Origin of the sequence: Kitasatospora sp. NBC_01266, from assembly GCF_036242395.1 — a bacterium.
Classification (GTDB): domain Bacteria; phylum Actinomycetota; class Actinomycetes; order Streptomycetales; family Streptomycetaceae; genus Kitasatospora.
The window spans coordinates 341,417-398,169 of the sequence record NZ_CP108458.1; the positions used below are offsets into that span (position 1 = coordinate 341,417).

The 56,753-nt window shown below is 72.9% G+C and carries 47 protein-coding genes (2 of these 47 running past the window's edge); 15 read left to right on the forward strand and 32 right to left on the reverse strand.

The window, feature by feature from the left end; translation table 11 throughout:
* The 7 genes from OG403_RS01520 to OG403_RS01550 form a co-directional block, all read right to left on the reverse strand.
* A protein-coding gene (locus tag OG403_RS01520) for a non-ribosomal peptide synthetase (protein WP_329560734.1) crosses the window boundary here: on the reverse strand, window positions 1-1,367 show its 5' portion. It extends 490 nt beyond the left edge of the window; the window shows 1,367 of its 1,857 coding nt (coding positions 1-1,367); it begins with the start codon at window positions 1,365-1,367; its stop codon lies off the left edge, out of view.
* A complete protein-coding gene (locus tag OG403_RS01525; RefSeq protein ID WP_329560735.1) occupies window positions 1,364-1,582 on the reverse strand; it encodes an MbtH family protein in 219 nt (72 codons plus the stop codon). Before OG403_RS01525 ends, OG403_RS01520 begins: the two co-directional genes overlap by 4 nt.
* A gap of 60 nt (window positions 1,583-1,642) precedes the next feature.
* A complete protein-coding gene (locus OG403_RS01530) occupies window positions 1,643-6,193 on the reverse strand; it encodes a non-ribosomal peptide synthetase (protein WP_329560737.1) in 4,551 nt (1,516 codons plus the stop codon).
* A gap of 26 nt (window positions 6,194-6,219) precedes the next feature.
* Complete coding sequence (locus tag OG403_RS01535; RefSeq protein ID WP_329560738.1) at window positions 6,220-11,193, reverse strand: non-ribosomal peptide synthetase; 4,974 nt, start codon at window positions 11,191-11,193, stop codon at window positions 6,220-6,222.
* A 104-nt stretch (window positions 11,194-11,297) separates the two neighbouring features.
* Window positions 11,298-11,846, reverse strand: coding sequence for a nitroreductase family protein (locus OG403_RS01540; RefSeq protein WP_329560740.1), 549 nt, complete (start codon window positions 11,844-11,846; stop codon window positions 11,298-11,300).
* On the reverse strand, window positions 11,843-12,166 hold the full coding sequence (locus OG403_RS01545) for a DUF6092 family protein (RefSeq protein WP_329560742.1): 324 nt from the start codon (window positions 12,164-12,166) through the stop codon (window positions 11,843-11,845). Before OG403_RS01545 ends, OG403_RS01540 begins: the two co-directional genes overlap by 4 nt.
* A 115-nt stretch (window positions 12,167-12,281) precedes the next feature.
* A complete protein-coding gene (locus OG403_RS01550; protein ID WP_329560744.1) occupies window positions 12,282-12,866 on the reverse strand; it encodes a CGNR zinc finger domain-containing protein in 585 nt (194 codons plus the stop codon).
* A gap of 97 nt (window positions 12,867-12,963) precedes the next feature.
* Between OG403_RS01550 and OG403_RS01555 the strand changes: the two genes are divergently transcribed.
* Window positions 12,964-13,443 carry a carboxymuconolactone decarboxylase family protein gene (locus OG403_RS01555; protein ID WP_329560745.1) on the forward strand — a complete coding sequence of 160 codons (480 nt, stop codon included), beginning with the start codon at window positions 12,964-12,966 and terminating at the stop codon, window positions 13,441-13,443.
* A 60-nt stretch (window positions 13,444-13,503) separates the two neighbouring features.
* Here OG403_RS01555 and OG403_RS01560 read toward each other — a convergent pair whose 3' ends face one another.
* The 3 genes from OG403_RS01560 to OG403_RS01570 all read right to left on the reverse strand — a co-directional run bounded on the left by OG403_RS01560 (window position 13,504) and on the right by OG403_RS01570 (window position 15,765).
* Window positions 13,504-14,691, reverse strand: a complete 1,188-nt coding sequence (locus OG403_RS01560) for a serine hydrolase domain-containing protein (protein WP_329560746.1) — start codon at window positions 14,689-14,691, stop codon at window positions 13,504-13,506.
* A gap of 124 nt (window positions 14,692-14,815) precedes the next feature.
* Window positions 14,816-15,295, reverse strand: coding sequence for a hypothetical protein (locus tag OG403_RS01565; protein ID WP_329560748.1), 480 nt, complete (start codon window positions 15,293-15,295; stop codon window positions 14,816-14,818).
* A 2-nt stretch (window positions 15,296-15,297) separates the two neighbouring features.
* Window positions 15,298-15,765, reverse strand: a complete 468-nt coding sequence (locus tag OG403_RS01570) for a MarR family winged helix-turn-helix transcriptional regulator (RefSeq protein WP_329560750.1) — start codon at window positions 15,763-15,765, stop codon at window positions 15,298-15,300.
* Between the two features lie 230 nt (window positions 15,766-15,995).
* On the opposite strand from OG403_RS01570, the gene OG403_RS01575 reads away from it, so the two are divergent.
* The gene (locus OG403_RS01575; RefSeq protein ID WP_329560752.1) at window positions 15,996-17,525 is read left to right on the forward strand and encodes a flavin monoamine oxidase family protein; all 1,530 of its coding nucleotides are present in this window, start codon (window positions 15,996-15,998) and stop codon (window positions 17,523-17,525) included.
* A complete protein-coding gene (locus OG403_RS01580) occupies window positions 17,522-18,907 on the forward strand; it encodes a glutamate-cysteine ligase family protein (RefSeq protein ID WP_329560753.1) in 1,386 nt (461 codons plus the stop codon). Before OG403_RS01575 ends, OG403_RS01580 begins: the two co-directional genes overlap by 4 nt.
* Before the next feature lie 17 nt (window positions 18,908-18,924).
* Here the strand turns inward: OG403_RS01580 and OG403_RS01585 are convergent, their stop codons facing one another.
* Window positions 18,925-19,356 carry a hypothetical protein gene (locus tag OG403_RS01585; RefSeq protein ID WP_329560755.1) on the reverse strand — a complete coding sequence of 144 codons (432 nt, stop codon included), beginning with the start codon at window positions 19,354-19,356 and terminating at the stop codon, window positions 18,925-18,927.
* A 114-nt stretch (window positions 19,357-19,470) separates the two neighbouring features.
* Window positions 19,471-19,875: a hypothetical protein gene (locus OG403_RS01590; RefSeq protein ID WP_329560756.1), complete on the reverse strand. Its 405-nt coding sequence runs from the start codon at window positions 19,873-19,875 to the stop codon at window positions 19,471-19,473.
* Between the two features lie 234 nt (window positions 19,876-20,109).
* Between OG403_RS01590 and OG403_RS01595 the strand changes: the two genes are divergently transcribed.
* Entirely contained in the window at window positions 20,110-21,990 is a 1,881-nt protein-coding gene (locus tag OG403_RS01595; RefSeq protein WP_329560758.1) for a galactose oxidase early set domain-containing protein, read from the forward strand.
* 59 nt (window positions 21,991-22,049) lie between these two features.
* On the opposite strand, the gene OG403_RS01600 is transcribed toward OG403_RS01595, so the two are convergent.
* Both OG403_RS01600 and OG403_RS01605 read right to left on the reverse strand, forming a co-directional pair.
* Window positions 22,050-22,865, reverse strand: a complete 816-nt coding sequence (locus tag OG403_RS01600) for an alpha/beta fold hydrolase (protein WP_329560760.1) — start codon at window positions 22,863-22,865, stop codon at window positions 22,050-22,052.
* Window positions 22,866-23,019: 154 nt separating this feature from the next.
* A complete protein-coding gene (locus OG403_RS01605; protein WP_329560761.1) occupies window positions 23,020-23,613 on the reverse strand; it encodes a choice-of-anchor C family protein in 594 nt (197 codons plus the stop codon).
* A 169-nt stretch (window positions 23,614-23,782) separates the two neighbouring features.
* Between OG403_RS01605 and OG403_RS01610 the strand changes: the two genes are divergently transcribed.
* Window positions 23,783-24,580: a class I SAM-dependent methyltransferase gene (locus OG403_RS01610; RefSeq protein ID WP_329560763.1), complete on the forward strand. Its 798-nt coding sequence runs from the start codon at window positions 23,783-23,785 to the stop codon at window positions 24,578-24,580.
* Between the two features lie 33 nt (window positions 24,581-24,613).
* On the opposite strand, the gene OG403_RS01615 is transcribed toward OG403_RS01610, so the two are convergent.
* Window positions 24,614-25,375 carry an SDR family NAD(P)-dependent oxidoreductase gene (locus OG403_RS01615; RefSeq protein ID WP_329560764.1) on the reverse strand — a complete coding sequence of 254 codons (762 nt, stop codon included), beginning with the start codon at window positions 25,373-25,375 and terminating at the stop codon, window positions 24,614-24,616.
* 192 nt (window positions 25,376-25,567) lie between these two features.
* On the opposite strand from OG403_RS01615, the gene OG403_RS01620 reads away from it, so the two are divergent.
* Entirely contained in the window at window positions 25,568-26,143 is a 576-nt protein-coding gene (locus OG403_RS01620; RefSeq protein ID WP_329560765.1) for a TetR/AcrR family transcriptional regulator, read from the forward strand.
* A 76-nt stretch (window positions 26,144-26,219) separates the two neighbouring features.
* Here OG403_RS01620 and OG403_RS01625 read toward each other — a convergent pair whose 3' ends face one another.
* The 7 genes from OG403_RS01625 to OG403_RS01655 form a co-directional block, all read right to left on the reverse strand.
* The gene (locus OG403_RS01625; RefSeq protein WP_329560767.1) at window positions 26,220-26,681 is read right to left on the reverse strand and encodes a hypothetical protein; all 462 of its coding nucleotides are present in this window, start codon (window positions 26,679-26,681) and stop codon (window positions 26,220-26,222) included.
* A 36-nt stretch (window positions 26,682-26,717) separates the two neighbouring features.
* Window positions 26,718-28,727 (reverse strand): galactose oxidase early set domain-containing protein, encoded by a 2,010-nt coding sequence (locus tag OG403_RS01630; RefSeq protein WP_329572045.1) that lies wholly within the window; start codon window positions 28,725-28,727, stop codon window positions 26,718-26,720.
* A 104-nt stretch (window positions 28,728-28,831) separates the two neighbouring features.
* Window positions 28,832-30,436: an ArnT family glycosyltransferase gene (locus OG403_RS01635; RefSeq protein ID WP_442910847.1), complete on the reverse strand. Its 1,605-nt coding sequence runs from the start codon at window positions 30,434-30,436 to the stop codon at window positions 28,832-28,834.
* A 168-nt stretch (window positions 30,437-30,604) separates the two neighbouring features.
* A complete protein-coding gene (locus OG403_RS01640) occupies window positions 30,605-31,795 on the reverse strand; it encodes a glycosyltransferase (RefSeq protein WP_329560768.1) in 1,191 nt (396 codons plus the stop codon).
* A gap of 221 nt (window positions 31,796-32,016) precedes the next feature.
* Window positions 32,017-32,469 carry a GNAT family N-acetyltransferase gene (locus OG403_RS01645; RefSeq protein ID WP_329560769.1) on the reverse strand — a complete coding sequence of 151 codons (453 nt, stop codon included), beginning with the start codon at window positions 32,467-32,469 and terminating at the stop codon, window positions 32,017-32,019.
* A 35-nt stretch (window positions 32,470-32,504) separates the two neighbouring features.
* On the reverse strand, window positions 32,505-33,527 hold the full coding sequence (locus OG403_RS01650; RefSeq protein WP_329560770.1) for a mechanosensitive ion channel family protein: 1,023 nt from the start codon (window positions 33,525-33,527) through the stop codon (window positions 32,505-32,507).
* Window positions 33,528-33,665: 138 nt separating this feature from the next.
* Window positions 33,666-34,544 (reverse strand): SCO6745 family protein, encoded by an 879-nt coding sequence (locus OG403_RS01655; RefSeq protein WP_329572049.1) that lies wholly within the window; start codon window positions 34,542-34,544, stop codon window positions 33,666-33,668.
* Window positions 34,545-34,732: 188 nt separating this feature from the next.
* Between OG403_RS01655 and OG403_RS01660 the strand changes: the two genes are divergently transcribed.
* On the forward strand, window positions 34,733-35,365 hold the full coding sequence (locus OG403_RS01660; RefSeq protein ID WP_329572051.1) for a GNAT family N-acetyltransferase: 633 nt from the start codon (window positions 34,733-34,735) through the stop codon (window positions 35,363-35,365).
* 19 nt (window positions 35,366-35,384) lie between these two features.
* Here the strand turns inward: OG403_RS01660 and OG403_RS01665 are convergent, their stop codons facing one another.
* The 3 genes from OG403_RS01665 to OG403_RS01675 form a co-directional block, all read right to left on the reverse strand.
* The gene (locus tag OG403_RS01665) at window positions 35,385-36,344 is read right to left on the reverse strand and encodes an alpha/beta hydrolase family protein (RefSeq protein WP_329560772.1); all 960 of its coding nucleotides are present in this window, start codon (window positions 36,342-36,344) and stop codon (window positions 35,385-35,387) included.
* 174 nt (window positions 36,345-36,518) lie between these two features.
* A complete protein-coding gene (locus OG403_RS01670) occupies window positions 36,519-37,160 on the reverse strand; it encodes a UbiX family flavin prenyltransferase (RefSeq protein ID WP_329560773.1) in 642 nt (213 codons plus the stop codon).
* 73 nt (window positions 37,161-37,233) lie between these two features.
* Window positions 37,234-38,673 carry a UbiD family decarboxylase gene (locus OG403_RS01675; RefSeq protein WP_329560774.1) on the reverse strand — a complete coding sequence of 480 codons (1,440 nt, stop codon included), beginning with the start codon at window positions 38,671-38,673 and terminating at the stop codon, window positions 37,234-37,236.
* 210 nt (window positions 38,674-38,883) lie between these two features.
* On the opposite strand from OG403_RS01675, the gene OG403_RS01680 reads away from it, so the two are divergent.
* Both OG403_RS01680 and OG403_RS01685 read left to right on the forward strand, forming a co-directional pair.
* Entirely contained in the window at window positions 38,884-39,891 is a 1,008-nt protein-coding gene (locus OG403_RS01680; protein ID WP_329560777.1) for an Lrp/AsnC family transcriptional regulator, read from the forward strand.
* 263 nt (window positions 39,892-40,154) lie between these two features.
* Window positions 40,155-40,466 carry a WhiB family transcriptional regulator gene (locus OG403_RS01685; RefSeq protein ID WP_329560779.1) on the forward strand — a complete coding sequence of 104 codons (312 nt, stop codon included), beginning with the start codon at window positions 40,155-40,157 and terminating at the stop codon, window positions 40,464-40,466.
* Between the two features lie 59 nt (window positions 40,467-40,525).
* Here the strand turns inward: OG403_RS01685 and OG403_RS01690 are convergent, their stop codons facing one another.
* The gene (locus OG403_RS01690; protein WP_329560781.1) at window positions 40,526-42,079 is read right to left on the reverse strand and encodes an MFS transporter; all 1,554 of its coding nucleotides are present in this window, start codon (window positions 42,077-42,079) and stop codon (window positions 40,526-40,528) included.
* A 299-nt stretch (window positions 42,080-42,378) separates the two neighbouring features.
* On the opposite strand from OG403_RS01690, the gene OG403_RS01695 reads away from it, so the two are divergent.
* Complete coding sequence (locus OG403_RS01695) at window positions 42,379-42,849, forward strand: ATP-binding protein (RefSeq protein WP_329560783.1); 471 nt, start codon at window positions 42,379-42,381, stop codon at window positions 42,847-42,849.
* Window positions 42,850-42,879: 30 nt separating this feature from the next.
* Here the strand turns inward: OG403_RS01695 and OG403_RS01700 are convergent, their stop codons facing one another.
* A complete protein-coding gene (locus tag OG403_RS01700; protein WP_329560784.1) occupies window positions 42,880-45,396 on the reverse strand; it encodes a SpoIIE family protein phosphatase in 2,517 nt (838 codons plus the stop codon).
* A 105-nt stretch (window positions 45,397-45,501) separates the two neighbouring features.
* Complete coding sequence (locus OG403_RS01705) at window positions 45,502-45,753, reverse strand: DUF6296 family protein (protein ID WP_329560786.1); 252 nt, start codon at window positions 45,751-45,753, stop codon at window positions 45,502-45,504.
* Between the two features lie 284 nt (window positions 45,754-46,037).
* On the opposite strand from OG403_RS01705, the gene OG403_RS01710 reads away from it, so the two are divergent.
* A complete protein-coding gene (locus OG403_RS01710) occupies window positions 46,038-50,078 on the forward strand; it encodes a HAMP domain-containing protein (protein WP_329560788.1) in 4,041 nt (1,346 codons plus the stop codon).
* A 31-nt stretch (window positions 50,079-50,109) separates the two neighbouring features.
* Here the strand turns inward: OG403_RS01710 and OG403_RS01715 are convergent, their stop codons facing one another.
* The 4 genes from OG403_RS01715 to OG403_RS01730 form a co-directional block, all read right to left on the reverse strand.
* Window positions 50,110-51,012, reverse strand: coding sequence for an RNA polymerase sigma factor SigF (locus OG403_RS01715; protein WP_329560790.1), 903 nt, complete (start codon window positions 51,010-51,012; stop codon window positions 50,110-50,112).
* 142 nt (window positions 51,013-51,154) lie between these two features.
* Window positions 51,155-51,577 carry an ATP-binding protein gene (locus OG403_RS01720; protein WP_329560791.1) on the reverse strand — a complete coding sequence of 141 codons (423 nt, stop codon included), beginning with the start codon at window positions 51,575-51,577 and terminating at the stop codon, window positions 51,155-51,157.
* Window positions 51,574-51,963, reverse strand: a complete 390-nt coding sequence (locus OG403_RS01725; RefSeq protein ID WP_329560793.1) for an STAS domain-containing protein — start codon at window positions 51,961-51,963, stop codon at window positions 51,574-51,576. Before OG403_RS01725 ends, OG403_RS01720 begins: the two co-directional genes overlap by 4 nt.
* Window positions 51,964-52,011: 48 nt before the next feature.
* Window positions 52,012-52,869, reverse strand: a complete 858-nt coding sequence (locus tag OG403_RS01730) for a LysR family transcriptional regulator (protein ID WP_329560796.1) — start codon at window positions 52,867-52,869, stop codon at window positions 52,012-52,014.
* A gap of 95 nt (window positions 52,870-52,964) precedes the next feature.
* Between OG403_RS01730 and OG403_RS01735 the strand changes: the two genes are divergently transcribed.
* The 4 genes from OG403_RS01735 to OG403_RS01750 form a co-directional block, all read left to right on the forward strand.
* Window positions 52,965-53,696, forward strand: coding sequence for an SDR family oxidoreductase (locus tag OG403_RS01735; protein WP_329560798.1), 732 nt, complete (start codon window positions 52,965-52,967; stop codon window positions 53,694-53,696).
* 323 nt (window positions 53,697-54,019) lie between these two features.
* Window positions 54,020-55,186, forward strand: coding sequence for an alanine--tRNA ligase-related protein (locus tag OG403_RS01740; protein ID WP_329560800.1), 1,167 nt, complete (start codon window positions 54,020-54,022; stop codon window positions 55,184-55,186).
* A gap of 136 nt (window positions 55,187-55,322) precedes the next feature.
* Window positions 55,323-56,153: an ammonia-dependent NAD(+) synthetase gene (gene nadE, locus OG403_RS01745; RefSeq protein ID WP_329560802.1), complete on the forward strand. Its 831-nt coding sequence runs from the start codon at window positions 55,323-55,325 to the stop codon at window positions 56,151-56,153.
* A 408-nt stretch (window positions 56,154-56,561) separates the two neighbouring features.
* Window positions 56,562-56,753, forward strand: the beginning of a protein-coding gene (locus OG403_RS01750) for an SdrD B-like domain-containing protein (protein ID WP_329560804.1). 2,592 nt of this gene lie beyond the right edge of the window; 192 of the gene's 2,784 nt are visible here — the first part of the coding sequence; its start codon is at window positions 56,562-56,564; the stop codon falls past the right edge of the window.

Here is a 56,753-nt window from a genome sequence, read left to right on the forward strand (position 1 = left end):
GCGGCCAGCCGCTTGTCCCCCGGCGCCGGCTCGTGCACGGTCACCGCGCAGGTGGCCACCGAGCCGAGCGCGGCCAGCGCGGCCTCGATCTCGCCCAGCTCGATCCGGTAGCCCCGGATCTTCACCTGGCCGTCCCGCCGCCCGACGAACTCCAGCCTGCCGTCCGGCAGTCGGCGCACCAGGTCGCCGCTGCGGTACATCCGCGCACCCGGTTCGGTGCTGAACGGGTCGGGCAGGAACTTCTGCGCCGTCAGGCCGGCCCGGTTCAGGTAGCCGTGGCCCAGCGCCGGGCCGGCGACGTACAGTTCGCCGGTCTCTCCGTCCGGGGTCGGCCGCAGCCGCTCGTCCAGCACGTGGACGATCCGGTCGCCGACCGGCCGCCCGATCGGCAGGACGTCCCCGGCCAGGTCGGCGGGCCGCAGCGGCTGCACGGTGGTGAACACCGTCGCCTCGGACGGGCCGTAGCAGTGCACCAGTTCGGTGTCCGGGTAGCGGCGCGCGACCTGCCGGGTGTACTCGACGGACGCGCTCTCGCCGCCGAAGAGCAGGTAGCGCGGGGCCGTGGCCGGGCCGCCCTGGGTGAGGGCCAGCAGGTTGAAGGCGGCCGTGGTGAGGAAGAGCACGCTGGCGCCGTGCTCGGCCGCGGTGTGGGCGGTGGCGATCGGGTCGGTGTTGCCGTGGCCGGGGATCAGCACCCGGCCGCCGGAGAGCAGCGCCGGGTACAGGTCCAGGATGTGCCCGTCCCAGGAGAGCGCCGCGTGCAGCACCGCCGTGGCCCCGGGGCCCCAGTAGGCGTACCGCTCCCCGGCGAAGAACCCCGGCACCGCGCGGTGCGGCACCAGTGTGCCCTTCGGCGTGCCCGTGGAGCCCGAGGTGTACGGCACGTACACCACGTCCTCGGCGGACAGCGCCAGCCCCGGGTTCCGGGTCGGGTTGCGGGTCAGCTCAGGGTCCGCCAGGTCGAGCACCCGCACCCCCGACCGGGGCGCCGCCGCCGGATCCGCGCTGACCACGGCCACCGGCGCCGCGTCCCGCACGAAGTGCGCCAACCGCTCGGCCGGCACCCCCGGCTCCAGCGGCAGATACGCCGCCCCCGCCTTCAGCACCCCCAGCATCGCCGCGACGCACTCGAGCGACCGCGCCAGGTGCAGTCCCACCCGGTCGCCCACGCCCACCCCGTGACCCCGCAACCACCAGGCCACCTGGTTCGCCCGGTCGTTCAACTCCTGGTACGACCAGTGCGGCCCGCCCGCCTGGACCAGCGCGACGGCCTGCGGACATGCCCGCACCCGCTCCTCGAAGAGCTCGACGACCGTCCCCGTACCGCCCAGGACCGTGCCGGGCTCGATCTGAAGTCCGCTGGTCATCGCACGGACTCCTCGGCACGCCGCCGGGCGATCGAGTCGCGCAGGCTCTTCGGGCGGATGTCCGACCAGACCTGCTCGACCCGGGCCAGGCAGTCCGCCTCGCTGCCGCTGGTCCCCTCGGCCCGCCAGCCGAGCGGGAGTTCCAGGCCGGCCGGCCAGAGCGAGTACTGCTCCTCCTCGTTGACCACGACGGCGAACTCGGTGAAAGCGTCCATGGCGACTTCTCCTCTGCTGATACTTCGTCAGTTACTGGAATTCACAAGGGGTTGGGGTGTTCAGCGGCCGGTCGTCAGCGCGTCCAGCGCCGCCAGGTACGCGACGGTGTACTCGACCGCCGCCCGCTCGGGCAGCCTGGCCCGGTCGTGGTCGACCAGCAGCAGGCCGTCGTCGGAGGTCGGGTCCAGTACCACGGCCGCGCTGAGCGTGAAGTTGGTCGGCTCGTGCCGCATGGTGGGCTCGAAGCGCAGGCTGTCGCTGACGATCTGGGCCGCTCCCTCGGCGAGCCGGCCCAGCGCGTGGAAGCGCAGGAAGCCGAAGTTGCTGTCCAGCGCGGTGCCGGACATCATCCGGGCCAGGGCGGCGAACGGCATCCGGCGGTGCGGCAGCATCGCCGTCTCCTGCTCGTGCAGCAGCCGGGCCAGCGCGCGGGGTTCGCCGTCCACCGCGGCGCTGACCGGCACGGTGTTCAGGAAGAGGCCGAGCGCCTCGGTGCCACCGTCCCGGTCCAGCCGGCCGTTCACCGACAGGCCGCTGGTCACCCGGGCCGCGCCGGTGATCCGGCCGAGCGCCATCAGGTGGGCGGCGAAGGCGGCGCTCTTGGGTGTGCCACCGCTGTTCGCCGCGGCCAGCCGCAGCGCGGCGCCGACACCGCGCAGCAGCTTCTCGGTGCTGCGCACGCCCGACTCGCCCGCCACCGGGACGAGGTCGGCGCGCGGCCGCAGGGTGCCGTCCACGCCCGCCAGCCGGTCGCGCCAGAAGTCCAGCGCCGCCCGGTCGGCGGCGGCCGCGCGCTCGGTGGCGACGAACTCGCCGAAGCCGGACTTCGGCGCGGCCAGCGGCGGGCGTTCCGGGTCCGCCAGCAACTCGGCGTGGCGGCGCAGCAGTTCCGACAGCAGCGAGGTGAAGCTCCAGCCGTCCAGGATCGCGTGGTGCTCGGCGACGGTCAGTTGGAAGGCGTCCTCGGCGAGCAGGTGCACGCTGACCGCGAAGAGCGGGGCGCTGCCGAGCGAGAAGCCGGTGCTCCGCAGCCGCTCGAACTCCTGGCGCACCACCGCCTGCCGGGCCGGCTCCGGCAGCCGCCGCAGGTCGGTGACCTCGACCGGGGGCGCCACGCTGGCGTGCACCAGCTGGAGCGGCTCGCCGAAGGACATCAGGTCGATCGAGGTTCGCAGCACCGGATGACGCTCCATCGCCTCGGTGACGGCCTGCTCGAAGAGCGCCGCGTCGAAGGCGCCGGTGACCAGGTAGCTGTTGACGTTGTGGTAGCTGTCGGTGCCCCCGGAGAGCTCCATGTGGTAGGCCATGGCCAGTTGCATGGTCGCGGTCGGGTAGGCGTCCACCACACCGTCGGGCAGCGCCGCTCGGTCGGCCGCCTGGATCAGCGCGAACGGCCGCTGCTCCAGGGGCTCTTCGGCACCCGCCAGGTCCGGTGTGGTCACCTTGGCCAGCGCCGCCACGGTCGGCTCGGCGAAGAAGTCCTGCAGCGGCACGCTCCAGCCCGCCGCCCGCAGCGCGCTCGCCACCCGCACCGCGCGCAGCGAATCCCCGCCCAGGTGGAAGAAGTTGTCCTGGGCGCCGATCTCCGGCACGCCCAGCACCTGGGACCAGACCTTGGCCACCAGCACCTCCAGGTCACCGCTCGGCGCCACCCGCTCGCCCTCGGCGCGGATCACCAGCGCCGCGGAGGGCTCCGGCAGCGCGGCCCGGTCGATCTTGCCGTTGGTGGTCAGCGGCAGCACGGGCAGCACGGTGAAGCTGGCCGGGACCATGTACTCCGGCAGCGTGGTCCGCAGGTGGCGCCGCAGCTCGGCCGGGTCCGGCGCGGCCTGCGGTGCGCCGCTGAGGTAGGCGGCCAGCCTGCGGTCGCCCGGCTCGGGTTCGTGGACGGTGACCGCGCAGCTGGCCACCGACGGGTGGGCGGCGAGCGCGCTCTCGATCTCGCCCAGCTCGATCCGGTAACCCCGGACCTTCACCTGCCCGTCGCGCCGGCCGAGGTACTCCAGCCCGCCGCCGGGCAGCCGGCGCACCAGGTCGCCGGTGCGGTACATCCGGGCTCCCGGCACCGGGCTGAACGGGTCGACCAGGAAGCGCTGCGCCGTCAGGCCCGGCCGGTTCAGGTAGCCGTGCGCCAACGCCTCGCCCCCGATGAAGAGTTCGCCCGGCACGCCGACCGGCACCGGCCGCAGCCGGTCGTCGAGCACCACCTGGGTCAGGTGCCCCAGCACCGAGCCGACCTGGCTGCGGTCGAACTCCCGCGCGGTATCCGCCTCGACGTCGTGCGCGGTGGCGTGCACCGTGGTCTCCGTGGTGCCGTACAGGTTGCACAGCACGGCGGGCGGTGGTTCCGGCAGAGCGAACCAGCGGCGCACCGCGGGCGGGTCCAGCGCCTCGCCGGCCAGCAGGACCCAGCGCAGCCGCGGCAGCGGGCGCGGGCGCTCCTCCAGCTCGGTGGTCAACTGCCGGAAGGCGGAGGGGGTCTGGGAGAGCAGGGTGACCTGCTCGCGGGCCAGCAGCGCGGCGAACTCCGCGGGCGAGCGGCAGGTCAGGTAGGGGACCACGACCAGCCTGCCGCCGTGCAGCAGCGCGCTCCAGATCTCCCACACGGAGACGTCGAAGGCGTAGGAGTGGAAGAGCGTGGCCACGTCGCCGGCGCCGATCCCCAGCCGCCCGGCGGTGGCGGCCATCAGCTCGCCGACGCTCCGGTGGGTGATCTGCACGCCCTTGGGCCGGCCGGTGGAGCCCGAGGTGAAGATGAGGTAGGCGACGTCCTCGGCGGTGGTCGCCACCTCGAGCCGGTGCGCGGGGCGGTGCGCGATCGCGTCGGCCTCCCGGTGCAGGTGCACGGTCCGCCAGGGTCCGTCGGCCGCGCCGTCCACCTGGTCGGTCACCACCACCCGCACCTGGGCGTCCGCGAAGGCGAAGGCCAGCCGGTCACTCGGCGCGGTGAGGTCGACCGGGACATAGGCCGCGCCGGTCTTGAGGACGGCGAGGATCGCCAGCACTGCGTCCACCGTGCGGTCCAGGTGGAGGCCGACCCGGTCGCCGCACCGCACGCCGGCCGCGTGCAGGTGGTGGGCCAGCCGGTTGGCCGCCGTGTCCAGCTCGGCGTAACTCAGCGAGCGGGTGCCGTCGGTGAGCGCGACGGCGGTGGGCTGCCGGTCGACCCGCTGCTCGAAGCCGGTGTGCAGCGGGAGCAGGGCACCGGCCGGTTCGGCGGGCCGGGGCAGCAGGGCCGGCAGCCCGGCGTCCGGCACCAGCGCGAGCACGCCGAGCGGGGTGTCCGGCGAGCTGACCGCCTGCTCCAACAACTCCCGCCAGGCGGCGGCCAGGCGGGCGATGGTGGCCCGGTCGAACAGGTCGGTGCTGAACTCCACCTCGCCGTGCAGCTCGCCGTCGTCGTAGGTGGACCAGATCAGGTCGAACTTGGTGGTCCCGTTGGGCTGCGACCGGCCCCGGCCGGCGGCACCGCCGAGCCGCAGCTCGGCCGGGTCCTGGGTGTGCGCGCCGAACAGCAGCTGCACCAGCGGCGGGTGGTTGCCCGCGCGATCGACCGCCAGCTCGTTGACGATGCCGTCGAACGGGGTGTCCAGGTGGCCGTAGGCGTCGAAGGCGGTGTCCCGGGCCTGCTCGACCAGCTCGCGGAAGGTGAGCCGGGCCCCGGTTCTCAGCCGCAGCGGTAGCACGTTGACGAAGTAGCCCATCAGGTGGTCGAGTTCGGGGCGACTGCGGGTGGACACCGGAGTGCCGATCACCAGGTCCGACTCCCGGGTGTACCGGTGGACCAGCGTGACGAAGGCGGCCAGCAGCACGGTGAACGGGGTGGCTCCGAGCGAGCGGGCCAGCTCGCGGATCCGGGCGGCGGTGCCGGGCGCCAACTCGTAGTGGTAGGTGTCCCCGTGGGCGCTGCTCCGGGCCGGGCGGGGCCGGTCGGCGGGCAGCGTGGTGACCGCCGGCGCGCCGCTCAGCCGCTGCCGCCAGTAGGCCAGGTCCCGCTCGCGCGGGGTGGACTGCTCCCAGGCGCTGTAGTCGGCGTACTGCACGGGCAGTTCGGGCAGCTGGGGGGTGCGGCCGGTGAGCGCCGCGTCGTAGAGCTCGGTCAGCTCCCGCTCGAAGAGGCCCATCGACCACTCGTCCCAGACGATGTGGTGGAAGACCGCGACGATGGTGCTCCGCTCACCGCCGGGGCCGGCGGCCTGGTCCGCGTGCCGGATCAGCCGGACCCGCAGCAGCGGGCCCTCGGCGAGGCTGAACGGCTCCCGGGCGTCCTGCGCCACGGCGGCCGCGGCGGCCGCCGCGCGCTGGTCGGCCGGCAGCGCGCTCAGCTCGGTCAGCGCGATCGGCACCGGCAGCCGGGCATGGACCCGCTGGCAGGGCTCGTCCCGGTCGACGGCGAAGGTGGTGCGCAGTGCCTCGTGCCGGGTGAGGATCGCGTCCAGCGCCTGCTGGAGCACCGTCAGTTCGACGGGCCCGTCCAGGTCGAGCACCCACGGGATGTTGTACGCGGCGCTGCCCGGGGTGAGCTGGTCGAGGAACCACAAGCCGCGCTGCAGGCCGGACACCGGTGCCCGGTCGGCGTGCAGCCGGGTCAGGGCATGGTAGTTGCCCATGATCACTCCAATTCTGTGGGCCGGCCTCAGGACAGTTGGGCGGCGAGGGCCGAGACGGTCTTGCAGCTGAAGATCAGCCGGGGCGGTACCTCCCGGGCCAGCGTCTCGGCCAGCAGCACCGCGACCCGCACCGCGCGCAGGGAGTCCCCGCCGAGTTGGAAGAAGTTGTCGTCGACGCCGATGTCCGGCACCCCGAGCACCTCGGACCAGACCTCGGCGACGCACCGCTCCAGCTCGCCGGCGGGCGGCTGGTGACCGGCGCCCGGGTCCGCCGACCGCCCGGCGGCGGGGTCGGGCGCGGGCAGCGCCCTGCGGTCGACCTTCCCGTGGGCGGTCAACGGGAGTTCGGGCAGCAGGGTGAAGCTCGCGGGCAGCATGTACTCGGGCAGCGTCGCCAGCAGGTGCCGGCGCAGCTCCGCGGCCTGCGGCGCCGCGCCGGCCTCGGCCGTGACGTACGCCGCCAGCCGCTTCTCCCCCGGGGCCGGCTCGTACACGGTCACCGCGCAGGTGGCGACCCGCGGGTGGGCGGCGAGCGCGTTCTCGATCTCGCCCAGCTCGATCCGGTAGCCGCGGAGCTTCACCTGACCGTCCCGCCGGCCGATGAACTCCAGGACGCCGTCCGGCAGTCGGCGCACCAGGTCGCCGCTGCGGTACATCCGCGCACCCGGTTCGGTGCCGAACGGGTCGGGCAGGAAGCTGCGCGCCGTCAGGGCCGCCCGGTTGAGGTAGCCGTGCCCCAGCGCCGGTCCTGCGATGTACAGTTCACCCGCCTCGCCCTGCGCGCTCGGCCGCAGCCGCTCGTCCAGCACATGGACGATCCGGTCGCCCAGCGCGCGGCCGATCGGCACCACCGTCCGCTCCAGGTCCGCCGGCCGCACCTGGTGCGTGGTGGCGAACACCGTCGCCTCGGACGGGCCGTAGCCGTGCACCACATTGACGCCGGGCAGCTCGGTCAGCATCCGGCGGAAGTGGTCGGCCGGAATCCGGTCGCCGCCGAGCAGCAGGTCCCGCAGGTTCTTCAGCAGGCCCGGGTCGGCCGTGACGACGGCGCCGAAGGCGGCGGCGCTGAGCAGCAGCACGCTCGCGCCGTGCTCGGCCGCGAACTGCGCGACGCTGATCGGGTCGGTGTCGCCCGGCTCCGGGATCAGCACCCGGCCACCGGAGAGCAGCGCCGGGTACAGGTCCAGAACGTGCCCGTCCCAGCTCAGCGCCGAGTGCAGCACCGCCGTCGATCCCGGCCCCCAGCAGGCGTACCCCTGGCCCGCGAAGAACCCCGGCACCGCGCGGTGCGGCACCAGCGTGCCCTTCGGCTCCCCTGTGGAGCCCGAGGTGTACGGCACGTAGAACGCATCCTCGGGCGACAACTCCACACCCAGGTCAGTGATGTGATGATGCGTCAGTTCCGGGTCGGCCAGGTCCAGCACCCGTACCCCGAGACCCGCCGCCGTCACCGGATCGGCGCTCACCACCAGCACCGGCGCCGCGTCCCGCACGAAGTGCGCCAACCGCTCGAACGGCACGCCCGGCTCCAGCGGCAGGTACGCCGCTCCCGCCTTCAGCACCCCCAGCATCGCCGCCACGCACTGCGGCGAGCGCGCCAGGTGCAGACCCACCCGGTCACCCACCCCCACCCCGTGGCCCCGCAGCCACCAGGCCACCTGGTTCGCCCGCGCGTTCAGCTCCCGGTACGACCACTCGGCCACCCCCGGGCGCACCAGCGCCACGGCCTCGGGGCAGGCCCGCACCCGCTCCTCGAAGAGCTCGACCACCGTGCGGGCGGGGGTGGCCGGCTCGCCGACCCGGGCGGCGGGGTCCTCGGTGTACCGGCTGAGCGACTCGATCCACTCCCGGCAGAACCCGGCGACCGTCGCCCGGTCGTACAGCCGCTCGTCGAACTCGATCCAGCCGCGCAGCGCCGTACCGGGGTCCTCGATCATCCAGACCTGCTCGAACTTGGCCACCTGGTGCGCGTGCAGCCGCCGGGTGCCGCTCAAGTCGCCCAGCCGGACCGCCGATCCACTGCCCGGGTGCAGCTCGAAGGCGGTCTGGAAGAGCGGGCTGACGTCGAGCCGGCGATCGTCCAGCACCGCGTTGACGATGCTGTCCAGCGGGGTGTCGCGGTGCGCGTGGGCGTCGAAGGAGGTGTCGCGGACGTGCCGGACCAGGTCGCGGAAGGCGAGCCCCGCGCCGACGTTCAGCCGCAGCGGCAGCATGGTGACGAAGTAGCCGATCAGAGTGTCGAGTTCCGGTCGGCTCCGGGTGGTGACCGGTGTGCCGATCACCAGGTCCTCGCCCCGGGTGCGGCGGTGGACCAGCGCGGCGAAGGCGGCCAGCAGCACGGTGAACGGCGTGGCCTCCTCGGCGCGGGCCAGCTCGCGGATCCGCTCGGCGGTCCCGGCCGGGATCTCGAAGCGGTGGCTGCCCCCGCGCGGCGCGTCCTGCTCGCTGCGCGGCCGGTCGGTGGGCAGCGCGGTGATCGGCGGGGCGCCGCGCAACTGCTCGGCCCAGTAGTCGAGATGCCGCTGCTGCGGCGTCTCCTGCTGCCAGCTGCTGTAGTCGGCGTACTGCACCGGGAGTTGGGCCAGCTGCGGCTCACGCCCGGCCAGCGCGGCGGCGTACAGCTCGCCCAGCTCGCGTTCGAAGACGCCCAGCGAGGACTCGTCCCAGATGATGTGGTGGAAGACCGCGACCAGGGTGCTGCGCGCGGCGCCGTGCCGGATCAGCCGCACCCGGAAGAGCGGCCCGTCGGCCAGGCTGAAGGGCGCTCGGGCGTCCTGCTCGATCGCCGCCGTCGCGGCGGGCCCCCGCCCGCTCTCCGGGAGACCGGTCAGGTCGGTGACGGCGATCGGGGCCGGCCGCTCGGCGTGGATCAGCTGGCGCGGCTCGCCGCGCTCGGTGGCGAAGGTGGTGCGCAGCACCTCGTGCCGCGCGACCAGCCCGTCCAGCGCGAGCTGAAGCGCCGTCAGCTCGACCGGGCCGTCCAGCTCGAAGACCCACGGAATGCTGTAGGCCGTCGAGTCCGGGTTGAACTGGGCGTGCGTCCACAGGCCGCGCTGCAGTCCGGACAGCGGCGCCGTCGCGGCCTGCCGCCGGGTCAGTTCCGGTCCCGCGTCGGCCGGTGCGCTCGCCGCGGTCATCGCCGCCGCCAACTCCCGCACGGTCGGCGCCTCGAAGACGGTGACGTGGGAGACGGCCGCGTACGGGGTCTCCAGCATCCGGCCCGCGACCCGCAGCGCGGTGAGCGAGTCCCCGCCGAGGTTGAAGAAGTTCTCGTCCAGGCCGATGCCGTCCACGCCGAGGGTCTCGGACCAGATGCCGGCCAGCAGGCGCTCCAACTCACTGCTCGGCAACTCGTGTTGCGTGCGGCTCGGCGCGTCCGGCCGGGCCTCGGCCGGGGCCGGCAGCGCGCGGCGGTCGATCTTGCCGCCCGCCGTCAGCGGCAGCGCGGGCAGCAGCGTGAAGGCGGCCGGCACCATGTACTCGGGCAGCGCGGCCCGCAGGTGGCGCTGGAGTTCGTCCGGCCGCGGGATACTGCTCCCCTCGGCCGTGACATACGCCGCGAGCCGCTTCTCCCCCGGCACCGGCTCGTACACGGTCACCGCGCAGGTCGCCACCTGCGGGTGCGCGGCCAGCGCGCTCTCGATCTCCCCCAGCTCGATCCGGTACCCGCGCAGCTTCACCTGATCGTCCTGGCGCCCGCCGAACTCCACGGTGTCGTCCGCCAGTCGGCGCACCAGATCGCCGGTGCGGTACATCCGCGCGCCGGGGACCGGGCTGAACGGGTCGGGCACGAAGCGCTGCGCCGTCAGGGCGGGCCGGTTCAGGTAGCCGACCGCCAGCGCCGCCCCGCCGATGCACAGCTCCCCGGTCACCCCGACCGGGACCTCGTTCAACCTCTCGTCCAGCACGTGGAGTTCCCGTTCGCCGAGGCTCCGGCCGATCGGCACCGAGCGGCCCGCCCCGGCGGCGCGCACTTCGTGCAGCAGGCTGGTGATCACCGCCTCGGTCGGCCCGTAGGCGTTCAGCAGCGGTATCCCGGTCTCCCGTAGCCAGCGCGCGGCCGAGGCGGCGGGCATGGTGTCACTGCCGCAGACCATCAGCCGCAGGCTCGCCAACTCGCCCGCGCAGTGGTCGAGCAGCGCCGTGAACTCCTGCCAGTACCCGGCCGGCAGGTTCGCCACCGTGACGCCCTCGCGCCGGATCAGCGCGGCCAGCTCCGCCGGCGCGGTCACCCGCTCCTCGGTCATCGCCAGGCAGGCCCCGGCGGTCAGCGCGGTGAGCACCTGTTCGACCCAGACGTCCACATACGGCGCGCTGAACTGGAGCACCACATCGTCCGCCGTGATCCCGAACCGCTCCCGCACGGTGGCGAGATGCCCGTCCAGCGGCCCGCGGCCGACGGCCACGCCCTTGGGCGTCCCGGTCGTCCCCGAGGTGTAGATGACATAGGCGACCTCGCCCGGGTCCGCGAACCGCCGCCCGACGGCGGTGGCCCCCGCAGCGTCCGGGGCGGCGTCGGCGTCGTCGGCGTCGGCGTCGGCGTCGGCGTCGGGCAGCAGGACCGCCCCGCTGTCCGCGAGGATCGCCGCCACCCGCGCCGGCGGTGCCTCGGGGTCGAGCGGCAGAAACGCGACGCCGGCCTTCAACGCGGCCAGCAGCGCGACGACATACTCCACCCGGTCCGCCGCCCGCACTCCCACCACCCCGCCGGGGCCGGGCAGCAGCCCCGCCAGCCGCCCGGCCAGCGCCTCGCTGCGCCGCTCCAACTCGGCGTAGTCGATGGTGCGGCCCGCCACCCGGATCGCCGGCCGCGACGGAGCGCGCCGGGCGACGGCGGCGATCAGCTCCGGACAGGCGGGCGCCCCGGGGACGGGCCCCGGTCGCGGTGCGGGTTCCGGCAGCGGTTCCGACAACGGTTCCAGCAGCGGTTCCGACAACGGTTCCAGCAGCGGTTCCGGCAGCGGTTCCGGACTCAGCGGCGAACTCTTCAACTCGGCCATGCCCGCAAGCCAACCGCGCCCGGCCACCCGGCAAGGGCAGTGCGCGAGGCAGGAGAGCGGCAGTTTGGCCGGCGGCCAAACTGCCGCTGCCCGACCTTCTGGGCTCAGCCCCGTTCCCACTGGATCAGGTCCGCCCAGGCCTGCCCGCCGCGACGCCGCATGGGCGGCTGCTGCTGTCGGTCCGGGTGGCCGAGGCAGATGATCAGCTCGGGGCGCAGGCCTTCGGACAGGTTGAGCAGGGTGCCGACCGCGGCCCGGCTGAACGAGGTGACCGGCCCGGCCCCCAGGCCGATGCTGTGCGCCGCGAGCAGCATGGTCGCGGCGGCGGTGCCCACGTCGATGTAGGCACCGGGGTTGGCCGGGCCGAATCCGTAGCTCTCGACGCGCGCCCAGTCCACGCAGACGACGATGGCGGCCCTCGGGCGCTGCAGCATGCCCGGCGAGACCATCCGCAGAGCGCGCAGCAGCGCGGGACGGGTGACGGCCACGTAGCGGTGCAGGCGCCGGTTGCCGGCGTGCGGCGCGTAGCGGGCACTGTCGAGGACGGCCTCGAGCTGGCGTCGATCGACCGGTTCCACGGTCATGGCCCGCACGACGCGGCGGGTGCGGATCGCCCGGAGCACGGCGTCGCCGGGCCCGGTGGTGTCGTTCACGGGGTGCTCCCGTCCAGGCCGAGCGAGGTCACCAGGTGCACGGCCACCGCGCGGCACAGCGCGTCGAGCCGGTCGACGTATCCCTCGGGGTCCCCGGCGCCGACAGCCGTCTCGGCGAAGCCCTGCCGGATGTCGTCCAGGAACGGGCGCAGCCCGGCGCTCGCCCCGGGCTCGATCAGGTCGGCCAGCCGGCCCGCCGCGGTGAGCAGGCGCAGCGGCGCGTACTCGGCCGCCTCGTCCAGCTGGGTACGGGCCGCCGTCACCAGGTAGGCGAGGAGTTCGACGGCATCGTCTTCGTCGAGGACGAGAGTTGCGGACACGGCGGCGCCTTTCCACTCCGTGGGCCGCCTGCTCCGGCTGTTGCCCGCCGGCACCGGTGGCCGTCCTGAGCATTCTCCCGCCGGCGCGCTCGCGCGGCCCATCGGATCGGTGCCGTCAGTCCGGCTGCGCCTCCTGCTGCGCTGCCGCCCGGCGGGCGCGCAGGGCGCGGACCCGGCCGCGGCTGGCGCAGGCGGGTGAGGGGCACCAGCGCCGGCGGTCGGCCGGGTCGCTGAAGACCCCCCGGCAGTCGTGCTCGGGGCAGGCCTTGAGCGCGTGGCGCTCGGGTCCGGTGAGCTGGTCGACCGCCTGGCGGGCGATCCGGGCCAGCGCGGCGGCGGCCGTGGGCGGGGCGCCGCGCCGCAGGCGCGCGTCGGCGGCGAGGCGGATCGGGTCGTCGTGTGCGGCGAGGAAGGCGCCGAGAGCGTCGACCGCCTCGGCCGGCGGCGGCTGCTGGGCGACGGTGGCCAGCGCGAGCCGGCGCAGGGTCTCGCGCAGCTGCCAGGCCTGCGCCAGGTCGCCCGCGCCCACCGGCCGCTCGGGGGCGAGCTCGCTCCGCGCGAACCAGTCGGCGAGGCGCTCGGGGGTGGCGATCCGCTCGACCGGCTCCGGGCTGAAGCTGCGGCCCCGGGTGGCGAGCAGGTTCAGCCACGTGGCGCCGCAGTCGAAGCGGAAGGCGAGGCGGTCGTCGTCGGCAGGCATGAGGAAAGCGTAACGCCTCGGGCGTTACATCGTGCTAGCGTGCCGCCATCGGTAACGGGTCAGCCGTTACTCGGCTTTCTTCCGGAGGGACGCACCCATGACGGACCAGCACCAGGGCCGAACCCAGCACCAGGGCCGGACCCAGGGCCGAACCCAGCACCAGGGCCAGCACCAGGGCCAGTTCGCGCCCGCCACGTTCGACCGGGCCGCCGGCTACGCCCTGCTGGACGAGTTGCAGGACGCCGCCACCCGCCAGGCCGCGCTGCCCGGCCTGGAGACGCTGGCTCCCGGCTTCGTCGACTGGATCGTCACCGCCCTGTTCGGCGGCACCTACCAGCGCGACGGCCTGGCGCTGCGCGACCGGCAGCTGCTCAACCTGGCCGCGCTCACCGCACTCGGTGGCGTCGAACCGCAGCTGGTCGGACACGTGCGCAGCAGCCTGCGGATCGGCATGACCCGCGAGGAGATCGTCGAGAGCCTGGTCCACCTCGCCCCCTACGTCGGCGTCCCGAAGGCGCTGGCCGGCCTGCGGGCGGCCGGCCAGGCGTTCGCGGCCGTCGCGGCGGCGGAGCGCTGACGCGGCGCCTCCACGACGGCCCTGGGCGACGGTCCCGGGCGAGGGTCCCGGGCGAGAAGGTCAGACGGTCGCCGAACCGGACAGCGCGGCCTGGTAGACGACCCGGGAGAGCCGCTCGTTCTCCGGCGCGGCGCCGCCGGGGAAGGCGAAGCGGCGCCGGGTGTAGCCGTAGGCCAGGCCGGTCCGGGCGTCGCCGAAGGCGAGTGCGCCGGCCGCGCCGGAGTGCCCGAAGGTGTCCGCGCCCAGTGCCGGGTAGCCCACACCGAGCGCCTCGAAGCCGAGGCCGAAGGCGGTCAACTCGCCGATCACCAGGTCATGCCCGACCGAGTGGATCCTGGCGAACTCGCCAACGGTGTCCGGCTCGAGCAGCGGGCCACGGCCGTTGAACCCGCCCAGCATCGCCGCATACATGCCCGCGATGCCGCGCGCGTTGCCGGCAGCGCCGATCGAGGCCGGGCTCTTCGCCAGCGAGGCGGGCGAGTTGACGAACCGGACCAGGTCGAAGGAAGGGTCGGCGCTGGTGTTGAAGGCGATCGCGAGCCGGTTGTAGCGCCCGGGGCGCGGGCCGTCGGCCAGGGCGGCCTGCTGCTCGGCGGTCGGCAGCATCGGCAGCACCTCGCGGTAGCGGTGCTGCTCCGTTTGCGGCAGCCCGAGGAAGAGGTCGAGACCGTACGGTGCCCGGACCCGCTCCTCGTAGATCTCCTGGACACTGCTGCCGGTCACCCGGCGCACCACCTCGCCGGTGAGGGCGCCGATCGCGAGCGCGTGGTAACCGTGGCCCGCCCCGGGCTGCCAGAACGGCCGCTGCCCGGCCAGCCGTTCGGCGATGACCCGGTCATCGGCCAACTCCTCGTCACTGAAGCCGTCCTGCGCGCCGATCACCCCGGACCGGTGCGAGATCAGCTCGCGCAGGGTCACCGCGCCCTTGCCGCCGACCGCGAACTGAGGCCAGTAGTCCGCGACCCTGCGATCGAGGTCCAGCACCCCCTCCTGCACCAGCAGGGCCACCACCAGGTGCGCGGCGCCCTTGGTCACCGAGAAGACCCCGGTCAGCGAGTCGCCGGCAACCTCGCCCGCCCACAGGTCCACCACCAGCCGCCCGTGCTGATAGGCCGCCAGCTGCGCACCCGGATCAACGGGCTCGGCGGCCGCGAACGCCTCGAACTCCGCCCGCACCGCCTCGAATCCCTCGGCCACGGTCCCGTGCACGACGGCGGTCCCGGCCGCCGCGCTGCTCTCCTTCGACATGCCTGCCCCCACTTGATCAGTCGCTTCCACCGGTCCTGATGATCACCGGCACCTGCACAACCCCGGTCCAGGCCGCACAGATTCCCGCCCCGCGAAGAATTCCTGACGGCCGGCCGACCAGGGATCAGCGCGCTGCCACCTCCTGGCCGGCGGCCAGTTCGGCGTTGGCCCGGGCGGTGACCACGGTCAGCAGGCGGCCCGCGGTCGCCAGTTCGTCGGCCGAGAAGCCGTCGTACAGCCGAGCGGCGATCTCAGCGGCGGCTGCGCGGATCTCGCGGTTCAGCGCCTGGCCCGCGTCCGTGAGCCGCAGCCCGTCCCCACCTCCGGCCCCGCGCCCGTCCCCGGGCACGGTCTCCAGCAGCGCCGCACCGGTCAGTTCGGCGATCACCGCCAGCGCCGTGGCACTGTCGATCTTCAGGGCGCCGGTCATCCGGGCGACCAACTGCTCCCGGCCGATGGCCTCGCCGCTGCCGGCGGTGGCGTTGAGGGCCAGCGACTGGTGGAAGGTGGTGCCGGTACGGGCCAGCACGCGTTCCAGGACGGCCCGGCTGGCGTAGTGGGCCTGGCCGATGACCTGGCCGTTGACGGTCGGGGTGGTGGACATGGCTACTCCTTGGTCGGGAATTCGAGCGGCACCTCGAGAAGGACCGCGAGCTCACGGGAGAACGCCTCGGTGCGCTGCCCGCCCAGACCGCCCAGCGGCTCCAGGAGCTGCTCGTGGAGCTGCCGGACGATCGTGATCGCGCGACCGGTGACCTCGCGGCCATGCGCGGTGAGGGACAACCGCACCGCGCGGGTGTCGGCTGGGTCCCGGACGCGCTCGATGAGACCGGCGCCCTCCAGGGCGCGGGCCAGCTTCGAGACGTAGAGCGGTTCGAGGCCGGTGTGGTCGGCGAGTTGGCGCTGGCTGGGCCGCAACCCGGACCTCTCCAGACCGACCAGGGAACCCAACAGCGAGTACTGCGCGTGGGTCAGGCCCAGCGGCCCGACCGCCCGGTCGACGGCCACCCGCCACTTCATCGACAGACGCCAGACCAGGAAGCCGGGCGTCGAACCCTCGAATGCTGCGCTCATGGCAGATACAGTACATGGATACTATATCCTTGGCTACTAATCCCGCAGGACGCTCGCCCTCGGCGCAGACTGCTCCCTCGAACGGCCGATACCCGCCGCCCCGCCGGGCCGGTGCGCCCGGGGCGGCGAGCCCGGGCCGTCACGCCGCGTGAGCGCCCCGGGTGGCCCGCACCGGCGGCCTGCCCAAGGCTGAAGGGTGACCGACACCACGCCACGACGCAGGGGTGCCGATGTTCGACGAGAGTTTTGCGTATCCGCACCACCTGCTGGGCCGCACGGCCCACGCCCGGCACCGGGTCGCCGTGATCGGCGCCGGCGTCGCGGGCCTGGTCTGCGCGTACGAGCTGCACAGCCGCGGCTTCGAGGTCGCCCTGTACGAGCGCTCCAACCAGCCGGGCGGCCGCGTGCGGACCCACCGGTTCTGGGACGGCACGCACGCGGACCTCGGCGCGATGCGCATCCCCGGCAACCACCACTGCGTGCTGCACTACGTCCGGCGGTTCAAACTCGCCACCCGCCCGTTCGTCAACCACAACCCGGCCGCCCTCTACCACCTGCGCGGCCACCGGGCCCGGGTGCACGACGCACACACGCTCTTCCCCGCGTTCGCGCTGCGCCCCGCCGAACAGCAGTCGCCGGCCGGCCTGCTCGACCGCCTGCTCGGCGCGGTCTGGACCCAGCTCGGCGTCGCCCGGCAACTGCGCGTGCTGGGCGGCCGCTGGGACGACCCGGCGCTCGAGCCGCTGCTCTCGGTGTCGCTCTGGCAGTTCGTCAGCAAGCACCTCTCCCAGGAGGCCTGGGACCTGGTCGGGCACGCCAGCGGGCTGACCCACTACGAGCAGTCCTCCCTGCTGGAGGTGCTGGTCGACTACTTCGGCCTGTTCCACACCAGCCAGCTGGAACTGGTCGACGGGACGGACACCCTGATCCGTGCCTTCGTCCGCGAACTGCCGCCCGACACGCTCCGGTTGTCCACCCGGGTCGACGAGCTGGCGGTCACCGCGACCGGTGTGACGGTCCACGGCGCCCGACTGGACCGGCCGTTCACCGACCACGCCGACTTCGCGGTGTGCTGCGTCCCGGCTCCGCTGCTCGAACGGATCACGGTCCGGCCCGGACTGCCGCACCCGCAGCGCCACGCCATCCGCGGCATCAGCTACGCCAGCAGCGCCAAGACCCTGCTGCACCTGACCCGGCGCCGGTGGGAGTCGCAGGACGGGATCTTCGGCGGCGGCAGCTTCACCGACCTGCCGATCCAGCAGTGCTGGTACCCCTCGGACAACGCCCGCCCGGCGGCGCACCGGATCGACGGCCGCGCCGGCCCGCACTGGGTGGCCCGGGACCGGCAGCGCTCCGAGGAACCCGCGGCCTTGCTGGGCGCCTACCTCTGGGGCGCCAACGCCCGCCGCTTCACCGCCCTGGCGCCGGCCGACCGCGACCGGCTGGTCCTGGACTGCCTGGAGCAGCTCCACCCCGGCATCCGCGCCGACGTGGACGACATCGTGCACTGGAACTGGGACGAACAGGTCGGTACCGGCGGCGCGTTCGCCCACCTCGCACCCGGCGAGCACCTGCGCCACCTGGCCGTGCTGGGCGACCCGCATCCGCTCGGGGACCCGCGGATCTTCTTCGCCGGCGAGCACCTGTCCGGCGCGCACGCCTGGTGCCAGGGCGCCGCGCAGTCCGCCCTCGCGGCGGTCAGCCGGCTGCTCGACCGCGGGCGTCACGTCGCGATCGAGCGCACCACGAGGGTGGCATGACCAGCACTCCCGGACCGGGCCGCCCCGGCCCGCCCGCGCTGGACCGCGAGGAGCTGCGCGCCCCCTTCGCCCGCACCGGCACGCCCGTCGAACGCGTCGGACTGGAGATCGAGAACGGCCTGGTCGACCCGCGGACCGGCCGCGCCGCACGGTACGAGGGCGCCCGCGGCGTTCGGGCCGTCCTCGCGACGGCGCTCGCCGAGTGGGGCGGCGAACCGCAGACCGACACCGGCCGGCTGACCGGCGTCACCCTGCCCGACGGCAGCCAGCTCACCCTGGAGCACGGCGGCCAGCTGGAGTACTCCTCCACCCCGGTCGTCGGCCTGGGCCGGGCGGTGACCGAGGCCGAGGCCGCGCTGCGCCGGCTGGCGGCGCTGGCCGACCGCTTCGGCCTGGCGCTGCTGCCGGGCGCCCAACTGCCCTTCGAGCAGCTGGACACCGTCTCCTGGGTCCCGATGAGCCGCGGCGCCGTGATGCGGGACTACTTCGCCCGCACCGGCGAACCGGCCGGCCGGGCCACCACGATCATGTCGATGTCGCTCTCCACCCAGGTGCACCTGGACCACCTCTCGGCGGCGGACTTCACCCGCAAACTCCGGATGCTGGTCGCGGCTGCCCCGGTGGTCACCGCCCTGCTGGTCAACTCGCCGATCTCCGGCGGCCGTTCGAACGGGATGCTGTCGCACCGTTCGTACAACTGGCTGCGGATGGACCCTCGGCGGTGCGGCCTCCTGGAGCCCGCACTGCGCCCGGACGTGAGCGTCGACGATGTCATCGACTGGGCGCTGCGGATTCCGATGATCTACTACCGGACGGCGGACGGCCGCTACCGGCCCGCCCCGGACCGGCCCTTCGCCGACCTGCTGACCAGCGGCTTCGACGACGGCTCGACGGTGACCCCGGCCCACTGGGCCGGTCACCTCTCGCAGCTCTGGACGGACGTCCGGGTCCGCCGCACCTTCGAGTTGCGCAGTGCCGACGGACCGCCCCACCACAGCATCCCGGCCCTGCCCGCCCTGTGGGTCGGGCTCGGCTACCATCCCCCGTCCTGCCAGGCCGCCTGGCAACTGCTGCGCCACCACACCGCCCGCGAGTACCAGGCCCTGCTGGACTCCCTCCCGTTCGAGGGCCTGCGCGCCCGGCTCGGCGACTCACCGGTCGCCGAACTCGCCACCGAGCTGCTCCGGCTGGCCCGCGCGGGCCTCACCGCCCAGGTCCGGGCCGGACGCGAACCCCCCGAGGTGCTCGGCCACCTCGACCCGCTGGACGAGATCCTCGCCACCGGCCGTACCTTCGCCGAGCAGTGCCTGGCCCGCTGGGAGACCGACCTGCGGGGCGACCCCCGACGATACGTCGCCGCCTACCGGGTCCAGGCCGAGTAGCCGTCGGAGCGTCCAGGTCAGTGGGGCTGGAGCGCGCCGGTCGCGGTGAGAGAGACGGAGGCCTGCCACCAGCCGAACGTCCCGCAGGGGCCGTGTTCCTGGTGGTGGACCATGCGCACCCGGCGGCTCACCTGGAGCACCTGCCGCCCGCCCTGGTCCGCGCTGACCGTCACCGTCACCGTGCGGTCGGGGTGTCCCCCGACGGGGAGCGGGAACGTACCGGGTCGGATCGTGGCGCCGGACAGCGTCTCGCAGGAGGCGTCGACGCAGGCGCGCGGAGTCGCCTGCGGGTGCCCGGGCAGCCAGGCCGAGACGTCCAGGAGGACCGAGGGTGCGGGTATCTCCGCTCCCGCGCAGGTGACCGTTCCGTTGAGCCCGGCGCAGCCGACGACCGCGCCCAGCACGGCGACCGCCGCGACGGCCGGCCCCGCCCCCCGATACCGCCTCATGTCCGCTCATTGAACCGGCGCCGGCGCCGCGACGTCAACGGCGCCGGGGAAACGGCCGCAGGACGGCCGACGGCGCGGGCGCCGGGTCGGACGTCCTGCCCCGAACGCCGCGCGTCAGGCGCCCGGGCCCGACTCGCCCTCGGTGCACACGATCTGGATCGTCAGATCGGCCGGCACCGACGGTGCCTTCTCACCCGACGCCAGCTCGCGCTTGCCGACCGCCACGATCCAGCCCGTGGCGTCGACGGTGGGCCGGCTCGCCAGCACGTCGGCCGGCGTCGTGTCCAGGGTGTGCCCTGCCCCGGCCGAGACGGTGAACCCACCGCTCAGGACGTTCTCGTCGGGCGGGCAGCTCAGCGTCCGCTCGGTGCCGTCGGCACCGTTCACAAGGACGTCCGAGCTGATCGCGTGCGGCTGCATGCTCCTCCTCGGGCCTGCCGCCGCGCTGCTTCCGGCGGTGACCACGAGCAGGGCGGCCGCTGCGGCCGCCGCCAGGCTGATGCGGGTGGTGCTGATCATCGAGGCGTTCCTTCCCCTGAGCGACTTTCGGGCCATTCCAGCATGGCCCTCCTCAACTCCACCGACCGACACGCAGCGTGATGGACGGTCAGCTGACCCACGGAGCAATCCGGACGCCGCAAAGCGTGTCCGCATGCGAACCGACTGGCCGGAGTGCTTCTCTGATCACCGTTAGCTACCATCCGTGCGGCGCCCGGGCCGCCATCGGCCCCTGCGCCCGATGCGAGGAGTTCCATGTCACGCAGGAGACTGTCAGCGACATTGGCGGCCGGCGCCGCCATCGCTCTCGCTCTGACCAGCTCAGCAGTACTGACCACACCCCTGTCGGACGTTCCCGCCTACGCCGCTGATCTGCCCGGCGGTTCGGGCGCGCTGCGGATCACTCCCGAGCAGCTGAACGCGGAGGTCCGGGCCGAGGAGGTGACGGCCTTCGGCCGGCCCGCCGCCGAGTCGATGGCCCGGGACCGGATCGGCCTGCGGGCCGTCGGCGAGTACCCGGACCCCGTGCGGACCCTGCGGTTCAAGTCCCTGACCGACTCGCAGGCCGCGCTCAACGCCAAGTTCCCCGACCTCGCGAAGTACGGCCGGTTCACCGACTACTTCAAGTCCCCGGACTTCGGCGCCCATATCGCCCTGCTGCCCACCGGCAAGGTGCTGCTCTTCTCCTTCGAGCGCATCGAGACCAACCCGCAGGTGGAACCGGCACCGACCCAGACCATCGGCAAGGAGAACGCCGGCCGCGCCTACCTGTGGGACCCGAGCCTGGGCACCGGACCGGACGCCTTCAAGGCCGTCCCGCCGCCCACCGTCAACCTGGACGACGGCAAGAACGAACCGCGTCCCGCACCGCTCTTCTGCGCGGGACACGCCTACCTGCCCAACGGCATGGTCGGGGTCTTCGGCGGCAACTTCGGCGGCAACAACGGCTCCGGGGCCAGGTTCTCGATGGTCTTCGACCCGTACCACGAGAAGTGGCTGGAGCAGCAGGACATGGCGGTCGGCCGGTGGTACCCCACCGTGGTCACCACCTCGGACGGCCGGCAGCTGATCATGTCGGGCCAGACCGAACTGGGCTGGGGCACCCCCACCCCGCTGGTCGAGCGCTTCCCGGTGAACACGTCCGACGTCCCGTACGGCGACAACTTCACCGCGAACAACCCGGTGTACCAGTGGCAGAAGGCGGACGCACCGTACCGGATGGACTACCCGCACCTGTTCGCGCTGAACGACGGCAAGGTCTACGGCTTCGGCCGCGACGCCGACCAGCAGTTCCTGTTCGACCCGGCCAAGGAGACCCGCACCGCGCTGCCCAACCGCCCGGACGGCGGCCTGCGGATGTACGGCTCGGCGGTCGCCCTGCCGAACGGCACCGCCGGACCGAACTCCGTGCTGGTGCTGGGCGGCAACCACGACGACAAGAACACCTACCGGTTCTCGGGCGGCCGCTGGAGCACGGACACACCGCGCGCCTTCGGCCGTGCCCAGGACGACACGCTCATCCTGCCGAACGGCCAACTGTTCACCGTCAACGGCTCCTACGGGATCCGCGACTACGGCTTCGGGGACTACAACCCCAACGCCGACCTGAAGTACCGTCAGACCGAGCTGCGCGCTCCGAACGGAACCTGGACGCTCGGCCCGGCCCAGCGGCTGCCGCGCGGCTACCACTCCAACGCGGTCCTGCTGCCGGACGGCCGGATCATGGTGACCGGTGACGAGCTCCAGCAGCTCGCCAGCAACCCGGACATCAAGAACCCGGACGCCAACGGCACCATCGAGATCTACGAGCCGCCGTACCTGTTCCAGGGTCCCCGCCCGGACCTGAACAGCGTCCCGAACAGCGCGGTCGGCTACAACCAGTACTTCCCGGTGGGCACCAGCTCCACCGGGATCAGCAAGGCCGTGCTGGTCGCGCCGATCACCTCGACCCACTCGGTGGACACCAGCCAGCGCTACATCGAGCTGCCGATCGCCAACACCGGCCGCAACCAGCTCCTGCTGAAGTCGCCGACGACGGCCGAGGCGGCCACGCCCGGCTACTACATGCTCTTCCTGCTCAACGACAAGGGCGTGCCCAGCATGGCCAAGTGGGTCCAGCTGGACCCGAACGCCTGACCTGCCACGCCCCCGGCCCCGGGTGGCCGCCGACCGGCGGCCCCCGGGGCTGTCCGGCTTCAGGCCTTCACGAACTCCAGGATGTCGTTGTTGAGTTCGGTGGCGTGGCTGACGTACAGGCCGTGGCCGCCGGTGGGGTACTCCCGGTAGGTGCAGCCGGGCAGCATCTCGGCGGTGCGGCGCCCGGTGACGTCGACCGGGGCGGAGAAGTCGGCGGCCCCGTGCACCACCAGGGCCGGCACGGTGATCCGGCGCAGCGCCTCGCGGTTGTCGGCGTAGAAGCACGCCTGCTGCATCTTCAGGCTGGCCCACGGCGCGGTGGACATGCACTGGCGGTAGGTGGTGTCGGCCTGTTCGACGGAGACGTCGTTGCCCAGGTGGGTGGCGAAGTACGCCTGGGTCTGCCGGGCCATCCACTTCCCCCGGTCGGTGCGGATCTGCTGGAAGAGGTTCTCGGCGATCTCCTCGGGGACGCCGCCGGGGTTGTCGTCGGTGAGCTTCATGAACGGCAGGATCGCGGCGAGGAACACCACGCGTGCCACCCGCGCGTTGCCGTGGCGGGCGACGTAGCGCGCGGCTTCGGCGCCACCGGTGGAGTGGCCGACCAGGGTGGCGTCGCGCAGGTCCAGGTGGTCGAGCAGCGCGGCCAGGTCCTCGGTGGTGGTGTCGATGTCGTAGCCGGTCGCCGGGCGGTCCGAACGGCCGTGGCCGCGGCGGTCGATCGCGATGCAGCGGTAGCCGCGATCGACGAAGAACGGGATCTGGTACTCCCACATGTCCGTGTTGAGCATCGCGCCGGCGATGAAGACGATCGGCTCGCCCGTCCCGTACTCCTCATAGGCGAGCCGGGTGCCGTCGTGGGTCTCGAAGAACATGGTGTCCCCTCCGTCTGCGGTTGAGCGCCTGCGTCTCGGCTCACTCGGATCTCGGATCGCTTGCGCAGCAACGACGTTAGGCGAGCGGACGGGCGGCGGCATCTGTCACGCATAGGTAGGGCAGCTGGGCGGCGCGGTCCGGGTGCCCGGCCGGTCAGCCGTTTCCGCAGGTCGGGCACGGCGCGCAGCGGTCGATCCGGACATCGTCGAGGACCGGTCCGGCCGGGCTGTTCGGTGTTGTGCTGGTGAAGGCGATGGTGGTGGTGGAGTTGGTGGCCTGGAAGGTGAACTGCCGGTTGACGTAACCCATGTTCGTGGACGTCTTGCCGGTGGTGTTGAAGGAGAAGTCCTGGAAGTCCTGCCCGTCGATGAGGGCGCTGCCGGTCTTGAGGGCCGGGGCGGCTCCGGGGTTGCCGGCCAGGGCGTAGGTGACGGTGTAGTCGGCGCCGGGGACGGTGGTGAAGGTCTGGGCCACCGCGCCGGGGCCGGCGCCGTTGAGGTCGACGGACTGGTCGCCTTCCGCCGCCTGCCAGAAGCCCGCGCCGATCAGGTCGACGGTTCCCGCCGTGACCTGCCACGGTCCGATGGTCTGCCCTGACGACAGTTCGTCGAAGCTGCCGGCGGTCGCCCTCTGGTACTCGAAGCTGCCGTCGTCGAAGCGGCTGACGGTCTGCGCCGAGGCCGTGGCCCCGAGGGCGGCGAGCAGGACAGCGGTGGCGGCGATGGCAGAGACACGCTTGGCGAACATGGATTTCCCTCCCGAATGACTTGGGCCACACCGAAGTTGTGTGTCCACGAATAAGATAGGCAGATCAGCGGGGGAGAAAAAGACTCCAACCGAAAGACGGATAATCACATCTCAAGCCACCCAGGCCAGACGTGGTGCGACGTGGTGGCCACGATGGAAGACTGACCCGATGGACAGACCGATGGCCGCGGACCGCAGGATGTCGTTCAACGCCGCCGCGAGCACCTACCAGCGAGGCCGGCCACCGTACCCGGCGGCGGTGTTCGACCTGCTGGCCGACCGCTGCGGGCTGCGGCCGGGTGCGCGGGTCCTCGACATCGGGGCCGGCACCGGCCTGGCGACCGGGCCGCTGCTGGCCGCCGGCGCCCAGGTGGTCGCGGTCGAACCGGGCGAGCAACTGGCCGCGATCCTCACCGCCACCCACGCGTGCGACCGCCTCGAGGTCACCATCGCCGACTTCGAGACCGCCGACCTCACGGGCGGATTCGACCTGGCGGTGGCGGCGACGGCGCTGCACTGGCTCGACCCGGTCACCTCGACGGGGAAGATCGGCGAACTGGTCCGGCCGGGCGGGTGGCTGGCCGCGTGGTGGACCGAATTCGGCGACACCCGCCGGCCGACCCCGTTCCGCGACCGGCTCGATGACGTGTACCGCGACCTGCTGCCCGCCGAACCCGGCTACCGGGACAGCCGATCACACGTCCTGGACACCGACCGGTGGCGGCGGCAGTTGACCGCCGGCGGCCGGTTCGGCGACGTCGCCGTCGAGGTCATCAGCTGGCACCAGACCCTGACCGCGCAGAGCGCCCGCGACCTGTGGTCGACGTTCCCGAACATCGCCGAACTCGCCCCACCCGCCCGCGAGCAGTTCCTGACCCGGCTCGCCTCGATCATCGACGAGCTGGGCGGCCAGGTCGACGACCCGCGCCTGACGGTCCTCTACACCGCCGCCCGCACCACCGCGTGACGGCCTGGCAACCGGTCGCCCGGACGAGGCGGCTCACACCTGTGCCATGCCGCCGTCCGCGAAGAGTTCGACGCCGGTGATGAAGCTGGAGGCGTCGCTGGAGAGGAAGACCGCGGCCTTGCCCATCTCGCGCGGGTCGGCGATCCGTCCGCTCGGGTTGCCCTCACCCATGGTCCGGACGGCGGCGTCGACGTGGTCGGCTCCCTGGGCCATCGCCAGCGCGCTGCGCAGCGAGTCGGTGTCGACCGCGCCGGGGCTGAGGATGTTCATTCGGATGCCCGATCCCTTGGTGTCCTGGATCCAGGCCCGGATGAAGTTGCGCACCGCGGCCTTCGAGCCGCCGTACAGGCTCATCCCGCGCGGCGGCTGGATGGATGCCGTGGAGCCGATGATGACGACGGTGCCGCCCGGCGGCAGCAGCGCGAGCGCGGGCTGAACGGTGAACAGGACGCCCTTGGCGTTGACGTTGAAGGTCCGGTCGAACTGCTCCTCGGTGATCGCGCCGAGCGGGGCGTGCGCGCCGATCCCCGCGTTGGCCACGACCGCGTCGAGTCGCCCGTGGCGTTCCTTCACCTGTCGGTAGGCGGCCTCCATGTCCGCGAGCCTGGTGACGTCGGCCACGATCCCCGAGCAGTTGGGCCCGATCGCCGCGACCGCCTCATCGAGCGCCTCCCGGTGCAGGTCGGTGATGACCACGCGGGCGCCGTTGGCGACGAACTCCTGGGCGATGCCCAGGCCGACCCCGGACGCGCCGCCCGTGATGACGGCGATCTTTCCTTCGAGCGAGAGACTCATCTTCTTCTCCTGTGGGTGAGCGCATTGCCAGGTGCCGCGTTCGCGGCGGGAATGTGGGACGGAGGCACGCACGCGCTCGTGTGCGGCGGATGCGTGCGGGTGCCCTAGAGTGGAAGTGGAGGCGCCTCCAGTTCCGTGAACTGTAAGTGGAGGCGTCGCCGGTTAGCAAGCCGGGACGACAGGAGACCGCGGATGGCCACCGAGACAGGGCGCCCGCTACGGGCCGACGCGCAGCGCAACCGGGACAAGATCCTCTCGGCCGCGGTGCGCGTCTTCGCCGAAGAGGGACTGGAAGCGCACCTGGAGCGCATCGCCAAGGAGGCCGGCGTCGGCTCCGGCACGCTCTACCGCAACTTCCCCACCCGGGAGGTCCTCATCGAGGCCGCCTACCGCAACGAGCTGATCCGGCTCTGCGACGCCGCCCCCGACCTGCTGGCCGCGCTGGCCCCGCGGGCGGCCCTGCGCGCCTGGACGGGCCGCTTCCTCGACTACGCGACCGCCAAGCTCGGCATGGCCGACGCCCTGCGCGCCCTCGTCGAATCCGGCGTCAACCCCTATGCCCAGAGCCACGAGATGATGATGGCCGCCCTGACCTCGCTGCTGGCCGCCGGCGTCGAAGCCGGCACCATCCGCTCCGACATCGGCGCCACCGACATGTTCGCCGCCCTCACCGGCATCGCCCTCACCTCGGGAAAGCCGGAACAGCGAGAGCAGGCCGAACGCCTCCTCGACCTCACCCTGGACGGCCTGCGCACCGACCGGCGCTGACCGGCGGCGCAGCAGCGAGGGGTGCTCCGGGTCGACCGCACCCGGGGCACCCCCGTCCGTCAGGACCGCCGCCGACTCAGCCGCCGGCCCCGGTGTCCCCGTGGTCGCAGGCGGTGCCGTCGTGGTTGGTGTCCAGTCCCAGCCGGTCGCGGCCGTGCACGGCCAGCGGCGGGTAGCCGTGCGCGAGCAGCCAGCGGCAGCCGGCGCCCGGGGCGGTGCCCGCCGCGGGCGGGAAGGTCCACGGGACGCAGACGTTGATGTCGCCGTAGGCGTGGTCGCAGCCGTCAGCGGTGGCCGGGACGGGTGTACTGGCGGTCTGCGGCGCCGCCTGCTTCACCGGGGCGTTCAGGCCCTGGGCGAAGTCCATCACGTGCGGGGCGGGCCGCTGCCGCTGCACCGCGACCGGCGGCACCGGCCGGGACTGGGCACTGGTGGTGGGCAGCGTCAGGGCCAGGGCCAGGCCGGCGGCGACGGTGCCCAGTGCCACCGCGACGGTCAGCCGGCCGGCGCCCCGGCGGCGCGGGGTCCTCGTACTCACACGGTTCTCCTTGGGGAAAGGGGATGTGACGATCCGTCACATCAGGTGGATCCACTGCGCCACCGAGGGCACGCCGTTCGCGTTGACCGTGAAGAGCATGTAGTAGCCGGGCGGCGCGAGGTTCGGGTTGCTGGTCACGTTGAGGTTGACGCTGCCGTCCCCGTTGACGCTCAGCGGCAGGTCGACGAAGCGCTGGTTGGGGTCGGAGGAGTGCGTGACGGCGGCCGGGCGGATCAGCTCGGCGCGCACGATCGGCGCGTCCACCGTGATGTGCTGGCTGGAGCCGTAGGACCACATGGTGTTGGCGACGCTGGTGATCTGCGGGCGTGCGCCCTGGTAGAGGTAGGGCGGGGTGTAGAGCGAGACGTGCATGTCGAAGCTGCCGTTGCCCGGGTTGTCGCCCACCGTCATCACCCGGCCGTCGGGCAGCAGGAAGGAAGCGGAGTGGTAGGTGCGCGGGATCGGGTCGGTGGCCATCCCGGGCGTGAAGGTGTTGGTGGCCGGGTCGAACATCGAGGCCTCGAAGACCGGGTCGGCCCGGTTGTGCAGGCCGCCGTTGGTCTCGAAGACCCGGCCGTTGGGGAGCAGCACGGTGGAGACGTACATCTTGCCCTGGGTGGCGGACTCGGTGCTGCCGTCGGCCAGCTTTCCCTGCGGCAGCAGCGGACCCGGCGTGTAGGCGGGGCTGGCGGCCTTGAGGTCGATCAGGTCGGTCTGCCGGCCGGCGTCCACGTTGGTGACGATGTTGCCGCCGCCCACGGTGAGCACCCGCTGGTCCTGGGCGGGCGGCAGCATGACGCTCATCGACTGGTCGCGGGTGTCCTTGCTCTGCAGCCCGGGGACGTCGGTGATGGTGTTGGCGTCGTAGTCGTAGATCGAGGCGCCCGTGCCGGGGGTGCCGTTGCCGAAGACGTGGCTGCCGGTGTAGAAGAGCCGCCCGTCCTGCATCAGCACCATCGAGGGGTACAGGCCCCAGAAGTTCCAGCTCTGGTGCACCTTCCAGGTCGGCTGCCAGCTCTGCGCGGCGGCGGAGTACAGCTCGGTGGTGACGCTGCCGCTGGAGTCCCCGCGCAGGCCGCCGAAGCTGATGATGTCGCCGTCGCCCATCTCGGTGGCCGAGGGGTACCAGTGCCCGTCGTTCATGTCGTTGGTGCGGGTGTAGGTCTGGGTCGCCGGGTCGAAGACGTACCCGGTGTCGAGCCCCTCGTAGCCGTGGCTGGCGTCGGCGGCGGGGTAGGACTTGGTGCCGCCCACGATCAGCACCCGGCCGTCCGGGAGTTGCACATGGCCGGAGCAGAACATGTCGGCGGGCGTCGGGATCTGGCTGAAGGTGCCGTTGGACGGGTCGTAGACGGCCGAGCTGAAGGTGCCGGCGGCGAAGGCCATCGGGTCGTTGCCGGAGCCGGCCATCAGCAGCACCTTGCCGTTGTGCAGCACGATGGCGTGCATGCTGCGCACCGGGTTCAGGAACGGCAGCACCTGCCAGGAGCCGGCGGTGCAGGCGTTGCCGGCCGTGCAGGCGGTGCCGGTGGCCGGGACGGTGGCGTCCGCCATGGTGTAGTCGTCGGTGGTCAGCGTGCCGTTGCCGTAGACCGTGACGCCCCAGCTGATCTGGTCGGTGTGCGGCGGGATGACCGGGGTGCGCACGCTGGTGTGGGTGTAGGTCGCGGTGACCGGCAGGGTCTCCAGGTCGGTCCAGTACTGCCAGCCGCCGGCGATGTCGTGCCGGAAGGCGGTGACCACGGTGTTGGGCGTCGTGGTGGTGTACCAGAGGCCCAGGTCGTACTGGTGGTCCGGGGTCACCGAGGGCGCGCAGGACGGGTTCTCCACCATCATCGCCTTGCGGTCGCCGGTGGTGACGCCGGCGACGGTGATCCGCATGGCGTTGGCGCCGCTGTGCGAGTCGGAGGTGACGGAGTAGTTCACGGTGCCGTTGCCCCAGCCGGACTGCTCCCAGCAGACCGGGAACCCGTTGGCGTCCAGCGCCTCGAGTCCGGGGTTGACCAGCAGGTTGGCGCCGGCCCAGGCCGGTTGCGCGCCGACCATCAGCGCCAGCAGCGCGAGCACCGCGGCGTAGATCGGCACGGCTCGGGGTCGGGGGGTGCGTGTCACAGGCGGGCTCCTCCAGGGGTCGGGGGTGGGTGACTTCCCTACGGTTGGGCGTCCTTGGCGATCCGGCGGACCTCGATCCGGTCCGCCGCCGAGTCGCCGAAGGAGGCCAGGACGGTGGAGTGGGCGAGCGCCGCGCGGACGGTGGGCAGGTCGTTCGGGTCCTGGCGCAGCGCGGGGGTCGAGACGATGTAGTCGAGGCTGCGCCAGCCCTGCGGCAGCGTGCGGGCGACGGCCGGGTCGAGGTCGACCTTGTAGAACCAGATCACCCCGGTGCCCGGTGCGAAGCCGTCGCGCACCAGGTCCAGCCAGAGCGCGTCGTCCACGGTGATCCGGGTGTGCGCCGGATCGGGGACGTTGGCGCGGATCCACCGGGCGGCGGCGTCGTACGGTGCGTTGGCGCGGGCGGTGAGCGCGGTGCGGTCCCCCGCGTACCAGCGCGGCACCGTCCAGCCGGCCGCGAGCACGGCGGCCAGCGCGACGACGGCCCAGCGCACCGGGCGCAGCCCGACCCTCGGCAGGCCGTGCAGCGCCAGGCGCACGCCGTGCTGGGCGGCCCCAGCCAGGGCGAGCGCCAGGAAGGGCAGCGCCTGGATCACGTACATCGCCGGCAGGTAGCCGGCGCCTGGCCGCAGCAGCACGGCGGCCAGCAGCAGCACGGCCAGCGCGGGGGCGCGCAGGCGGCGCGAGCAGAGCAGCGGCGGGGTGACGGCCAGGCCGCCGACGATCAGCACCCGGTCGTAGTAGAGCCAGGAGTCCAGCACCTGGCGGGAGCCCGAGCCGGGCGTCAGCACCGAGCCGGAGCCCGCCCGTTGGAGTTGGAAGAGCAGCCCGCCGAGCAGCGAGACATGGCCCGGGCCCGGGATCAGCTCGCCCTTGATGGCGGCGTACAGCGGATAGCCGAGGCCCACCAGGGCCAGCGCGGTGCCGAACCCGACCAGCGAGAACTTCCGGGTGGTCCGGTCGCAGTGCTGCCACAGCAGCAGCACCACCGCGGGCAGCAGCACCGCGACGGTCTCCTTGGAGAGCACCGCGACCCCGGCGCACAGGCCCGCCGCGACGTGGTGCCACAGGTGCTTGCGCGGGGAGGCGGCCAGCACGAAGGCCGCGAGTATCCAGAGCACCGCGAAGTTGTCCAGGAACAGTTCGCGCTGCAGGCCGACCGCGAGCGGGCTCAGTCCGAACAGCAGCACGGCGAGCGCGGCGGACCAGCGGGGCAGGCCGAGCCGGCGGGCCAGCAGGTGCAGCAGCAGGGCGCTGGCCGCGGTGACCGGGAGCATCGCGACGCGCAGTTCGGCGGTGAAGACGTGCGCCGGGGAGGCGAGGAGGCCGGGCAGCCAGGAGAGCACGGCCAACTGCATCCAGCCGAGCGGCGGGTGGTCGTACCAGTAGGTGTAGGGCGCCAGTCCGTGGTGGTGCTGGACGGCCCAGGCCTGGGCGAGGTAGGTCCCCTCGTCGTCGCTGACGGTGGGGAACCCGGTGATGTTCCAGGCCTGCACCGCGAGGACGGCGGCCGTGACGGCGAGGGCGAGCCACCCGTCCGGGCCGAGCCGGCGCAGGGAGCGCAGCGGGCGCTTCAGGAGGGGCGGCCGGATCTCCGGTGGGGTGATCGGCGCGCGGGAGGCCGTGCCCAGAAGCGCGGTCAAGGGTTCTTCCTTCTCAAGGGATGGCCGGCGGGCGAAAGGGAGTTCGAAAAGCCGGGCACGGCATCTGCGGCATCGTTCGGCCCCGGACGAATCGGCGCGCGGACGATCCGCCGTACCCGCACCGTGGAATTCCCCGGGGGCCGGCCGCGGCGGATTTCTCCGCGGGCGTCAGCCCAGATGCGCGCCGACGTGTCTGGTCAGCTCCCAGCCGTGGTCCCCGCGGTGCTCGCGCCAGACCGCGCGCAGCGCCGCGCCCGCCAGTACCACCTGGTAGAGCGGTCCGCCGGCGATCAGCTTGACGTAGTGCCAGGGGCGCACCCGCAGTCCGTACTGCAGGCCGAAGTCGTGCAGGGCGACGGCCTCGAAGGCGAAGGTGGCCAGCGCGGGGACGGCCGGGACGAAGGAGAAGAGCGCCACCGAGACCGGCAGCTTGACGGTGAGCGCGAGCAGCAGGTCGATCGGGATCACCACACCCGAGAACGCTTGCAGGAAGGGCGTGGTGAGGGTCCAGCGGGCCAGCAGCCGCTGGCGCAGCGAGGGCAGCCGCTGCCACTCCTTCTTGCGGTAGACCTGCAGGAAGCCCTGGTTCCAGCGGGTGCGCTGCTTGAGCAGGCCGAGGAGGGTGTCGGGGGTCTCCTCCCGGGTCACCATCGAGGAGTCGTAGGCGACCACCACCTTGGCGCCCCGGCTGGACAGCCGGACGCCCAGGTCGCAGTCCTCGGCCAGGCAGTTCTGGTCCCAGCCGCCCGCCGCGCGCAGCACCTCGGTGCGGACGAAGACGGTGTTGCCGCCGAGCGGGATGAAGCCCTGGCTGGCGTGCAGGTGCAGCCGGCTGCGGAACCAGAAGAAGTACTCCAGGCAGTTGCGCAGGCTGTACCAGCTGGAGTGGAAGTTGATCAGCTGGACGCCGCCCTGCACCACGGCGGCGCCGCTGGCCCGGAAGGCGTGGTCGACGTGGCCGAGCAGTTCGGGATGGACCTGGTCCTCGGCGTCGAAGACGCCCACCACCTCGCCCCGGCAGTGCGGCAGCGCGGTGTTCAGGGCCTTCGGCTTGTTCTTGACCTCGTGGGTGTCGGTGATCACCCGCACCCGCCCGGGCGCGTACTCGGCCATCCGGGCCGCCACCGCGGCGGTCAGCGGGTCGTCATGGCCGACGATGACGAGGATCTCGTAGTCGGTGTGGCTGGATTCCAGCAGCCGTTTGACCGTGTGCTCCAGCACCTGCTGCTCGTGCCGGGCGGGCACCAGCAGCGAGAACCCCAGGCCGCAGAGACCGTCCGCGGCCCCGAAACTCGTACCGGCCAGGGTCTCCGGCGTTCGCCAGGCGTGCAGCATCCACCAGAGGGTGAGCGCCGCCATCCAGAACAGGGTCCCGGAAACCACGATCATGAATAAGGAACTCAGCACCTTCCCCCCAGCCGCCAGCCACCGATGCCCACCCCGGACCGGTTCTGCTCTCCACCGAGATTAGATACCTTTGACCAAGGCTTGGTGGCGGTTTCCACGAATATTGTCCGGTTACTTGCGCACGGCCCGTTGGTGCGGAGGATCGCCTCCGCACCAACGGAGTTGACGCTCTGTCACCGGGCGGCCGAGGCCGGCTCACGCACCATGAACACGTCCACCGAGTCCTCGGTCTCGAGCGTGAACCCGTGCCGCTCGTACAACCGCCGGGCCGCACTGCCCTGCAGCACGTTCAGCCGGACCCAGGTGCCGTCCCGGTCGCACCGCTCCAGCAGCAGGCGCAGCACGGCCCCGCCGATGCCGCTGCCCTGAAGGTGCGGGGCCAGGTAGAAGTGCTCCAGCCAGTGGGCGTCCCCGGCCGGCCGCAGCGACACGCAGCCGGCGAACCGGCCGGCCACCTCGATCACCCAGGTGTGCGCCGGCACGAACCCGTCCCGCAGTCGCCGGCGCACCCGCTGCTCGTCATACCGTCCGAGCCGCTCCAGATCCGGCCGCAGCACCACGGCCCGCAACTCGGCCACCGCCTCGACGTCCGCCGCCGAAGCCTGCCGTATCTCCCAGTCCACCATGATCGCCAGGCTACTGTGCCGGGTTCCTCCCGCTCTCACGTCATCCGCAGGCGGGGCAGGGCGTGGGGGTGCTCCTCGCGCAGGTAGGTGATCAGCTTCTCCCTGACCAGGCAGCGCAGCGCGAAGGCGTCGCCGGCATCGCGGGCGGTCATCAGCGCGCGGACCACGATCGTGGACGGCGTGGTGTCCACGACCTGGAGGGCGCTGCCCTCACCGTCCCAGAGGTCGGTGTCGGCCAGCAGCTTGTCGAACTCGGCGCGCAGCGCGTCCACCGGCGTGCTGTGGTCGAGGTGCAGCAGGGCCGTGCCGGTGATCCGGCTGTCGTTGCGGCTCCAGTTCTCGAACGGCCGGCCCGCGAAGTACGAGACCGGCATGACGATCCGCCGCTGGTCCCAGGTCGCCACGACCACATAGGTGAGGGTGATCTCCTCGACGGTGCCCCATTCGCCGGCGACCACGACGGTGTCGCCGATCCGCACCATGTCGCCGAAGGCCATCTGGATCCCGGCGAACACGTTGCCCAGCGTGCTCTGCGCGGCCACCCCCGCGATCACACCGATCAGGCCGGCCGAGGCCAGCAGGCTCGTGCCCAGGGTTCGCACGGCGGGAAACGTCATCAGCATGGCGCCCAGCGTGATCACGGCGATCGCCGCCTGGCTGACCCGGCGCAGCATGCCCGCCTGGGTGCGCGCCCGCCGCAGCTGGCTCGCGTCCCGGCGGCGCACCGAGAACCGCACGCTGGTGTCGATCAGGAACGCGACCAGCCGGGCCGCCAGCCAGGCGCACGCCGCCAGGCAGAGCAGGACGAGCGCGTGGCGGATCATCCCCTCCGGCACCGGGGGGAACGCCGCCCAGCCCTCGCCCGCGAGCATCAGGCTGGAACCGACGGTGAGGATGAACGGCCTGCGGCAGCGGTGCAGCAGGGACAGCGGCGCGCTCTCGGGGCGTCTTGCGGCCAGGCGGCGGGCGAGCACCTCCGCGGTCCGGTTGATGACGAACGCCACCAGCATCGCGCAGACCGCTACCGCGGCGATCCGCAGCAGGCTCCAGGCAGTCACGGCGAGATCTCCTAACCTCCGGGCGCGTTCGCGGGTCGGCCGCCGCCGGCCGACTCGCGAACGTGCCTGGGCTCGTCTGCCCGTCGAGGCGGGGAGCATGCCTGCCGATGAGCCCAGCCGCGCGTGGGCGGCTCGCGGTCAGCGGGCGGCTCGCGCTCCCGTGGTGCTGAACGCGAAGACTCCCTCGGGGAACGCGCCGTTCGCCGCGGAGACGGCGCTCAGCCGCGCGGCGATCTCACCGAGGCGGGCGAGTGCCGCTTCGCCGAGGTGGCGGTAGGGGGCCTCGGCCAGCCGGTCGGTGCGGTCCTCGATCTCCTGGCGCACCTGCCGGCCCGCGTCGGTCAGGGCGCCGTCGGCGTCCAGCAGGCCGCGTCCGCGCAGCCGGTCCTCGGCGGCGCTCCACTCCTCGTCGCTCCAGCCGCGGGTGGACCTGGCCATCGCCGGGAGGAATCCCCTGCCGGTGGCGGTGTGCGTCACCAGTGCTTCGAGGCCGTCGAGTTCGGCGTCGAGCAGGGCGGCGAGGTGACCGTCGCCGCGGTGCTCGCGCAGCAGGGTGATGGCGTGCCAGAGCGCGAGATGCGGCTCGGTCGGCACCGGCAGCTCGGCGTGCGCCGCGTAGAGCGGGCGGCCCGCCGCGGTGCACGCCTCGGCGGCCCGCAGCGCCAGCTCGGCCGCCTCGCGGACCTCGGCGCCGGCCATGGTCTCCGCTCCGAGTGTGCGCTGCTGGGCGGCCTCGACCGCGCGCAGCCGCGCGGCGAGCACCGCGTCCGGGGTCGCGAGGTCCCACGCGCGCGGCAGGTAGCGGGCGATCAGGGCGGGGCTGAAGTTGTAGAAGGTGGCGGCCACCGTGCCCGCGCCCACCCGCCCCATGGCCGCCGAGCGGCCCGCGAAGTAGCTCATGGACCCTCGGGAGAGGCCGAGGGAGTGGAACTCCGCCTCGGCCTCCGGCGCGAAGTAGATCATCGAGTGCAGCGGGTTGAGCGCGTTGTAGCAGTGCCTACCGGTGAGTAGCGTCATGGCGGCACCGTACGCGATCGAAGCGGGTGCGACCAGCTTCCCCGGGGCCGGCGCCCGCTCGGTGCCGATGGTCTCCAGGAGGGGTAACGGGACCTGGCCGTCGAAGAGTTCCCGGAGCCGCTGTCGCACCCGCCCGCCATTGCGTAAGCTGTGGCTCCGGAGATTGCCTCTTACTGTGGGGGGACTTGGTGATTTCACAACTGGTCAGGACCTGGGTGACCGGCTGGGCCGTTTCGCGGCGCACTCCTCGGCCCGTCGAGCTGCCCTGGGGCCTCTATCTCGACATCGGCCGCCCGGCCCAGCTCGGCCGCCATGTGCTGCCCGAGGCCGAGGAGTTGGCGGTGCGTGCCGCCGCCGGCTCGGTGACGGTGCCGAACACCTGGATCACGCTGCCGATGGAGCCGCGGGAGGTGGCGCCCTGGCTGCCCCGCGGCTGGGTGGCCGACCAGGAGGAGTCGGGCCATCTGATGGCCACCGACCTGCTGGCCACCCACCCGGCGACACCCGAGGGCTACACCGCGTCGGCGCGGATCGAGGACCGCGTCCTGTACGTCGAACTGTGCGACGCGGTCGGCGCGCCCGCGGCCAGAGGGCAGTTGGCCCTGCTCGGTGAGGCCGTGGTCATCGACCGGGTGGTCACCGAGCAGGCGCACCGCCGCCGCGGACTGGGGAGTTTCGTGATGCGCACGCTCGCCGACCGCGCCGTGGCCGAGGGCGCCACGCTCGGCGTCCTGGGCGCGACCGACGAGGGCCGCGCGCTGTACGAGACCCTGGGTTGGAAGCGGTACAGCGCGCTGGCGGACTGCATCTACCGCCCGTAGGCGACGACTTGAGCCCGGCCTACTTGGACTCGATCCGTCCGCTCGGGTCGGGTCCGGCCGCCAGCGCGTCACACGCCGCCTGCCAGGCGGCGTCCCCGGGGTAGAGCTCGCTGCGCAGGTAGGCCCAGGTGAGCCGCTGGAGCAGCGCGACGCGCTCGGGGTTCTCGTCCGTGGTCTCGGCGACGTCGTATCCGGATACTCCGCCGAGCCCGTGCCCCGCGCCGAACAGGGTGAGCAGCGACTTGGGGCCCGGGGCGAGCAGGTACGGATCGGCGTGCCAGTCCGCGCCCCGGACCGTCAGGTGGGCGGAGGTGTCCTGGTCGCCGGCGACCACCAGCGCGGGTGTCGCCATCCCGGTGAAGTCCGTGGTCAGGAGGAACGGAAGACCCTGGGCCACGGACTCGTTGAGGGCGTCGCCGCCCCGGCCGGGCGCGGCGAGCAGCACCCCCGCCTTGATCCGGGGCTCGGCCAGGTCCACCCGCGTACCGTCCTCGGGATCGGTGAGCCGGGCGCCCAGCAGCAGGCTCGCGGTGTGCCCGCCCATCGAGTGCCCGGCCACCGCGACCCTGTCCCGATCCAGCCGCCCGCGCAGCTGCGGGACGGCGGCCTCGATCACGTCGAGCCCATCGAGGATGCGGGTCATGTCCTCGGCCCGCGATCGCCAGTACATCGGCGCCCCGGGGGTGTCCGGAGCCAGGCTCAGGGTCGTGGAGCTCAGATGGGTCGGCTGGAGCACGGCAAAGCCGTGTGCCGCCCAGAAGTTGGCGAGCGGGGCGTAACCGTCCAGCGAGGAGAGGTGGTTGGAGTAGCCCTGGCCGTGCGAGAGGAGGATGACCGGCAGCTCGCTCCCGGTCACGGGCACGGAGACCCGCAGGTGCAGGTCCACGGCCCGGCCGGGCGCCGGCAGCACGACCGGACTGACCGACAGGACGGGAGCGGGTGAGCCGAAGGCGTCGGCCGGGTAGGGCGATTCACTCATGACGCGTACTTCCCTTCGATGGCCGCTGCCGCCGACCTGGTGCGGTCGGCGGCGGGCGGGCGGCCGGGAGCGGCCGCCCGGGGCGCGGCGAAAGCGGAGCGTTGTTCCATTTACGATACGGAGCACTGTTCCGCTTTGTCAACGACCATCGGAGCAGCGGGCGGCGCCATCGGCTCAGCTACGGCGGGCGGCGGCGCCATCAGCACGGCGGCCGCGGGTGGCGGCCAGGCCCTGCCACCGCCGCGCGATGTCCGCCGTGCCGACGGGCAGGTCGAACTGGTCCAGGATCCGCATGACGATGTGGTCCACCAGGTCGCCGATGCCGTTCGGGATGTCGTAGAAGGCCGGCATCGGGGGGACGATGCGCACGCCCATCCGGGAGAGGGCGAGCATGTTCTCCAGGTGGATCTCGCTGAGCGGTGTCTCCCGGGGCACCAGGACCAGCGGGCGCCACTCCTTGAGCGTCACGTCGGCCGCGCGGGCGATCAGGTTGTCGGCCATGCCGTGCCGTACGGCCGCCAGCGTCTTCATGCTGCACGGGACCACGGCCATGCCCGCGACCGGATAGGAGCCGGACGAGATGGTGGCGCCCAGGTCGCCGAACTTGTGGGTGATGTCGGCGAGTTCGGCGAACTGGCGGGTGCTGTAGGGCGTCTCCGTCTCGATCGTGGAGCGGGCCCAGGTGCTCAGCACGAGATGGGTCTGGACCTGCGGCACCTCCCGCAGGACCTGCAGCAGGCGCAGGGCGATCGGGGCCCCGGTGGCGCCGGTGACCGCGACGATCAGGCGGGTGGGAGTGGGGAATGCGGCTGTCACGGTGTGCTCCTGGTGCGGTGCGGCGAGGAAGGACGGGTGGCGAGAGGGCGCGCCGCCCTCTCGCCACCGGTGGTCAGCGCGACAGGACAGCCGCCCAGCGCCCGCGCAGCTCCTCGCGGGTCGCCTCGTCGAAGCGGTTTGCTGCCGGGTACCGGTCCTTCCACGCGAACGGCTTGCACGCGTCGATCAGCACGATGCCCATCGACAGGTCGCCGGCGGCGCGCTTGTCGGGCGACAGCCGCGGATCGATGGCGGTGGTGGGCGCGCGCAGGACCTGGATCGACTCGGACGGGTCGACCCGGGTGAACACCGCCCACAGCACGTGGTTGATGTCGGTGATGTCGATGTCCTCGTCCACCACGACGAAGTACCGCTCCATCCCGCCGGTGCGCTTGCGCCCGGCCGCCGCCAGCAGCGCGTGCATGGCGTCCCCGGCGCCGGTCTGCGCGATGGAGACGACCATCAGGAGCTGGCGGGCGTAGGCCCACACGCCCTTGACGTGCTGCACGCCGGCGGCCTCCAGGTGGTCCCAGGTCACCGAGGCCGAGTAGAGCGGGACGGCCTGGTCGCCGGCCGGCACGGTCGGGAGCATCGGCGGGGCACCCAGGATGATCGGGTCGTCGCGGTGCAGGATCCGGTCGACCCGCACCACGGTCTCCGGTCCCGAGTGCGTGTAGTAGCCGGTCCACTCCCCGAAGGGGCCCTCCATGGCGGACTCCTCCGCCAGCGGCGGCAGCTCGCCCTCGATCACGATCTCCGCGTACGCCGGGACCGGCAGCTCGCTGCCCGGTGCGTACAGGACCTCGACGCCCTGCCCGCGCAGTCCGCCGGCCAGGTCGTACTCCGACACCCCGGACGGTGCGGCGATCGCCGCGGCGGTCGACAGGATCGGGTCCTGGCCCACCACCACCGCGATCGGGCAGTTGCGGCCGCGCGCCCAGTACTTCTCGGCGATCGCCTTGGCGTGCCGGTTGCCGAGCATCCACAGCGACAGCCGGTCCCGGCCCTGGACGCAGGCCCGGTAGGTGCCGACGTTGACCCAACCGCTGTCGGGGTCACGGGTGATGACCATGCAGGCGGTGCCGATGTAGCGGCCGCCGTCACCCTCGTGCCAGCGCGGCGCGGGAAAGATCCCGAGGTCCACGTCGGCACCGACCAGGACGTTCTCCAGGATCGGGCCGGTGGCGACCCGCACCGGCGGGATCGGCTCGATCCGCCGGCTCAGGTCCTTCCAGGCCCGCACGATGTCGAGCTTGGGCGTGTCGGGCGGCAGCCCGAGGGCCACCGCGGTCCGGGCGGCCGTTCCCATGAAGTTGGTGAACACCCGGTACCCCGCCGGGAATCCGGGGATGTTGTCGAACAGCAGGGCGGGACCTTCCCGCTCCGCCATCAGTTCGGTGATGCCTCCGATGTCCAGATCCCGGTCGGCGCCGTCGATCCGGCGGATCTCGTCCTTCCCGAGGGTCTCGGTCAGCTGGTCGATGTAGTGCCGGAGATCACGGAATGCGCTCATCTGCCGTCGGGGAGGCGGGCGTTCTGCCCGCGCCTCCCCTCCTCCTTCCTGGACGGTGGCGGCCGCACCGAGGGGCCGGCCGCCGGGGATCGCAGGCCGGCGCGGCGGGTGGCCGCGCCGGCTGCAACACCGAGGATCCGGAGCTGCCCGGACGGGCGCAACGAGTGCGCGCGCGCCCGCCGGATACCGCGCGGGATAGGGTCGGGACGCGTGGAATCCCTCGATCTCCAACTCGTTCACGCCCTGCAGATCGACGGGCGCGCGCCGCTGCGCCGGATCGCCTCGGTACTCGGCGTCTCCGAGCAACTGGTCGCCCGCCGCTACACCAGACTCTGCGAGACGGCCGGACTGCGCGTCATCGGCCGGCTCAATCCCCGGCCGGTCGGGCAGAGCGTGTGGGCGCTGCGGCTGCAGTGCCTCCCCGGCGCCTCGCTCGGCCTGGCCCGCACGCTGGCCGAGCGGGAGGACACGCGCTGGGTCCAACTCGCCTCCGGCGCCACCGAGATCATCTGCCATCTCACGGTGCACCGCGACCAGGCCCAGGACGCGCCGGTGCGGCTGCTCGGCAGCCTCCCGGGAGTCACCTCGATCACCGCGCACCGGCTGCTGAGGCTCTTCAAGGGCGGCCCGACCACCTGGGGCACCCTCACCTCCGCGCTGGACCAGGAGCAGCGGGACGCGCTCGCCCCCGGATTCCCGCCGCCCGACGCCCGGTCGGCCCCGGTGGAGCTCACCGGTCTCGACCACGTCCTGCTCGCCGCGCTGACCCGCGACGGCCGTGCGACGCATGCCGCGCTGGCCGCCGAGGCCCGCTGCCACGAGTCGACGGTGCGCCGCCGGATCGCGCACCTGCGCGCGGCCGGCGCGCTCTTCTTCGCCCTGGACGTCGACGAACGCCTGCTCGGTGACCCGGCCGCCACCGCGCTGTGGATGTCGGTGCGGCCCTCACAGCTCGCCGCCGCCGGCGCCGCCCTGGCCGGGCACCCCGAAGTCGCCTACGCCGCCGCCACCACGGGGCGCACCAACCTGCGCGCCGCCGTCCTGTGCCCCGACGACGAGTACCTCTACAGCTACCTCACCGACCGCCTGGGCGCCCTGCCGGGGGTGGACGCGATCGAGACCGTCCCGATCGTCCGCACCCTCAAGCGGGTGGGCGCCGTCACCCGCCGCCCGAACCGGCCGCGTCAGCTCCCCGCTGGACCGAACCCGGCGGGATGAGCCGCGTTTGCGTCGCCCGTTCGCGGTGAGACGACCACCGAGGCCGTCAACCGGCCCCGCACGTCTCCCCCCTCGTGCGGCGGCCGGTTCCCGGAAGCGGCCTCGGGCAACCGCCCCGGGCCCGGTGACCTCACCCCGGCCCGGGGCGCGTCCGCCGTCCGGTCGCCCGGCGGCGCCCGCCCGACTTCCAGCGTCCGAACGGCCGCTCAGCCGCACCGCCCCGGGAGGTGCCGGGCGAGCGGCGCCGACCGAAGGAGCTCTCCATGACGAACGTGGCACGGCTGCCCGGGGCCTTCGAGCAGTACTGGGACTGGCAGTCGCACGCTGCCTGCCGGGAGGCGGACAGCGGCCTGTTCTTCCACCCGCCCGGCGAGCGCAACCCCGCCCATGACGACCGCGACGCGGCCGCCAAGGCGGTCTGCGCGCGCTGCCCCGTCCGCGTGGCCTGCCTGGACCACGCGCTGCGGACCCGGGAGCCCTACGGCGTCTGGGGCGGCCTGAGCGAGGAGGAGCGGGCCGCCGCCCTGCGCGTACGGCGGCGGGGCCTGGCGGCCCGCTCGCGGATCGCGGCCTGACCGCGCCTGTCCCCCGCCCTCGGTGCCGGTGTCCCGCCCGCCGGGGCCCGGGGCCGGGGTCAGCCTCGGCCGAGCGCCGCGTCGCCCTCGGGGACGGCGCTCAGCGGCGGGGCCAGCGACTCCAGGCTGCGGCGCTCGGCCCGCACGCCGATCGCCGCCTCCACGCAGCCGGCCAGCGTCATCAGCGCCGCGCCGATGCAGAAGGCGAGCGTGGTGTCCCCGGTGCTGCCGCTGCTCACCAGACCGTTGAAGAGCAGCGGTCCGCTGATCCCGCCGATCGCCGTGCCGACCGCGTAGAAGAGCGCGATGCACAGCGCCCGGGTCTCCAGCGGGAAGATCTCGCTGACCGTCAGGTAGGCCGCGCTGGCGCCCGCGGAGGCCAGGAAGAGCACGGCCGTCCAGCACACCGTCATGGTCACCGCGCTGAGCAGGCCCTGATCGAACAGGAACGCGGTGCCGAACAGCAGCAGCCCCGAGCCGATGTAGCTGCCGGCGATCATCGGTTTGCGGCCCACCGAGTCGAAGAGGTGGCCCAGCAGCAGCGGTCCGAGGAAGTTCCCGACCGCGATCACCGCGAAGTAGTACCCGGTGCTCCCGTCGGGGACGTGGAAGAAGGTCGACAGGATCACCGCATACCCGAAGGTCACCGAGTTGTAGAGGAACGCCTGCCCGATGAAGAGCGCCAGGCCGAGCATGGTCCGCCGCGGATAGTCGCGGGTCACGGTGCGGGCCAGCGTGACGAAGCCGACCGGCCCGCGGGGCCGGATCAGGATGCTGCCCGACGGCTCGGGCAGCGGCTGCCCGCTCTGCCGGGACACCGTCCGCTCAGCCTCGGCGACCACCCGTTCGGCCTCCTCGGGATCACCGTGGGTGAAGAGCCAGCGGGGGCTCTCCGGCACGTGGCGGCGGACCAGCAGGATCACCAGGCCGAGGACGACGCCGATGGCGAACGCCAGCCGCCAGCCCACGTCGGTCGCGAACAGCGCCGTGTTCAGCAGCGCGATGGAGGCGAACGCGCCGATGGCCGCGCCGATCCAGAAGCTGCCGTTGATGACCAGGTCGATCCGGCCCCGGACCCGGGCCGGGATCAGTTCGTCGATCGCCGAGTTGATCGCCGCGTACTCGCCGCCGATGCCGAAGCCCGTGAAGAACCGGCAGACGAAGAAGAACCAGGCCGTCCAGGACAGCACGGTCACCGCGGTGGCGGCCAGGTAGACGACCAGCGTGACCATGAACAGCTTCTTGCGGCCGAGCCGGTCGGTCAGCCAGCCGAAGAAGAGCGCGCCGCAGCACGCCCCGGCCACGTACAGGGCCGCCGCGACGGTGGTGACCTGGGTGGTGCTGATGCTGATACCGCTGCCCGACTGGGCCAGTCGCCCGGCGATGTTGCCGACGACGGTCACCTCCAGACCGTCGAGGATCCACACGGTGCCGAGCCCGATCACGATCCGCCAGTGCCAGCGCGACCAGGGCAGTCGGTCCAGCCGGGCCGGCACGTCGGTCCGGATCAGGCCGTCCGCCCCCGGTTCCGCCCGCCGCCGCGCCGGTCGCGCGTCGGCGGCGGATCGGTGGGCCGGTGGAGTGTGCTCGGCGGGTGGGGTGTGCTCGGTCATGACGACCTCCCGAACGTCCGTCACCGAGCGGCTCCGCTCGGTGCCCGGCGTCTGCCCCGCATGCTCGAACGCACTCCCTGCCTGGTCATCGCGGCTGCCGGTGCGCCGCTGCCCGCGTTCGGCGGTCGGACCGAGCGTAAACGCGCCGCCGTGGGCCTGCCTCGCCACCAGGGCCCGGGAACACCCTCGGACCACACGCTGCCCGCCTCGGCCGGCCGGTGCGCACCGGACCACAGGCATCCACCGCGCACTCGCGGGGCAGACGAGGACCAGCGCGACCACCGGAGTGACAAGGACTGATGAGTGTGAGCGACTTGCGGGCCACCCACCGGCCTCTGCTGCCCGGACTGCCGGCGCACGGGCAGCTCCGCCGGCTCGCCCTCGGCGGCGCTCCCGGCACCGTCCGCCACTGCCGCGCCTTCACCCGCCTGGCGCTGCACGACTGGGGCTGGCTGCCCACCGAGGAGCCGGAGCGGCAGGCCCACGCTGACGACGTGCTGCTGATCGTCTCCGAACTGGTCACCAACGCCTGTCGCCACGCCGGCGGCGGCGAGCTGTTCGGCGTGCGGGGCACCGTCGGGCTGCTGCGGATCGAGGTCGCCGACCACGAGCCGGCGCCGCCCGCGCTCCGCCGCCCGCAGCCGGGCGCCGCCGCCGGCGGCTACGGTCTGCGCACCGTCGCGCTGCTGGCCGACCGCTGGGGCAGCACCCCGCACACCGACCGGCCCGGCAAGACGGTCTGGGCCGAGTTCGACCTGCCGCGCGCCTGACCCAGCGCCGCCGGGCGCGCCGGAGGCCGGTCAGCTCACGCGCACCCCGATCAGGCAGGTGTCGTCGTCGGTGTCGGAACTGCTGTAGCGCAGCAGGTGGTCGAGCCGGTGTTCGAGTCCGGCCGGGTCGTCGGCGAGACCCGGGTCCTGGGCGGTGGCGAGCAGGCTGTCCAGCGAGTCCTGCAAGGAACGGTCGCGGCGCTCGATCAGGCCGTCGGTGTACAGCAGCAGCGTGTCGCGGGACTTCAGCCGGAGCTCGCCCTGCGCGTACTCGGTCCGGTCGAGCGCGCCGAGCAGGACGCCGCTGAGCTTGGGGAGTTCGCTCGCCCGTCCGTCGCGCAGCAGCAGGGGCGGCAGGTGGCCGGCCCTGGCCCAGCGCAGCAGGCGGGTGCGCGGCTCGTACAGGGCGCAGACGGCGGTGGCGGTGACGCCGTCGGTCAGATGGTGCGTCACGGTGTTGAGCCAGCACAGGAGTTGGGCGGGCCCGGCGCCGGTGGCGGCCAGGCCGCGCAGGGCGTTGCGCAGCGCGACCATGCCGGTGGCGGCCTCGATGCCGTGTCCCGCCACGTCGCCGACGCACAGCAGCACGTGGCCGGTGGGCAGCGCCACGCAGTCGTACCAGTCGCCGCCGACCAGGTGGTCCTTCTCGGCGGGGCGGTAGCGGACGGCCACCCGCAGGCCGTGCAGATCCAGCGGCCCGCGGCTGGGCGGCATGATGGCGTGCTGGAGCTGGAGGGCGAGACGGCTGCGTTCGGCCGCCTGCTGCTCGGTGTGGGCGAGCTGGTCGCGGGTGGCGGCGAGCGCGACCTCGGTCCAGTGCTGGGCCGAGACGTCCTGGTAGGCGCCGCGGACCGCGCTGATCCGCGCGTCCTCGCCGAGCACCGGTTCGGCGACCACCCGGATGTGGCGGGCGCTGCCGTCGGCGCGTCGCAGCCGGAAAGCGGTGGAGGCGGGCCGCTGGTGGTGCAGCAGGGCGCGCAGGAAGCGGCCGATGGTGTGCGCGTCGTCCGGGTGCGCGTGGTCGGGCAGCTGATCGATCGGGATCGGCTCGGCGGCGGGCGGCAGGCCGTAGAGGTCGAACAGGGTGTCGTTCCAGGCGATCTCACGGGTGCGCAGGTTCTCCTCGAACCCGCCGATCCGCCCCAGCCGTTGGGCGTGCTGCAGCAGGCTCGCAACGCTCGGCGTGCCCTCGTCCGGCCGCCAGACGACCACCACGCGCCCGCCGTGGCGGCTGAGGCTGACCCGGGCCCCGGCGCACGGGGAGACGCCGCCGAACAGCGCGGCCGACGTCATCCGGGCGGCGCGGACCGACTCGCCGGTCGCCAGCACGTGCTCGGCCTTCTCCAGGAGTCCGCCCGGCTCGGCCGCCAGCGGACAGGCCTCCAGCAGCCGGGCCCCGGCGACGGCAACGCGCCCATGCCCACGCTCGCGCCCACGCCCGTGCCCCGCGAACTCGGCGAAGCTCGGATTGACGTGCCGGATCAGGAAGCCGCTGACCCGGTCGGTCGGTTCGAAGACGGGCTCCAGAATCAGGCAGGGGTCGTTCAACCCGTCGGCCAGCTCCCGCAGTTCGGCCAGCCCGGGGTCGGCCGCCCGGTCGCTGCGGGCGGCGGGCCGCGATTCGAGCGCGGTGGCGCACAGCTCGGCCAGCGCCTCGAACTGCCGTTGCAGCGACTGCGACTGCTCGGGCAGCGCGGCGGGCCAGCAGACCTCCAGGACTCCGATGATCCGGCCGCCGGTTCGGGCGGGGACGGCCAGGCGGCCGCCGCTCACCTCCCGCAGCCCGATCGAGGGCAGCGCCGCGCCGGTCGGGCTGTCGCAGCGGGTGGCCGCCCGATCGTCGAGGGCCTTGCGGGCCGGCGTGGGCACACCGGGCGGCACCCGGCGCCAGCCGGACACCTCCCGCTCGCTGAAGCCCGCGCTGCCCGCCAGGGTCAGCGACTGGTCGGCGTCGGCGGCCCAGATCGCGACCGCCACGGCCCCGAGCGGGCGCAGCGCGTTCTCCAGCGCGGACCGGGCCACGGCCTGGACATCGGCGGCGGCCAGCATGCCCGTCTCGGCGCTGCGCAGCCGCACGGCCAACGACGTCTCGGCTCCGGTGGCCGTGAACTCGCGGGCGATGTCGGTGATCCGGTCGCGGGCCGCCTGGTTGACCAGCTCGGCCGCCAGCTCCAGCACCGGCAGGCCGGCCTGGTCCGCCAGGCTCTCCAACTGCCGGGCGGCCTGCGCCGGGCCGCACGCCAGGCGCTCGACCAGGATGCCCTTGGCGAGTTCGACCAGCGCCTGCCCGTCGGCGGCGGCCCGGGCCCGCTCCAGCTGGTGGCGCAACCGCTCGACCGTGGCGGCCAGCCGGCTCACCGCACCACCGGGATCCGACGCCGCAGGCGGACGCTCGCAGGGTGCGCGCTGCGCGATGACCGGGCGCGGCGCCACGGGCGCGGCCGGGTGCGGGTCCGGGTCCAGGTCCAGGTCCAGGTCCGGCGAAAGGCGCACTGCTCCCGGGCCCGGTCGCCCTTCGGCGTCCCGGGCCGGACGGGGCTCGCGCATGCTGGACTCCTCGGGGAACGGTGTCGTGCTCGGCACGTCAGCGGCTGCTGACGCCTGTCGGCGGCAGCCGACCCCGGCGCGGCGGCTCGACGGCGGTAGCCGGCCTCAGTGCAGCGGCTCGACGCGGACGGGGGACCGAGGTGACTGCTGTCCGCCGCTGGCCAGCATGCGGACCTCGCCGCGATCGCTGATCTCGGCCCGCACGATGCCCGAGGCGTCGGCGTACACCGGGTGCCCACCGGGGCCGGTCGCGCCGGTGGCCGCGACCACGACCCTGTCACCGACCGTGTCGTCCGGCGGGGTCTGCCCGTCCGGACCGTCGCCAAACGTCAGTTCATAGCGTTTCGGTGGCGCCATGGCCAGATCTCCCTTCGGCTCCCCCATCCATCGTATGCGCGGGCTCCGCTCACGGCCCCGAGGGCGCTCCCCCTCCCCCGACACCGCCCCCGACACCGCCCGCGACCGGCAGCAGGCGCCCGGACGCCCCACCGGCCTTTCCCTGACGGCCAGTCACCCGGCCCGGATCGAGTGGGATAGCCTCCCAGCACGGCACGTGCATGTGCCTGTGCGGGCCGAGCGGAGCCCGCACAGGTCCGGCGGCGGCAACCCGTCGGCCTGGCGTTCTACGGAGGCGACGTTCGATGGCTGGCTCGACGAGGCCCGATCCTTCACGGCAGGAACACCAGGCCCGGCCGGGCGCCGCCCAGATCGGCGAACCGGAGCTGCGCCGGCTGCTGGCGGGCCTGACGGCCGTGCGGGACGGCGACTTCGGGACCCGGCTGCCCGGGGACGCCGACGGGTTGCTGGGCGAGATCGCCACCGTGTTCAACGGGATGGTCGATCAACTCTCCCTGTTCACCTCGGAAGTGACCCGGGTGGCCCGCGAGGTCGGCACCGAGGGCCGACTGGGCGGCCAGGCCCAGGTGCCCGGCGTCTCGGGCACCTGGAAGGACCTGACCGACTCGGTCAACGCGATGGCCGGCAACCTGACCACCCAGGTGCGTGACATCGCACAGGTCGCCACGGCGGTGGCCAAGGGCGACCTCTCGCAGAAGATCGACGTGGCCGCGCACGGCGAGATCCTCGAACTGAAGAACACCGTCAACACCATGGTGGACCAGCTGAGTTCGTTCGCCGACGAGGTCACCCGGGTGGCCCGCGAGGTCGGCAGCGAGGGCCGGCTCGGCGGTCAGGCCCAGGTGCCCGGCGTCGGCGGCACCTGGCGGGACCTGACCGAGTCGGTCAACGTGATGGCGGACAACCTGACCGCCCAGGTCCGCTCGATCGCCCAGGTGACCACGGCGGTGGCCCGCGGCGACCTCTCGCAGAAGATCCGGGTGGACGCGCGCGGCGAGATCCGGGAGCTGAAGGAGACCATCAACACCATGGTCGACCAGCTGGGCGCCTTCGCCGACGAGGTCACCCGGGTGGCCCGCGAGGTCGGCACCGAGGGCAACCTGGGCGGCCAGGCCACCGTGCGGGGCGTCTCCGGCACCTGGAAGGACCTGACGGACAACGTCAACGTGATGGCCTCCAACCTGACCGGCCAGGTCCGCTCGATCGCCCAGGTCGCCACGGCGGTGGCCCGCGGCGACCTCTCGCAGAAGATCACGGTGGAGGCGAAGGGCGAGGTCGCGGCGCTGGCCGGCGTGATCAACACCATGGTCGACACGCTCTCCGCGTTCGCCGACGAGGTCACCAGAGTGGCCCGCGAGGTCGGCACCGAAGGGACCCTCGGCGGTCAGGCCCGGGTCCCGAACGTGGCCGGGACCTGGAAGGACCTGACCGACAACGTCAACTTCATGGCGCACAACCTGACCAGCCAGGTGCGCAACATCGCCCAGGTGACCACGGCGGTGGCCCGCGGCGACCTCACTCGCAAGATCGACGTGGACGCGCGCGGCGAGATCCTGGAGCTGAAGACCACCATCAACACCATGGTCGACCAGCTGAGTTCGTTCGCCGCCGAGGTGACCCGGGTGGCCCGGGAGGTCGGCAGCGAGGGCCGGCTGGGCGGGCAGGCCGAGGTCGAGGGCGTCTCCGGCACCTGGAAGCGGCTCACCGAGAACGTCAACGAGCTGGCCGGCAACCTGACCCGCCAGGTCCGGGCGATCGCCGAGGTCACCGGCGCGGTCGCCGAGGGCGACCTGACCCGCTCGATCACCGTGGACGCCTCCGGCGAGGTCGCCGACCTCAAGGACAACGTCAACTTCATGGTGGAGTCGCTGCGCGAGACCACCCGCGCCAACGAGGAGCAGGACTGGCTCAAGACCAGTCTCGCCCGGATCTCGGGGCTGATGCAGGGCCGCCGGGACCTCCCGGTCGTGGCCGAACTGATCATGGACGAACTCACGCCCCTGGTGAAGGCGCAGTACGGCGCCTTCTACCTCGCCGGGGATTCCGGTGACGGGGTCCAGCTGAACCTGATCGGGTCCTACGCCTACCCGGACGGCATGCGGCCCGCCCGCTTCCGGCTCGGCGAGTCCTTCGTCGGCCAGGCCGCGCGCAGCCGGCGCACCATCGCCGTCGACGGCCTGCCGAGCGGCTACGTGGCCGTCTCCTCCGGGCTGGGGCGCACCGAACCGGTCTGCCTGGTGGTGCTGCCGATCGTGGTGGAGGACCAGGTGCTGGGAGTCATCGAGCTGGCCACCGTGCACTCCTTCACCCCGGTGCACCGCGCCTTCCTGGAGCGGCTGATGGAGGTCATCGGCGCCAACGTCAACACCATCGTCGCGAACGCGCGCACCGAGGAACTGCTCGGCGAGTCCCAGCGCCTGACCGCCGAGCTGCAGGCGCGCTCCGCGGAACTGCAGGCCCGCCAGGAGGAGTTGCAGGAGTCCAACGCCGAGTTGGAGGAGAAGGCGGCGCTGCTCGCGGCCCAGAACCGCGACATCGAGACCAAGAACCTGGAGATCGAGCAGGCCCGCCAGGAGCTGGAGGACCGCGCCCACCAGCTCTCGCTGGCCTCCACCTACAAGTCGGAGTTCCTGGCCAACATGAGCCACGAACTGCGCACCCCGCTCAACAGCCTGCTGATCCTGGCCCAGTTGCTGGCGCAGAACCCGACCCGGAACCTGACCGCCAAGCAGGTCGAGTACGCCGGCATCATCCACTCCGCCGGTTCCGACCTGCTTCAGCTGATCAACGACATCCTCGACCTGTCCAAGGTCGAGGCGGGCAAGATGGAGGTCAGCCCCGAACAGGTGCCGCTGCGCAAGCTGCTGGACTACGTCGAGACCACCTTCCGGCCGCTCACCGGCCAGAAGAGTCTGACCTTCAGCATCGCGACCGGCCCCGCGGTCCCCACCGAACTGCTCACCGACGACTACCGGCTGCGCCAGGTGCTGCGCAACCTGCTCTCCAACGCGGTCAAGTTCACCGAGCGGGGCAGCGTGGAGCTGCGGATCGAGGCGGTCGAGCCGTCCCGGGTCCCGGAGGTCGCCCGCCGCAACGGCCCGGTCGTGGCCTTCCACGTCGTGGACACCGGGGTCGGCATCGCTCCGCAGCAGTTGGAGAGTGTCTTCGGCGCCTTCCAGCAGGCCGACGGGACGACCAGCCGCAAGTACGGCGGCACCGGCCTGGGCCTGTCCATCAGCCGCGAGATCGCCTTCCTGCTCGGCGGGGCCATCACCGCCGAGAGCACGCCCGGTCACGGCAGCACGTTCACGCTCTACCTGCCGAGCGCCCGGCCCGACTTCGCCGAACTGGGCGTGCCGCACGCGCGGACCGCGGCGCAGCCCCGGCCGGAGCAGCCGGAGCAGCCGAAGAGCCCGGCGGACCTCGCACGGCCCAAGCGCCTGCTGGTCGTCGAGGGGCGCGCGGGAGGCCTGCTGTCGCTGGTCGCGCAGAGTGCGGTGGCCGACCTCAGCGACCTCACTGACCTCACCGACCGCACCGAGCCGGCGGGTCCGGGCAGTCCGCGCGGCCCGGTGGAGATCATCACCACGGTCGGAGCCCAGGAGGCAGCCGCGGCACTGGCCGTGACGCCGTGCCACTGCATCGTCCTCGAACTCGACCTGCCCGGGGGCGCGGCACTCGCCCTCCTGTCCCAGCTGCGGCGCGATCCGGCCCTGCGCGGGGTCCCGGTGCTGGCCCACAACAACCGCCGGCTGGGCGCCGACCAGGAGCGGGACCTGCGGCAACGCGCCGCCCTCCAGCCGCTGGAGCTCATCGCCAGCCTCGACGAGCTGCGCGAACGCATCGCGCTGCGGCTGAGCGCCGCCCGGCCCGGTGACGTGCCGCCGCTGGTGCGGGCACCGCAGGCGGCGGACAGCGCCACGCCGGCGGGCCGGCACGTCACCGACTCATTGGCCGGACGCACCGTGCTGGTGGTGGACGACGACGACCGCAACCTGTTCGCCATCACCGGCATCCTCGAAGTGCACGGCCTGCGGGTGCTGCAGGCGGAGAACGGCCGCGCCGCGATCGAGGCCCTCACGGAGCACGCCGGGATCGACGTGATCCTGATGGACGTCATGATGCCCGAGATGGACGGCTACACCGCGACCGCCACGATCCGCGCGATGCCGGAGCACGCCGGGCTGCCGATCATCGCCGTCACCGCCAAGGCCATGGTCGGCGACCGCGAGAAGAGCCTGGCCTCCGGCGCCAGCGACTACGTCACCAAGCCGGTGGACGCACGCGATCTGATCGCCCGGATCAGGCGCCAGCTGCCGGCTTGACCGCCTGGCAGTCGCGCTCCGGTCCGCCCGTTCACTCGTCGACGAGCATCGCGGCCCGCAGACCGGTGAGGATCCGGCTCAGCAGGCGGGACACGTGCATCTGGGAGACGCCCAGTTCGCGGCCGATCTCGGCCTGCGTGAGGTCGGCACCGAAGCGCAGCGAGAGGATGGTGCGGTCGCGTTCGGGCAGGGCGGCGATCAACGGCTTCAGGGTCTCGTGATGCACCACGGCCTCGAACGCCGGGTCCTCGACGACCAGCCGGTCGGCCAGCGCCGCGCCGCCCCCGTCCTCCTCGCTCCCGGCGGGCGCGTCCAGCGAGCGGGAGCTCTGCGCGTTGCTCGCGGTCTGGCCCTCGGTCACCTCGGGTTCGCTGATCCCCAGATGCTCGGCGACCTCGGTGGTGGTGGGCACTCGGTCGAGCCGCTGCTCCAGCTCGTCCTCGGCCTTGGCGAGCGCCAGGCGCAGCTCCTGCAGGCGCCGCGGCACGTGCACCATCCAGCCGGTGTCCCGGAAGAAGCGCTTGATCTCGCCGATGATCGTCGGCAGCGCGAAGGTGGAGAACTCCACGTCATAGCTCGGGTCGAAGCGGTCGATGGCCTTGATCAGGCCGACCGTGCCGACCTGGATGATGTCCTCCATCGGCTCGCTGCGGTTGCGGTAGCGGCCGGCGGCGAACTTGACCAGCGCCATGTTCATCTCGATCAACGTGCCCCGGACGTAGGAGTACTCGCGGGTGCCCTCCTCCAGTTCGCCGAGGCGCGCGAAGAGCGTCCTGGACAGCACCCGCGCGTCCGCCGGGCTCACCGTGCTCGGGTCCGTGATCATCGGCAGCTCCGCCGCCGAGGCGGGCGCGGCCCCACGAACACCGACCGGCTCCGTTTGCGGACCGGCAACCGGCGCCGCGGACGATGCTGCGAAGTTCGTGATCGACATGACTCTCCCTCTCGTTCGCTGATCGCGCCTGAACTCAGGGTTCTACGATGCCCATCCGCATGCCCCCGGTTCGGAGGCACAAGCCCGGCCACCCCCAACCAGCACCATATAGTCATGTTTTCACCACATCATCCCCACGCTTTCACGGCGTGGGACGCAGCACCGACACCTCCAACCACACCGTCTTCCCGCCGTCCCGGGGCTCCGATCCCCAAGCCCGGGAGAGGCGCTCGACCACCCGCAGTCCGTGCCCGCCAGGCGACGCGGCATCACCGAGCGGGCGTGGGAGCGGGGGTGTCCGGCTCCCGTCGGTGACCTCGACCCGCAGTCGGTCCTCGTCCAGGTCCAGCGTCAGCTCCCGTGGTCCGCCCGCGTGCAGGCAGGCGTTGGCGACCAACTCGGAGACCAGCAGCAGCACATCCTCGGCCACCGTCCGGCGCACCTCCTCCTCGGCCGGCAGCCAGCGCCACTCGGTCAGCGTCTGCCGCGTGAAGTCCCGGCACCGGCCCACCACTCCCCGGGTGTCGGCCAGAGTGAGGCGCCGGACCTGCCCCCGACCGCTCATGAGCTCTGCGCCAGCGCTTCGTCGAGCGTCGGGTGGATCGTGAACACCGTGTCCGCCCCGGTGATCTCGAAGACCCTGGCGACGGTCGGGCGCAGCGCACTCAGCTCGATCCGGGCACCCGCCTCCCGCGCCGCCAGCCGCGCCCGGAGGATCACGTTGAGACCGCTCGAGTCGCAGAACAGCAGGTCCGCGCAGTCCACCAGGATCCGCGGCCGACCCGCCGCCACCGCGGCCGCCAGCGCCTCGCGCAGCGTCCCGGCCGCATCGTGGTCCAGTTCACCGCCCAGCAGCAGCACCGAGGCCTCCGGCCCGGACCCCGGTGTCACCGTGAAACGCTCCCCGCCGGCCTGCCACTCCCCCGCCGACTCCGCGATGCCTCGCACCATCCGGGCCACTCCTCGCTCTGTCATCCTGTCCAGGAACCGCTCGGCCCATCATGCCCGTTGGAGGAGTGTCGCGGTCCGGACGAGGTCCGCGACGGCCCTGGACCGGCTGTGCGGCGGCCAGGCGATCACGGTGGTGACCGCCGGCGCGTCCAGCACGGGCACCGCGGCGAGATCACCGTGCAGTTGGGCTCGGCACGACTCCGGTGAGACCGCGCACGCCCGGCCGAGTGCGACGAGCTGCAACAACTGCGCGTGGTCGCGGACTTGAGGGCCGGGGCCGGGCGGGTAGCTGCCGTCGCGGTCGGGCCAGCGTGGCAGCGGCAGGCCCGGCAGCGCGGCGATGTCGGCCAGGTGCACGTGGGTCCGGACGGTGAGCGGATGCCCGGCCGGCAGGACCACCACCTGGCCCTCCGTGCTGAGTTCCTCGGTGTGGAACCCGGCCGTCGAGTCGAACGGCCGGTGCAGCAGCGCCACGTCGGCCCGGCCTTCGCGCAGGAGTCGTTCCTGCTCGGCCGGGCCGCAGAGGATGACGTCGACGGGAACCGCGCCGGGTTCGGCGGCGTACGCGTCGAGCAGTTTCGCCAGCAGTTCGCTGGACGCGTTCGCTTTGGTGACCAGGACCAGGCCGGGACGGCTCACCGCCGCCAGGGCGGCGCGGCGGGTCCGGCGCTCGGCGGCGTCGACCGCGTCGAGGGCGGCCCGGCCCTCGGCCAGCAGCACCGAGCCGGCCTCGGTCAGCGTGACCGTGCGGCTGGTCCGATCCAGCAGCGCTGCCCCGAGCCGGCGTTCGAGCTGCTGGATCGCCCGCGACAGCGGCGGCTGTGCGATCCCGAGCCGCTGCGCGGCGCGACCGAAGTGCAGTTCTTCAGCGACGGCGACGAAATACCGCAGTTCCCGGGTCTCCATGCGGCCACGCTACTCCGGATCAATACCCGGACGGTATCGTTTCCCACCCGATCGGTCTTGGACCCCGTGCCGGAGCCGGAGGCAGCATGGTCCCCATGAGCGAACGAACGATTGCGCTGGTCACCGGCGCGAACAAGGGAATCGGCTACGAGATCGCCGCGGGCCTGGGCGCCCTCGGCTGGACCGTCGGCGTCGGCGCCCGGGACGAGCAGCGCCGTGAGGCCGCCGTGGAGCGGTTGCGCGCGGCCGGCGTCGACGCGTTCGGCGTACCGCTGGACGTGACCGACGACGCCAGCGTGGCCGGCGCGGCACGGCTGATCGACGAGCGGGCCGGGCGCCTCGACGTGCTGGTCAACAACGCCGGCATCGCCGGCGGCATGCCGCAGGCGCCCACCTCGGTGGATCCCGCCACCATCCGGACGGTCGTGGAGACCAACGTGATCGGCGTCATCCGCGTCACCAACGCGATGCTGCCGCTGCTGCGCCGCTCCGCCTCACCACGGATCGTGAACATGTCCAGCAGCGTCGGCTCGCTCACCCGGCAGTCAGGAACCACCGCCGAGCAGACGGCGGGTCCGGTGGCCGTGGCGTACGCGCCGTCGAAGACGTTCCTGAACGCCGTCACCCTCCAGTACGTCCGGGAGCTGAGCGGCACGAACATCCTGATCAACGCCGCCTGCCCCGGCTACGTCGCGACCGACCTCAACGGCTTCCGCGGCGTGCGCACCCCCGAGCAGGGAGCGGCGATCGCGATCAAGCTCGCGACCCTGCCCGACGACGGTCCGACCGGCACGTTCTTCGAGGACGCGGGAGAGGTGCCCTGGTGAGGCGCAGCACGGCGGTCCTGACGTCCTGACGTCCTGACGTCCTGACGCCCTGACGCCCTGACGCCCTGACGCCCTGACGGCAGAAAAGCGGATGCCCCGGCGGCACTGGCCGCGCTACCCTCGGCGCTATGAACGTCATGGGCCGAAGCATCACCGCGACCGCGCGAGCGACCAGCTCGCCGGTTGCCGCCGCCTGACGTACTTCCTCCCCACCGGCGACCGGAAACGGCCCGCCGGTGGTTCCATGGCGTCCCCGCCCCGGTTCCGACGTGTGTGGCCGTTCTCCGGTGCCTCCCCGCTGTGCACGCGAAGGAGCCACTCCCATGGACACCGATCAGATCGTCCGCACGTTCGTCGAGTACTTCGAGGAGCGGGGCCACCGCCGGATCACCGGCTCGACTCTGCTGCCGCCGCCCGGCGATCCGGTGCTGTTCACCACCTCAGGCATGCACCCGCTCACCCCGTACCTGGAGGGGCGCCCGCATCCCCTTGGCCGGCGCCTGGTCAACGTGCAGCGCTGTCTGCGCACCACGGACCTCGAGGAGGTCGGCGACCGCACGCACCTGACCGTGTTCGAGATGCTCGGCAGCTGGTCGCTCGGCGACTACGAGGGCCCGCTGAGCCTCGACTGGGGATACGGGCTGTTCACCGAGGGGTTCGGCATCGATCCGGGCCTGCTCCACGTGACGGTCTTCGGTGGCGACGGGCAGTGCGGCCAGGACACCGCTTCCCTGGAGCTGTGGGAGAAGCACGGGGTGCCGGTGGAGCTCACCGTCGAGGACAACTGGTGGTCCAACGGGCCGACCGGCCCGTGCGGCCCCGACTCGGAGATCTTCCTGTGGACCGGCGACACCCCGCCGGAGTCGACGCCGACCGGCGACGACCGCTGGGTCGAGGTGTGGAACCACGTGATGATGCGTCATCGGCGACTCGCCGACGGTTCGCTCGTACCGCTCCCCCAGCGCAACGTGGACACCGGGCTCGGCCTGGAACGGCTGGCCTCGCTGCTGCAGGGCCGGAAGTCGGTGTTCGAGTGCGACGTCTTCGACCCCTGGCGCCGGATCGTGCCGACCCTGTGGCAGCTGGACGAGCCGTCGTTGCGGCTGGTCTGTGACCACCTGCGCTCGGCCATGGTGGTGATCGGCGACGGGGTGCGCCCGGCAAACACCGGCCGCGGCTACGTGCTGCGCCGCCTGGTGCGACGGGTGCTCACCGTGCTGCGGCGCGACGATCCGCGGCGCGGCCTCGGCGACCTGCCGGACGAGCTGTTCCAACACACCCTGGACCGCTTCCGCCAGGACGGGGATCCGGACGTCGTGCGCCGGGTGCTGCTCGAGGAGGAGAGCCGTTTCGGGCGGCTCCTGGAGCGCGGTCGCCAGGTACTGGCCCGACCCCGGTTCCGCGGGCCACTGAGCGAGGAGGACTTCCACTACCTGCACGACACCCATGGCCTGCCGCGCGAACTGGTCCTGGCCCTGCGGCAGGGGTGACGGCTCGGGTCCCGGCGCCGTGCCCGCCCGAGGAGGAGCACCTGGCCGGCGGGTGTCCGGCCTCGATCCCGCCGGCCGCACGTCCCTGGGTAGGGTGGGCGCGGCAACACATCGTGAACCAGTACAAGGAGCAGACGTGAGCGAGTCGGCGTCCATCGCCCTGCAGCAGGAGATCGCCCGGGAACTCCAGGTGGCCGAGACCTTCGAGGCCGAGCGGGAGATCGAGCGCCGGGTGGCCTTCCTCGCCGAGCGGCTGACGTCCACCGGTCTGCGCTCCCTGGTGCTCGGCATCAGCGGCGGCGTCGACTCCACCACGACCGGCCGGCTCTGCCAGCTCGCCGTCGAGCGGGCCCGGACCGCCGGGCACGAGGCGCGGTTCTACGCGATGCGGCTGCCCTACGGGATCCAGGCCGACGAGCACGACGCCCAGCTCGCGCTCTCCTTCATCCGGGCCGATCAGGTGCTGACCGTGGACATCAAGCCCGCGAGCGATGCCGCACTCGAGGCCTCGCTGGCCGCCGGCGTGCGCTTCCGCGACGCCCACCAGCAGGACTTCGTGCACGGCAACATCAAGGCCCGGCAGCGCATGATCGCCCAGTACGCGGTGGCCGGCGCGCACGGCGGCCTGGTCGTCGGCACCGACCACGCCGCCGAGGCGGTCTCCGGATTCTTCACCAAGTTCGGCGACGGCGCCGCCGACCTGGTCCCGCTGACCGGCCTGACCAAGCGCAGGGTGCGTGCCGTCGCGGACGCACTGGGCGCGCCCGCCGAGCTGGTGTGGAAGACCCCGACCGCCGATCTGGAGACCCTCGCCCCGGGCAAGGCCGACGAGGACGCGCTCGGGGTCACCTACGACGACATCGACGACTTCCTGGAGGGCAAGCCGGTGGACGAGCGAGCCTCCGAGACGATCGTCGGCCGCTACCGCCTCACCGAGCACAAGCGCCGGCTCCCCGTCGCCCCCTGATGCCGGATCACCGGCGTCTCGCGCTGTTCACGACCGCGCGAAGGCGTTCCGGTGATCGATCGGCCACCGGGAGCCGGTGTCCGCCGTCGGCAAAGGTGACCAACTAGGCTCCCCGGTCGGTGGCTTGAGGCATGAGACAGCCTCGGGCAAGCCATCCGGGGAGCCCCGTTCGCGCTGCCCTCACCCCGGCTGACTGCCCGTCACCCGATCAGTGCCCACCGTGAAAGGGCTCGCTGCTCGGCAGGTTCATGAATACGAAATTCGCCGTTCCGCCACGATCTTGCCTAAATCCCCCTTAAGCTTCCGCCACCAGGGCGGTTCTCCGCCATCTTGGTTACTCCCTCGAGAAGTTGGGCAGCCGCCCCTTCTGAGCGATGAGAGCAGGGGATGACAGAAAGAAGCGAATTAGTGGCAGGCAGTGCGCGCGGGCCCGGCCGGCGACGGCCGGGCCCGGTCGGTCTGCGCGCGACGGGCGGCGTCGCGGCGCTCGTCCTCGGGCTCGGCAGTTGCTCGCTGGTGATGGCGCCGTCGGCGTACCCGCAGGCCGGGGACGGCACGGTGACGGTCCGGGTGATCCGGGCCGTGGACACCAGCGGCACC

What these genes read in the sequence shown, in the direction of transcription:
- OG403_RS01525 (WP_329560735.1), bottom strand. Translation starts at nt 1,582, where the DNA reads ATGGACGCTTTCACCGAGTTCGCCGTCGTGGTCAACGAGGAGGAGCAG.
- OG403_RS01530 (WP_329560737.1), bottom strand. Translation starts at nt 6,193, where the DNA reads ATGGGCAACTACCATGCCCTGACCCGGCTGCACGCCGACCGGGCACCG.
- OG403_RS01535 (WP_329560738.1), bottom strand. Translation starts at nt 11,193, where the DNA reads ATGGCCGAGTTGAAGAGTTCGCCGCTGAGTCCGGAACCGCTGCCGGAA.
- OG403_RS01550 (WP_329560744.1), bottom strand. Translation starts at nt 12,866, where the DNA reads ATGCCTGCCGACGACGACCGCCTCGCCTTCCGCTTCGACTGCGGCGCC.
- OG403_RS01555 (WP_329560745.1), top strand. Translation starts at nt 12,964, where the DNA reads ATGACGGACCAGCACCAGGGCCGAACCCAGCACCAGGGCCGGACCCAG.
- OG403_RS01560 (WP_329560746.1), bottom strand. Translation starts at nt 14,691, where the DNA reads ATGTCGAAGGAGAGCAGCGCGGCGGCCGGGACCGCCGTCGTGCACGGG.
- OG403_RS01565 (WP_329560748.1), bottom strand. Translation starts at nt 15,295, where the DNA reads ATGTCCACCACCCCGACCGTCAACGGCCAGGTCATCGGCCAGGCCCAC.
- OG403_RS01570 (WP_329560750.1), bottom strand. Translation starts at nt 15,765, where the DNA reads ATGAGCGCAGCATTCGAGGGTTCGACGCCCGGCTTCCTGGTCTGGCGT.
- OG403_RS01575 (WP_329560752.1), top strand. Translation starts at nt 15,996, where the DNA reads ATGTTCGACGAGAGTTTTGCGTATCCGCACCACCTGCTGGGCCGCACG.
- OG403_RS01580 (WP_329560753.1), top strand. Translation starts at nt 17,522, where the DNA reads ATGACCAGCACTCCCGGACCGGGCCGCCCCGGCCCGCCCGCGCTGGAC.
- OG403_RS01585 (WP_329560755.1), bottom strand. Translation starts at nt 19,356, where the DNA reads ATGAGGCGGTATCGGGGGGCGGGGCCGGCCGTCGCGGCGGTCGCCGTG.
- OG403_RS01590 (WP_329560756.1), bottom strand. Translation starts at nt 19,875, where the DNA reads ATGATCAGCACCACCCGCATCAGCCTGGCGGCGGCCGCAGCGGCCGCC.
- OG403_RS01595 (WP_329560758.1), top strand. Translation starts at nt 20,110, where the DNA reads ATGTCACGCAGGAGACTGTCAGCGACATTGGCGGCCGGCGCCGCCATC.
- OG403_RS01600 (WP_329560760.1), bottom strand. Translation starts at nt 22,865, where the DNA reads ATGTTCTTCGAGACCCACGACGGCACCCGGCTCGCCTATGAGGAGTAC.
- OG403_RS01605 (WP_329560761.1), bottom strand. Translation starts at nt 23,613, where the DNA reads ATGTTCGCCAAGCGTGTCTCTGCCATCGCCGCCACCGCTGTCCTGCTC.
- OG403_RS01610 (WP_329560763.1), top strand. Translation starts at nt 23,783, where the DNA reads ATGGACAGACCGATGGCCGCGGACCGCAGGATGTCGTTCAACGCCGCC.
- OG403_RS01615 (WP_329560764.1), bottom strand. Translation starts at nt 25,375, where the DNA reads ATGAGTCTCTCGCTCGAAGGAAAGATCGCCGTCATCACGGGCGGCGCG.
- OG403_RS01620 (WP_329560765.1), top strand. Translation starts at nt 25,568, where the DNA reads ATGGCCACCGAGACAGGGCGCCCGCTACGGGCCGACGCGCAGCGCAAC.
- OG403_RS01630 (WP_329572045.1), bottom strand. Translation starts at nt 28,727, where the DNA reads ATGGTCGGCGCGCAACCGGCCTGGGCCGGCGCCAACCTGCTGGTCAAC.
- OG403_RS01640 (WP_329560768.1), bottom strand. Translation starts at nt 31,795, where the DNA reads ATGGCGGCGCTCACCCTCTGGTGGATGCTGCACGCCTGGCGAACGCCG.
- OG403_RS01645 (WP_329560769.1), bottom strand. Translation starts at nt 32,469, where the DNA reads ATGGTGGACTGGGAGATACGGCAGGCTTCGGCGGCGGACGTCGAGGCG.
- OG403_RS01655 (WP_329572049.1), bottom strand. Translation starts at nt 34,544, where the DNA reads ATGACGCTACTCACCGGTAGGCACTGCTACAACGCGCTCAACCCGCTG.
- OG403_RS01665 (WP_329560772.1), bottom strand. Translation starts at nt 36,344, where the DNA reads ATGAGTGAATCGCCCTACCCGGCCGACGCCTTCGGCTCACCCGCTCCC.
- OG403_RS01675 (WP_329560774.1), bottom strand. Translation starts at nt 38,673, where the DNA reads ATGAGCGCATTCCGTGATCTCCGGCACTACATCGACCAGCTGACCGAG.
- OG403_RS01685 (WP_329560779.1), top strand. Translation starts at nt 40,155, where the DNA reads ATGACGAACGTGGCACGGCTGCCCGGGGCCTTCGAGCAGTACTGGGAC.
- OG403_RS01690 (WP_329560781.1), bottom strand. Translation starts at nt 42,079, where the DNA reads ATGACCGAGCACACCCCACCCGCCGAGCACACTCCACCGGCCCACCGA.
- OG403_RS01695 (WP_329560783.1), top strand. Translation starts at nt 42,379, where the DNA reads ATGAGTGTGAGCGACTTGCGGGCCACCCACCGGCCTCTGCTGCCCGGA.
- OG403_RS01700 (WP_329560784.1), bottom strand. Translation starts at nt 45,396, where the DNA reads ATGCGCGAGCCCCGTCCGGCCCGGGACGCCGAAGGGCGACCGGGCCCG.
- OG403_RS01705 (WP_329560786.1), bottom strand. Translation starts at nt 45,753, where the DNA reads ATGGCGCCACCGAAACGCTATGAACTGACGTTTGGCGACGGTCCGGAC.
- OG403_RS01710 (WP_329560788.1), top strand. Translation starts at nt 46,038, where the DNA reads ATGGCTGGCTCGACGAGGCCCGATCCTTCACGGCAGGAACACCAGGCC.
- OG403_RS01715 (WP_329560790.1), bottom strand. Translation starts at nt 51,012, where the DNA reads ATGTCGATCACGAACTTCGCAGCATCGTCCGCGGCGCCGGTTGCCGGT.
- OG403_RS01720 (WP_329560791.1), bottom strand. Translation starts at nt 51,577, where the DNA reads ATGAGCGGTCGGGGGCAGGTCCGGCGCCTCACTCTGGCCGACACCCGG.
- OG403_RS01725 (WP_329560793.1), bottom strand. Translation starts at nt 51,963, where the DNA reads ATGGTGCGAGGCATCGCGGAGTCGGCGGGGGAGTGGCAGGCCGGCGGG.
- OG403_RS01730 (WP_329560796.1), bottom strand. Translation starts at nt 52,869, where the DNA reads ATGGAGACCCGGGAACTGCGGTATTTCGTCGCCGTCGCTGAAGAACTG.
- OG403_RS01735 (WP_329560798.1), top strand. Translation starts at nt 52,965, where the DNA reads ATGAGCGAACGAACGATTGCGCTGGTCACCGGCGCGAACAAGGGAATC.
- OG403_RS01740 (WP_329560800.1), top strand. Translation starts at nt 54,020, where the DNA reads ATGGACACCGATCAGATCGTCCGCACGTTCGTCGAGTACTTCGAGGAG.